Annotated in this window: 57 protein-coding genes (1 of these 57 only partly in view); 24 read left to right on the top strand and 33 right to left on the bottom strand. The window is 65.5% G+C overall.

Annotated features, from left to right (window positions below; genetic code table 11):
* Positions 1–1,045: part of a citrate synthase coding region (locus tag ACH2AT_RS02810; protein WP_394963422.1), annotated on the bottom strand (this coding region is incomplete at its 3' end). 239 nt of the annotated region lie to the left of the window's left edge; the window shows 1,045 of its 1,284 annotated nt.
* Between the two features lie 137 nt (positions 1,046–1,182).
* Between ACH2AT_RS02810 and spoIID the strand changes: the two genes are divergently transcribed.
* Complete coding sequence (spoIID, locus tag ACH2AT_RS02805; RefSeq protein ID WP_394963420.1) at positions 1,183–2,244, top strand: stage II sporulation protein D; 1,062 nt, start codon at positions 1,183–1,185, stop codon at positions 2,242–2,244.
* 56 nt (positions 2,245–2,300) lie between these two features.
* Here the strand turns inward: spoIID and ACH2AT_RS02800 are convergent, their stop codons facing one another.
* Positions 2,301–3,443, bottom strand: a complete 1,143-nt coding sequence (locus ACH2AT_RS02800) for an FKBP-type peptidyl-prolyl cis-trans isomerase (protein WP_394963418.1) — start codon at positions 3,441–3,443, stop codon at positions 2,301–2,303.
* A gap of 221 nt (positions 3,444–3,664) precedes the next feature.
* On the opposite strand from ACH2AT_RS02800, the gene ACH2AT_RS02795 reads away from it, so the two are divergent.
* The 6 genes from ACH2AT_RS02795 to ACH2AT_RS02770 all read left to right on the top strand — a co-directional run bounded on the left by ACH2AT_RS02795 (position 3,665) and on the right by ACH2AT_RS02770 (position 9,651).
* Positions 3,665–4,840: an NADP-dependent malic enzyme gene (locus ACH2AT_RS02795; RefSeq protein WP_394963416.1), complete on the top strand. Its 1,176-nt coding sequence runs from the start codon at positions 3,665–3,667 to the stop codon at positions 4,838–4,840.
* Positions 4,837–5,676: a fumarate hydratase gene (locus tag ACH2AT_RS02790; RefSeq protein WP_394963414.1), complete on the top strand. Its 840-nt coding sequence runs from the start codon at positions 4,837–4,839 to the stop codon at positions 5,674–5,676. Before ACH2AT_RS02795 ends, ACH2AT_RS02790 begins: the two co-directional genes overlap by 4 nt.
* Before the next feature lie 16 nt (positions 5,677–5,692).
* Positions 5,693–6,247: a Fe-S-containing hydro-lyase gene (locus tag ACH2AT_RS02785; protein ID WP_394963412.1), complete on the top strand. Its 555-nt coding sequence runs from the start codon at positions 5,693–5,695 to the stop codon at positions 6,245–6,247.
* A gap of 532 nt (positions 6,248–6,779) precedes the next feature.
* Positions 6,780–7,823, top strand: coding sequence for an ABC transporter substrate-binding protein (locus ACH2AT_RS02780; protein WP_394963410.1), 1,044 nt, complete (start codon positions 6,780–6,782; stop codon positions 7,821–7,823).
* A gap of 114 nt (positions 7,824–7,937) precedes the next feature.
* Positions 7,938–8,843 (top strand): ABC transporter permease, encoded by a 906-nt coding sequence (locus tag ACH2AT_RS02775; protein ID WP_394963408.1) that lies wholly within the window; start codon positions 7,938–7,940, stop codon positions 8,841–8,843.
* Between the two features lies 1 nt (position 8,844).
* Entirely contained in the window at positions 8,845–9,651 is an 807-nt protein-coding gene (locus tag ACH2AT_RS02770; RefSeq protein ID WP_394963406.1) for an ABC transporter ATP-binding protein, read from the top strand.
* Positions 9,652–9,737: 86 nt separating this feature from the next.
* On the opposite strand, the gene ACH2AT_RS02765 is transcribed toward ACH2AT_RS02770, so the two are convergent.
* The 3 genes from ACH2AT_RS02765 to ACH2AT_RS02755 all read right to left on the bottom strand — a co-directional run bounded on the left by ACH2AT_RS02765 (position 9,738) and on the right by ACH2AT_RS02755 (position 12,490).
* Positions 9,738–10,853, bottom strand: coding sequence for an FAD:protein FMN transferase (locus tag ACH2AT_RS02765; RefSeq protein ID WP_394963404.1), 1,116 nt, complete (start codon positions 10,851–10,853; stop codon positions 9,738–9,740).
* 107 nt (positions 10,854–10,960) lie between these two features.
* Positions 10,961–11,947, bottom strand: coding sequence for a hypothetical protein (locus tag ACH2AT_RS02760; RefSeq protein WP_394963402.1), 987 nt, complete (start codon positions 11,945–11,947; stop codon positions 10,961–10,963).
* Between the two features lie 150 nt (positions 11,948–12,097).
* A complete protein-coding gene (locus ACH2AT_RS02755) occupies positions 12,098–12,490 on the bottom strand; it encodes a DUF3783 domain-containing protein (protein WP_394963400.1) in 393 nt (130 codons plus the stop codon).
* A gap of 273 nt (positions 12,491–12,763) precedes the next feature.
* On the opposite strand from ACH2AT_RS02755, the gene clpB reads away from it, so the two are divergent.
* Positions 12,764–15,364, top strand: coding sequence for an ATP-dependent chaperone ClpB (gene clpB, locus ACH2AT_RS02750; RefSeq protein WP_394963398.1), 2,601 nt, complete (start codon positions 12,764–12,766; stop codon positions 15,362–15,364).
* A gap of 61 nt (positions 15,365–15,425) precedes the next feature.
* Here the strand turns inward: clpB and ACH2AT_RS02745 are convergent, their stop codons facing one another.
* Positions 15,426–16,949: a hypothetical protein gene (locus ACH2AT_RS02745; RefSeq protein WP_394963397.1), complete on the bottom strand. Its 1,524-nt coding sequence runs from the start codon at positions 16,947–16,949 to the stop codon at positions 15,426–15,428.
* 244 nt (positions 16,950–17,193) lie between these two features.
* On the opposite strand from ACH2AT_RS02745, the gene ACH2AT_RS02740 reads away from it, so the two are divergent.
* Positions 17,194–18,540 (top strand): MATE family efflux transporter, encoded by a 1,347-nt coding sequence (locus ACH2AT_RS02740; protein WP_394963395.1) that lies wholly within the window; start codon positions 17,194–17,196, stop codon positions 18,538–18,540.
* Between the two features lie 45 nt (positions 18,541–18,585).
* Here the strand turns inward: ACH2AT_RS02740 and ACH2AT_RS02735 are convergent, their stop codons facing one another.
* Positions 18,586–18,930, bottom strand: a complete 345-nt coding sequence (locus tag ACH2AT_RS02735; RefSeq protein WP_394963393.1) for a hypothetical protein — start codon at positions 18,928–18,930, stop codon at positions 18,586–18,588.
* A gap of 120 nt (positions 18,931–19,050) precedes the next feature.
* Here ACH2AT_RS02735 and ACH2AT_RS02730 point away from each other — a divergent pair, with 120 nt between their 5' ends.
* Genes ACH2AT_RS02730 through ACH2AT_RS02715 form a run of 4 tightly spaced genes read left to right on the top strand, consistent with a single transcriptional unit; the run spans position 19,051 to position 21,338 of the window.
* Positions 19,051–19,830: a threonine/serine exporter family protein gene (locus tag ACH2AT_RS02730; RefSeq protein WP_394963391.1), complete on the top strand. Its 780-nt coding sequence runs from the start codon at positions 19,051–19,053 to the stop codon at positions 19,828–19,830.
* On the top strand, positions 19,827–20,294 hold the full coding sequence (locus ACH2AT_RS02725; protein ID WP_394963389.1) for a threonine/serine exporter family protein: 468 nt from the start codon (positions 19,827–19,829) through the stop codon (positions 20,292–20,294). Before ACH2AT_RS02730 ends, ACH2AT_RS02725 begins: the two co-directional genes overlap by 4 nt.
* Positions 20,295–20,308: 14 nt before the next feature.
* Positions 20,309–21,013, top strand: coding sequence for an AzlC family ABC transporter permease (locus tag ACH2AT_RS02720; RefSeq protein WP_394963388.1), 705 nt, complete (start codon positions 20,309–20,311; stop codon positions 21,011–21,013).
* Between the two features lies 1 nt (position 21,014).
* Entirely contained in the window at positions 21,015–21,338 is a 324-nt protein-coding gene (locus ACH2AT_RS02715) for a branched-chain amino acid transporter permease (protein ID WP_394963386.1), read from the top strand.
* A 123-nt stretch (positions 21,339–21,461) separates the two neighbouring features.
* Here the strand turns inward: ACH2AT_RS02715 and ACH2AT_RS02710 are convergent, their stop codons facing one another.
* The 8 genes from ACH2AT_RS02710 to ACH2AT_RS02675 form a co-directional block, all read right to left on the bottom strand.
* A complete protein-coding gene (locus ACH2AT_RS02710) occupies positions 21,462–22,418 on the bottom strand; it encodes an ABC transporter permease (RefSeq protein WP_177522017.1) in 957 nt (318 codons plus the stop codon).
* Between the two features lie 3 nt (positions 22,419–22,421).
* Positions 22,422–23,528 (bottom strand): ABC transporter permease, encoded by a 1,107-nt coding sequence (locus ACH2AT_RS02705; RefSeq protein ID WP_394963384.1) that lies wholly within the window; start codon positions 23,526–23,528, stop codon positions 22,422–22,424.
* Positions 23,525–25,063 (bottom strand): ABC transporter ATP-binding protein, encoded by a 1,539-nt coding sequence (locus ACH2AT_RS02700; protein ID WP_394963382.1) that lies wholly within the window; start codon positions 25,061–25,063, stop codon positions 23,525–23,527. The genes ACH2AT_RS02705 and ACH2AT_RS02700 overlap by 4 nt, the downstream gene beginning before the upstream one ends.
* A 94-nt stretch (positions 25,064–25,157) precedes the next feature.
* Complete coding sequence (locus tag ACH2AT_RS02695) at positions 25,158–26,327, bottom strand: BMP family ABC transporter substrate-binding protein (RefSeq protein WP_394963380.1); 1,170 nt, start codon at positions 26,325–26,327, stop codon at positions 25,158–25,160.
* 293 nt (positions 26,328–26,620) lie between these two features.
* Positions 26,621–27,400 (bottom strand): YhfC family glutamic-type intramembrane protease, encoded by a 780-nt coding sequence (locus ACH2AT_RS02690; protein ID WP_394963378.1) that lies wholly within the window; start codon positions 27,398–27,400, stop codon positions 26,621–26,623.
* Between the two features lie 19 nt (positions 27,401–27,419).
* A complete protein-coding gene (locus ACH2AT_RS02685) occupies positions 27,420–27,734 on the bottom strand; it encodes a heavy metal-binding domain-containing protein (protein WP_394963424.1) in 315 nt (104 codons plus the stop codon).
* Entirely contained in the window at positions 27,715–28,356 is a 642-nt protein-coding gene (locus ACH2AT_RS02680; protein WP_394963376.1) for a MerR family transcriptional regulator, read from the bottom strand. The genes ACH2AT_RS02685 and ACH2AT_RS02680 overlap by 20 nt, the downstream gene beginning before the upstream one ends.
* Positions 28,357–28,480: 124 nt before the next feature.
* Positions 28,481–29,662, bottom strand: coding sequence for a DEAD/DEAH box helicase (locus ACH2AT_RS02675; RefSeq protein ID WP_394963374.1), 1,182 nt, complete (start codon positions 29,660–29,662; stop codon positions 28,481–28,483).
* A 198-nt stretch (positions 29,663–29,860) separates the two neighbouring features.
* Here ACH2AT_RS02675 and ACH2AT_RS02670 point away from each other — a divergent pair, with 198 nt between their 5' ends.
* The 7 genes from ACH2AT_RS02670 to ACH2AT_RS02640 all read left to right on the top strand — a co-directional run bounded on the left by ACH2AT_RS02670 (position 29,861) and on the right by ACH2AT_RS02640 (position 33,345).
* Positions 29,861–30,364: a GreA/GreB family elongation factor gene (locus tag ACH2AT_RS02670; protein ID WP_394963372.1), complete on the top strand. Its 504-nt coding sequence runs from the start codon at positions 29,861–29,863 to the stop codon at positions 30,362–30,364.
* 91 nt (positions 30,365–30,455) lie between these two features.
* Positions 30,456–30,932, top strand: coding sequence for a peptidylprolyl isomerase (locus tag ACH2AT_RS02665; RefSeq protein ID WP_394963370.1), 477 nt, complete (start codon positions 30,456–30,458; stop codon positions 30,930–30,932).
* Positions 30,929–31,372 (top strand): GtrA family protein, encoded by a 444-nt coding sequence (locus tag ACH2AT_RS02660; protein ID WP_394963368.1) that lies wholly within the window; start codon positions 30,929–30,931, stop codon positions 31,370–31,372. Before ACH2AT_RS02665 ends, ACH2AT_RS02660 begins: the two co-directional genes overlap by 4 nt.
* A 330-nt stretch (positions 31,373–31,702) precedes the next feature.
* Positions 31,703–32,023: a PadR family transcriptional regulator gene (locus ACH2AT_RS02655; RefSeq protein WP_394963366.1), complete on the top strand. Its 321-nt coding sequence runs from the start codon at positions 31,703–31,705 to the stop codon at positions 32,021–32,023.
* Complete coding sequence (locus tag ACH2AT_RS02650) at positions 32,020–32,733, top strand: DUF1700 domain-containing protein (RefSeq protein ID WP_394963364.1); 714 nt, start codon at positions 32,020–32,022, stop codon at positions 32,731–32,733. The genes ACH2AT_RS02655 and ACH2AT_RS02650 overlap by 4 nt, the downstream gene beginning before the upstream one ends.
* A complete protein-coding gene (locus ACH2AT_RS02645) occupies positions 32,733–33,122 on the top strand; it encodes a hypothetical protein (RefSeq protein ID WP_394963362.1) in 390 nt (129 codons plus the stop codon). The genes ACH2AT_RS02650 and ACH2AT_RS02645 overlap by 1 nt, the downstream gene beginning before the upstream one ends.
* Positions 33,123–33,150: 28 nt before the next feature.
* Positions 33,151–33,345 (top strand): PspC domain-containing protein, encoded by a 195-nt coding sequence (locus ACH2AT_RS02640; RefSeq protein ID WP_394963360.1) that lies wholly within the window; start codon positions 33,151–33,153, stop codon positions 33,343–33,345.
* 34 nt (positions 33,346–33,379) lie between these two features.
* Here the strand turns inward: ACH2AT_RS02640 and ACH2AT_RS02635 are convergent, their stop codons facing one another.
* From ACH2AT_RS02635 to ACH2AT_RS02620, 4 genes are all read right to left on the bottom strand, one after another.
* A complete protein-coding gene (locus ACH2AT_RS02635; RefSeq protein ID WP_394963358.1) occupies positions 33,380–34,768 on the bottom strand; it encodes a hypothetical protein in 1,389 nt (462 codons plus the stop codon).
* 2 nt (positions 34,769–34,770) lie between these two features.
* The gene (locus ACH2AT_RS02630; RefSeq protein ID WP_394963357.1) at positions 34,771–35,253 is read right to left on the bottom strand and encodes an RNA polymerase sigma factor; all 483 of its coding nucleotides are present in this window, start codon (positions 35,251–35,253) and stop codon (positions 34,771–34,773) included.
* 117 nt (positions 35,254–35,370) lie between these two features.
* Positions 35,371–36,927, bottom strand: coding sequence for an ATP-binding protein (locus tag ACH2AT_RS02625; protein ID WP_394963355.1), 1,557 nt, complete (start codon positions 36,925–36,927; stop codon positions 35,371–35,373).
* Positions 36,928–37,614, bottom strand: coding sequence for a response regulator (locus ACH2AT_RS02620; RefSeq protein WP_177522402.1), 687 nt, complete (start codon positions 37,612–37,614; stop codon positions 36,928–36,930).
* Between the two features lie 158 nt (positions 37,615–37,772).
* Here ACH2AT_RS02620 and ACH2AT_RS02615 point away from each other — a divergent pair, with 158 nt between their 5' ends.
* Positions 37,773–38,597 carry a glycerophosphodiester phosphodiesterase family protein gene (locus ACH2AT_RS02615; protein ID WP_394963353.1) on the top strand — a complete coding sequence of 275 codons (825 nt, stop codon included), beginning with the start codon at positions 37,773–37,775 and terminating at the stop codon, positions 38,595–38,597.
* A 52-nt stretch (positions 38,598–38,649) separates the two neighbouring features.
* Here ACH2AT_RS02615 and ACH2AT_RS02610 read toward each other — a convergent pair whose 3' ends face one another.
* On the bottom strand, positions 38,650–39,417 hold the full coding sequence (locus ACH2AT_RS02610) for a type III pantothenate kinase (RefSeq protein ID WP_394963351.1): 768 nt from the start codon (positions 39,415–39,417) through the stop codon (positions 38,650–38,652).
* Positions 39,418–39,546: 129 nt separating this feature from the next.
* Between ACH2AT_RS02610 and ACH2AT_RS02605 the strand changes: the two genes are divergently transcribed.
* On the top strand, positions 39,547–40,233 hold the full coding sequence (locus ACH2AT_RS02605; RefSeq protein WP_394963349.1) for a DUF4830 domain-containing protein: 687 nt from the start codon (positions 39,547–39,549) through the stop codon (positions 40,231–40,233).
* Positions 40,234–40,283: 50 nt separating this feature from the next.
* Here the strand turns inward: ACH2AT_RS02605 and ACH2AT_RS02600 are convergent, their stop codons facing one another.
* The 4 genes from ACH2AT_RS02600 to ACH2AT_RS02585 all read right to left on the bottom strand — a co-directional run bounded on the left by ACH2AT_RS02600 (position 40,284) and on the right by ACH2AT_RS02585 (position 44,909).
* Positions 40,284–41,690, bottom strand: a complete 1,407-nt coding sequence (locus ACH2AT_RS02600) for an NAD(P)/FAD-dependent oxidoreductase (RefSeq protein WP_394963348.1) — start codon at positions 41,688–41,690, stop codon at positions 40,284–40,286.
* A 143-nt stretch (positions 41,691–41,833) separates the two neighbouring features.
* Positions 41,834–42,865, bottom strand: coding sequence for a S66 peptidase family protein (locus ACH2AT_RS02595; protein WP_394963347.1), 1,032 nt, complete (start codon positions 42,863–42,865; stop codon positions 41,834–41,836).
* Positions 42,866–42,928: 63 nt separating this feature from the next.
* Positions 42,929–43,519, bottom strand: coding sequence for an AAA family ATPase (locus ACH2AT_RS02590; RefSeq protein ID WP_394963346.1), 591 nt, complete (start codon positions 43,517–43,519; stop codon positions 42,929–42,931).
* A 37-nt stretch (positions 43,520–43,556) separates the two neighbouring features.
* The gene (locus ACH2AT_RS02585) at positions 43,557–44,909 is read right to left on the bottom strand and encodes a hypothetical protein (RefSeq protein ID WP_394963345.1); all 1,353 of its coding nucleotides are present in this window, start codon (positions 44,907–44,909) and stop codon (positions 43,557–43,559) included.
* Positions 44,910–45,170: 261 nt separating this feature from the next.
* Here ACH2AT_RS02585 and trkA point away from each other — a divergent pair, with 261 nt between their 5' ends.
* Together trkA and ACH2AT_RS02575 are read left to right on the top strand one after the other, a co-directional pair.
* A complete protein-coding gene (trkA, locus tag ACH2AT_RS02580; protein ID WP_394963343.1) occupies positions 45,171–46,529 on the top strand; it encodes a Trk system potassium transporter TrkA in 1,359 nt (452 codons plus the stop codon).
* Between the two features lie 44 nt (positions 46,530–46,573).
* Positions 46,574–48,022, top strand: coding sequence for a TrkH family potassium uptake protein (locus ACH2AT_RS02575; protein ID WP_394963341.1), 1,449 nt, complete (start codon positions 46,574–46,576; stop codon positions 48,020–48,022).
* Positions 48,023–48,162: 140 nt separating this feature from the next.
* Here ACH2AT_RS02575 and ACH2AT_RS02570 read toward each other — a convergent pair whose 3' ends face one another.
* From ACH2AT_RS02570 to ACH2AT_RS02530, 9 genes are all read right to left on the bottom strand, one after another.
* A complete protein-coding gene (locus tag ACH2AT_RS02570; RefSeq protein ID WP_394963339.1) occupies positions 48,163–48,348 on the bottom strand; it encodes a hypothetical protein in 186 nt (61 codons plus the stop codon).
* A gap of 23 nt (positions 48,349–48,371) precedes the next feature.
* Positions 48,372–48,779, bottom strand: a complete 408-nt coding sequence (atpC, locus tag ACH2AT_RS02565) for an ATP synthase F1 subunit epsilon (RefSeq protein WP_394963337.1) — start codon at positions 48,777–48,779, stop codon at positions 48,372–48,374.
* Positions 48,776–50,179, bottom strand: coding sequence for a F0F1 ATP synthase subunit beta (atpD, locus tag ACH2AT_RS02560; RefSeq protein ID WP_394963336.1), 1,404 nt, complete (start codon positions 50,177–50,179; stop codon positions 48,776–48,778). Before atpD ends, atpC begins: the two co-directional genes overlap by 4 nt.
* A 38-nt stretch (positions 50,180–50,217) precedes the next feature.
* Entirely contained in the window at positions 50,218–51,069 is an 852-nt protein-coding gene (gene atpG, locus ACH2AT_RS02555) for an ATP synthase F1 subunit gamma (RefSeq protein ID WP_394963334.1), read from the bottom strand.
* 13 nt (positions 51,070–51,082) lie between these two features.
* On the bottom strand, positions 51,083–52,603 hold the full coding sequence (gene atpA, locus ACH2AT_RS02550) for a F0F1 ATP synthase subunit alpha (RefSeq protein ID WP_394963332.1): 1,521 nt from the start codon (positions 52,601–52,603) through the stop codon (positions 51,083–51,085).
* Positions 52,604–52,620: 17 nt separating this feature from the next.
* Positions 52,621–53,157: an ATP synthase F1 subunit delta gene (gene atpH / locus ACH2AT_RS02545; protein ID WP_394963330.1), complete on the bottom strand. Its 537-nt coding sequence runs from the start codon at positions 53,155–53,157 to the stop codon at positions 52,621–52,623.
* The gene (gene atpF, locus ACH2AT_RS02540) at positions 53,154–53,660 is read right to left on the bottom strand and encodes a F0F1 ATP synthase subunit B (RefSeq protein WP_177522698.1); all 507 of its coding nucleotides are present in this window, start codon (positions 53,658–53,660) and stop codon (positions 53,154–53,156) included. The genes atpH and atpF overlap by 4 nt, the downstream gene beginning before the upstream one ends.
* A gap of 39 nt (positions 53,661–53,699) precedes the next feature.
* Positions 53,700–53,966, bottom strand: a complete 267-nt coding sequence (gene atpE / locus ACH2AT_RS02535) for an ATP synthase F0 subunit C (protein WP_177522697.1) — start codon at positions 53,964–53,966, stop codon at positions 53,700–53,702.
* A 94-nt stretch (positions 53,967–54,060) separates the two neighbouring features.
* On the bottom strand, positions 54,061–54,561 hold a 501-nt coding region (locus tag ACH2AT_RS02530), incomplete at its 5' end, for a F0F1 ATP synthase subunit A (protein ID WP_394963328.1).

The raw sequence follows: 54,561 nt of genomic DNA, 5'->3' as shown, positions 1-54,561 counted from the left end.
TCTGGCGCAGGATGACCGCGCGGGGGTCGCTCAAGGTGTAGACCGCGTGGCCCATGCCGTAGATGAGGCCGCTGCCGTCGCCCTCCTGGCGGCGGATGATCTTGCGCAAAAACTCCCGCACCTCGTCCTCGTCGGCGTGGTTTTGCACCCCGGCCTGGATGTGGCCCAGCTGCTCCATCACCTTCAGGTTGGCGCCGCCGTGCTTGGGGCCCTTCAGGCTGCCGATGGCCGCGGCGATGGCGGAATAGGTGTCGGTGCCGGAAGAGGAGAGCACCCGGCAGGTGAAGGCGGAGTTGTTGCCGCCGCCGTGGTCCGCGTGCAGCACAAGGCACAGGTCCAGCAGCTTTGCCTCCTCGTGGGTGAATTTCCGGTCCGCCCGGTAGGTGGCCAGGATGTGCTCGGCGGTGCTCTGGCCGGGGGTGGGCATGTGGAAGAACATGCTCTCATGGTCGTAGATGCGCCGCTTGACCTGCCAGGCGTTCACCATGATGGTGGGCAGCCCGGCGATGAGGCTGATGGACTGCTCCAGCAGGTTCTCCAGGCTCAGGTCCTCGGGGCTCTCGTCGTAGCTGTACATGGCCAGCACGCCCCGGGCCAGCTTGTTCATGATGTTGGGGCTGGGGGCCTTCATGATCATGTCCTCGGCAAAGCCGTCCGGCAGGGCGCGGTGGCTTTCCAGGATCTCGCAGAACTGGGCCAGCTCGCCGGCGGTGGGCAGCGTGCCGAACAGCAGCAGCCAGATGACCTCCTCGAACATGAAGCGGTCCTTCTGATAGGCCTCCTCCACGATCTTTTCCACATTGATGCCCCGGTAGATGAGCTTGCCGGGGATGGGCGCCACCTTGCCGTCGGGGGTCTTGTCGTAGCCCACCACGTCGCAGACGTTGGTCAGCCCCGCCAGCACGCCGGTGCCGTCGGGGTTGCGAAGGCCCCGCTTGACCCCCAGCCGCTCGCTGGTCTCGGGGTCGATGTAGTTATTTTTCAGGTACTCTTCGCATAGATATTTCATGGTCTGGGGCGCAAGCCGCGCCTTTTCCACCGCCATGGCCTTCCTCTCCTTTCAAGCCTGTACTTTCCCATCCGTCCGCGCCGCCCCTCGCGGCCTTTCATCCCTTTAATATATGTTTTTCATATTACACGCTTTGCCCTTAAATTGCAAGGGCGGCAAAAAAGGAGGACGTTATGAAACGCGCGCTGCTTCCCATCGCCCTGTTCGCCCTGCTCACCTACTGCCTGCCGCTGGCGAGCCTTCTGGCGCCGGCGCCGGCCGGCGGCGCCCAAAGCGCCCCTGCCGCCGAAGGGGCCGATGAGGAGGAGGGGCAGAGCCCCGCGGCCCAGTTCCTTGCGCCCGCCACCTCCGGCCGGGAGCAGCAGCCGGCGGGCAGCGCCGCCGACAGCGAGGTCATCCGCCTGTGGGACGCGGGCGCCGGCGAGGTGCTGGAGGTGCCGCTGCTGGAATACCTCATCGGGGCGGCGGCCAGCGAGATGCCCGTCACCTGGCCGGACGAGGCGCTGAAGGCCCAGGCCGTCGCCAGCCACAGCTATGCCCTCTACCAGCGGGACCGGGCCTCGGCGGACAAGCTGGAGGGGGCGTGGTTCTCCGCCGACCCGGCCCGGCGGCAGGGCTACATGACCCGGGAGGTCCTGCAAAGCTACTGGGGCGGCGCCTTTGAGGAGAACTGGGCCCGGCTGGAGAGCCTGTTCACCCCCATCCTGCATCAGGTGCTCACCTATGAGGGCGCGCCCGCCGCCGCCTGCTACCACGCCATCAGCAACGGGCAGACCGAGGCCAGCGAGAACGTGTGGAACGAGGCGCTGCCCTACCTTGCCGGGGTGGACTCCACCCTGGACCTCACCGCCGAGGGCTACGAGCAGACGGTGACCTACACCGCCCAGCAGATGTACGACGCCATCGTGCTGGCGGTGCCGGGGGCTGAGCCGCGGCAGGGCGAGCCGGAAAGCTGGTTCGGCGAGGCCAGCCGCACCGCCGCCGGCTATGTGGACAAGATCGAGTGCGCGGGGGTGTTCGTGCGGGGCGCCGACCTGCGCACGGCCCTGGGGCTGCGCAGCGCCTGCTTTACCATCCAGTACGCCGACGGTGTGTTCTCGGTGACCACCAGGGGCTACGGCCACGGGGTGGGGTTGAGCCAGTACGGCGCCAGCGCCATGGCCCTCACCGGCAGCACCTGCGATGAGATCCTGGCCCACTATTACCCCGGCACCACCCTGGAAACGCTGGGCTGAAAAGAAACAAGCGCCGGGGCGGCTTTTGCCGCCCCGGCGCTTTGCGCGTTCATCGCTCAGTTCTCGTCCAGCAGGAGCTGGTCCACCATGCCGATGAGCATATCCTGCTTGATGTAGTTCAGGCCGTAGGTCTCCACGTAGCTGTCGTAACTGTCGCCCAGCTGTTCCCGGATCTCTTCCTCGGTCACGGCCATGCCTTCCTGCTCGGCAATGGCCTGGCGCAGCAGGCTGAACTTGGCCGCCTCGGGCAGCTGCTCCTCCAGCATGGCCAGGTACTCGTCCTCGCTGCCGTAGCCGGAGAGCATCATCAGGGTGTCCACCGAGATGCCGTAGCTGGCCGCCTGGTTGTTGATGGCTGCCAGCTGCGCCTCGCGCATGTACTCGGAGATGGCCTCGGGCACTTCGGTGATCTCGGCGTTGGCCTCCAGATAGTCCAGCATGTAGTTGTACTTCTTGGAGTTGCGGATGGCGGTGGCGATGCCCTCGTTGGCCTCGGCGGCGGTGGTCCAGCCATAGATGGACTGCATGTTCTCGGCCACGAAGGCGTCGTCCATCTCAGGGTAGAGCAGTTCGTCGCCCTGGATGTAGTTGATGGTGGTGGTGAACACCGCGTCCTTGCCGGCCAGCACCACGGTGTTGCCGTCGGCGTCGGTGGAGTCGTTGTAGTCGTCGGGGAAGGTGACGTTCACGTCAAAGGTCTCGCCGGGCTTGTGGCCGATCAGCTGCTCCAGGAAATCGTCGATGTAGCTGGTCACGCCGATGGTCACGGTGGTGCCGGCGCCACCCGTGTTGCCGCCGGTGAACTCCACGCCGTCCACGCTGCCCACATAGTCGATGTTCACGGTGTCGCCGTCTTCCACGGCGCGGTCGGTGACCTCATCGTAGTAGGCCCACTGGCTCAGCAGGCTCTGGCGGTTGCTCTCGATCTCCTCCTCGGTGGGCTCGATCTCCTCGGCGGGCACCTCCACGCCCTTGTACTCGGGCAGGGTGACGTAGTCCAGCGCGCGGATGTCCTTCCAGAAGCCGTTCTCGTCGATGTATTTGCTGTAGTCGATCTCCACCATCTCGGGCACGTCCTCGGACGCGGCAGAGCCGGAAGTGGAGGCGGAATTGCTGCCGGCAGCGCCGCAGCCCGCCAGCGCGGCGGTCATGGTAAGCGCCAGGGCGGCAGCGCCCAGGCGGATCATCTTGCTCTTCAAGGTGGTATTCCCTCCTGTAATATGGCGGTCTTTGGGCCGCACAGTGTCGGTTTTTATTATAGCACGCAAAGTCAAACCGTCGAGGCTTTTTGGTCAAAAATTCATAATTTCCTCTTTCTTCTAATACTATTTGTAAATCGCTTTATGTTTTATACGCAATTTCGTTTGGCGCAGGCGGGGGAATGGGTTATAATTGAGAAAAACGGAAAGAGGGGTACGGGATGGACTACTACAAGGGATCGCTGGCGCTGCACAAAGCGCACAAAGGCAAGCTGGAAGTGGTGGGCAAGGTGCCGGTGAAGAACCGGGACGACCTTTCCCTGGCCTACACCCCCGGCGTGGCGGAGCCCTGCCGCGCCATCGCCAGGGACCCGGACGCGGTGTATGACTACACCTGCAAGGGCAACATGGTGGCGGTGGTGACCAACGGCACGGCGGTGCTGGGCCTGGGGGACATCGGACCCGAAGCGGCGCTGCCGGTGATGGAGGGCAAGGCGCTGCTGTTCAAGGCCTTCGCCGGGGTGGACGCCTTCCCCATCTGCCTGGGCACGAAAGACCCCGCCGAGGTGGTGCGGGCGGTGGAGCTCATCGCCCCCGGTTTCGGCGGCGTGAACCTGGAGGACATCCGCAGCCCCGAGTGCTTTGAGATCGAGCGCATTTTGCAGGAAAAGCTGGACATCCCCGTCTTCCACGACGACCAGCACGGCACCGCCATCGTGGTGACGGCGGCGCTGCTGAACGCCCTGAAGCTGGTGGGCAAGCGGCTGGAAGCCGTGCGCATCGTGCTCAGCGGCCCCGGCGCGGCGGGCACCGCCATCATCAGGATGCTGCTGGCGGCGGGCGCGGCGGACGTGACCGCCGTGGACGAGCACGGCATCCTGTATGAGGGCCGCCCCGCGGGCCTCGACGGCCACAAGGCGTGGCTTGCCACCGTGACCAACCCCCGCCATCTCACCGGCGGGCTGGCCGAGGCGGCAAAGGGCGCGGACGTGTTCATCGGCGTGTCGGTGCCCGGCGCGCTGAAGAAAGAGATGGCCGCCTCCATGGCCAGGGACGCGGTGGTGTTCGCCATGGCCAACCCCACCCCGGAAATTCTGCCCGACGAGGCCAAAGCCGCCGGCGTGCGGGTGATGGGCACCGGGCGCAGCGACTACCCCAACCAGATCAACAACGTGCTGGCCTTCCCCGGCGTGTTCAAAGGGGCACTGGCGGTGCGGGCGAAGTGCATCAACGACCAGATGAAGGTGGCGGCGGCGAAAGCCATCGCCGGCCTCATCGGCGACGGGGAGCTGAACGAGGACTACATCATCCCCGGCGCCTTTGATGAGCGGGTGGCCCCGGCTGTGGCCGCCGCGGTGGCCGCCGCCGCCAAAGAAAGCGGGGTGGCCCGGCTGTGAGAGAGATCAAGGCCGCGGCCATCGCCGAAGCGGTGGCCGCCCTGTGCATCGAGGCCAACGCCCACCTGCCCGCGGACGTGGAAGCGGCGCTGGCCGCCGCCCGGGCCGCCGAGCCCTGGCCCCTGGCAAAGCACACTCTGGGCCTTCTGGAAAAGAATCTGCAAATGGCGGACCAGTGCGCCCTGCCCATCTGCCAGGACACCGGCATGGCCGTGGTGTTCGCCGAGGTGGGCCAGGAGGTGCACATCGACGGCGATTTTGAGGCCGCGGTGAACGAGGGGGTGCGCCGGGGCTACGGCGAGGGCTACCTGCGCAAGAGCATCGTGGGCGACCCGCTGCGCCGCGTGAACACCGGCGACAACACCCCCGCCGCCCTGCACCTGCGCCTTGTGCCCGGCGGCAGGCTGAAACTGACGGTGGCCCCCAAGGGCTTTGGCAGCGAGAACATGAGCCGCCTTGCCATGCTGCGCCCTGCCGACGGGGTGGAAGGGGTGGAGCGCTTCGTGCTGGAAACGGTGCGGCTGGCGGGCCCGAACCCCTGCCCGCCCATGGTGCTGGGCGTTGGCATCGGCGGCAGCTTCGACGGGGTGGCCCTGCTGGCAAAGCAGGCGCTGCTGCGCCCGCTGAACGAGCCCAACCCGGACGGATACTACGCCGCTTTGGAGAAAAAGCTGCTGGCCGAAGTGAACGAGCTGGGCATCGGGCCCCAGGGCTTTGGCGGAAAGACCACCGCCCTGGGCCTTGCCATCGAGGCAGCCCCCACCCACGTGGCGGGGCTGCCGGTGGCGGTGAATGTGAGCTGCCACGCCACCCGGCGGGCCAGCGCGGAATTGTGAGAGGGAGGGCGCGAAGATGGAACACAGACTGACCACTCCCTGCACCCGCGAGGCGCTGGCCGCCCTGCGTGCGGGGGACACGGTGCTGCTTTCGGGCGCCATCTACACCGCCCGGGACGCGGCCCACAAGCGGATGATGGAATGCCTGGACAAGGGCGAGCCGCTCCCCTTCCCCCTGGAAGGCAGCGCGGTCTATTACGTCGGCCCCACGCCGGAACAGCCCGGCCAGGTCATCGGTTCGGCGGGCCCCACCACCAGCGGGCGGATGGACCCCTACTCCCCCCGGCTCATCGCGCTGGGCCAGCGGGTGATGATCGGCAAAGGCGCCCGGGACAAGGCCGTGAAGGAAGCCCTGCAGAAAGAGGGCGGCGTGTATCTGGCGGCGCTGGGCGGCGCGGGCGCGCTGATGGCCGCCTGCGTGAAGGAACTGGAGGTCATTGCCTGGCCGGACCTGGGCTGCGAGGCAGTGCGTCGGCTGGCGGTGGAGGACATGCCCCTCACCGTGGTGCTGGACCCCGCCGGCGGCGACCTTTATGAAAGCGGCCCGGCGGCCTATCTGGCGGCGCGGTGAGCGGGCGGGGCGGCCCCCGCTTTTGCCGCGGCGCGGCGGCATCCCCCCGCCGCTTTGCCGCTTTAACCCGGTAAAAAATTTGTGCTTGACAAATGCCGCGGGCTGTGGTTTAATGTCAGTAAATCAATGAGGCGGAGATAAAACTGCACAGCGCGCCTACAGAGAGCCCGGAGGCTGGAAACGGGCGGAAAGCGGGGCAGACAAATGGACCGCCGAGAGCAAGGTGAACGGGGCCGGGGCCCTCAGTAGCTGCGCCGGGAGGCTCCCGTTACAGGGCGCAGGGCGTGTTGGCGCCCTCACGAGAGGCCCGCTTTCAAAAGCCGGGCAAGCAAGGTGGCACCGCAGGTTTTTCCAAAGACCTGTCCTTGTAGCAATGCAAGGGCAGGTCTTTTTTTATTTCTTTTCCGAAGGGAGGCGCCGGACATGGCCAAGCTCAGACCCCGCAACCGTTTCTCCACACGATGGCGCCGATGGCAGCCTTTCCGCTGACCGCCATCCGCCCTTTGAGCAAGAAAGAAACGAGGAATATACCATGAAAAAGAATCGCCTTTTCGCCGCCATCACCGCCGCCGCCCTGGCCCTGTCGCTGGCCGCCTGCGGCTCCGCCCCCGCTTCCACCGCCTCCGCCCCCGCTTCCGTCTCCGGCAGCGCCGCCGGCGAGAGCTTCAAGGTGGGCATCGTGCAGTACACCAGCCACTCCAGCCTGGACGAGATCTGCACCGCCATCCAAAGCGAGCTGACCGCCCTCTCCGAGGCCAGTGTCGCCGCCGGCGGCCCCGCCATCGAATTCGAGGTGAAGAACGGCCAGGCGGACGCCGCCACTTTGAACGACATCTGCAAGCTGTTCGTCTCCGACGGGGTGGACCTCATCATCCCCATCGCCACCCCCGCCGCCACCGCCGCGGCCGCCGCGGTGCAGGGCACCGGCATCCCCCTGGTCTACAGCGCGGTGACCGACCCTGTGGGCGCCCAGCTGGCGGACAGCATGGAGGCTCCCGGCCAGAATATGACCGGCACCAGTGATTACATCGACACCAACAAGATTTTGGACCTGGCCCTGGCGGCTGACCCGGACCTTGGGACCCTGGGCCTCATTTATAACCTGGGCGAGCCAAACAGCGTGACCACCATCGGCAACATGAAGCCCGTTCTGGAAGAAAAGGGCATCACCGCAGTGGAGAGCACCGTGACCAATGCCGGCGAAGTGCAGCTGGCCGCCCAGAACCTGCTGGCCCAGGGGGCCGAGGCCATCTTTGTGCCCATCGACAACACCGTGGCCGACGGCATGGCCGTGCTGGCCTCCACCGCCATCGAGGCGGGGGTGCCGGTGTACACCGCGGCGGACAGCATGGTGCGGGACGGCGGCCTTGCCACCACCGGCGTGAATTACACGAAACTCGGCGAACTGACCGCCCAGATGGCGGCAGACGTGCTGAACGGGGCCGACCCCGCCGCCACCCCGGTGCAGGTGCTGAACGACGGCATCACCACCGTGAACACCACCACCGCCGCGGCCCTTGGCATCGACCCGGAGATCTTTGACCTCACCGGCGAGGGCTACATCGCCGTGGAGTGACCGGAAACACAGCGGGCTCCGCCCCCCCTGCCCCCGCGCACCGGATGCGCGAGGCGGGGGCGGGCCCGCCTGTTTGCCGGCGTTTTCCATTTTTTGCTTAAAGGAGCGTTTTTCATGACCGCAATGCTTTTGGAGAGCGCGGTGGAGCAGGGCTTCATCTACGCGCTGGTGGCGCTGGCGCTGTATCTCTCCTACCGGGTGCTGGACATCGCCGACCTCACCACCGACGGCACCTTTGTGCTGGGCAGCGCCGTTTCCGCCGTGTTTTCCGCCGTGGGCAAGCCGGTGCTGGGCCTTGTGCTGGCCTTCTTTGCCGGATGCGCGGCGGGCTTTGTCACCGCTTTTCTCCACACCCGCATGAAGGTGCAGGCCATTCTGGCGGGCATCATCACCATGACCGGCCTTTACACCATCAACCTGTGGACCATGGGCAACCGGGCGGACCTGCCCCTGCTCAAGGCGGACACGGTGTTCACCCGGGCGGCGGCCCTGCTGGGCAGCGACTGGAGCAAGCTCATCGTCTGCGCCGCCATCACCATCGCCGCCGCCGCGGCCATGGCCCTCTTCCTCAAGACCCAGATCGGCCTGTCCATCCGGGCCACCGGCGACAACCGGGACATGGTCTCCGCCTCCTCCATCGACCCTGCCTTCACCATCACCGTGGGCCTGTGCATCGCCAACGGCTGCACCGCCCTCTCCGGCGGCGTACTGGCCCAGTACCAGATGTCCAGCAGCATGAGCCTGGGCACCGGCGTGGTGGTCATCGGCCTGGCCAGCCTCATCATCGGCGAAATGTTCACCCGCCGGGGCGGGGTGTGGCGCGGGGTGGCCGCCGCGGTGCTGGGCTCCATCGTCTACCGGGTGCTGATGGTGTTCGCTCTGCGCACCAGCGCCAATCCCTCCAACCTCAAGCTCATCAGCGCGGCCATCGTGGCGGTGGCCATCAGCTGGCCCGCCCTCACCGCCTGGGTCAGGCTGACAAAGCGCAGGCTGGCCGCCAAAGAAAAGGAGGCGCGCTGAAATGCTCACCCTCACTGGCATCACCAAGACCTTCAACCCCGGCACTCTGAACGAGAAAAAAGCCCTGCGGGGCATCGACCTGCATCTGGATGCAGGGGATTTTGCCGCCATCGTGGGTTCCAACGGCGCGGGCAAGTCCACCTTGTTCAATGCCATCGCCGGCAACTTCTTCACCGACACCGGCCGCATCCTGCTGGACGGGCGGGACATCACCTTTGAAAAGGAGCACCGCCGCAGCCGCGAGATCGGCCGTCTGTTCCAGGACCCTCTGCGGGGCACCGCCCCCCACATGACCATCGAGGAAAACCTGGCGCTGGCTTATCTGCGGGCGTCCAAGGCGGGCTCGGGCTTCTCCCGCGTCTCCGCCGGGGAGCGCTCGCTTTTCCGGGAACGGCTGGCCCAGCTGGGCCTGGGCCTGGAGGACCGGATGAAGCAGCCGGTGGGGCTGCTGTCGGGCGGCCAGCGGCAGGCGCTGACCCTTCTGATGGCCACGCTGGTGACCCCGAAGCTGCTGCTCTTGGACGAGCACACCGCCGCCCTGGACCCGGCCACTGCCGAAAAGGTGCTGGCGCTGACCACCTCCATCGTGGCCGAGCGGAAGCTCACCTGCCTGATGATCACCCACAACATGCACAGCGCCCTTAGCTTGGGCAACCGCACCCTGATGATGGACGACGGGCGCATCGTGCTGGACGTGAAGGGCGGGGAGCGCTCGAAGATGACGGTGGACGACCTGCTGGCCGCCTTTTCCAAAAACGCCGGCCGCGCCATGGAAAACGACCGCATCCTGCTCTCCACCGTGGAGTGAACCGGCCCGGCGCTCATACAATGCAAGAAGGCCCCCGGCCGCGCTGCACGCGCGGGCCGGGGGCCTTCTTTGTTGGCGGAAAAGGTTCAGGAAGCCTGTTTCAGATGGGCTTCAAAGCCGCTGGAGTAGACCACTTCGTTCTCCTCGTTCATCATCCACATGGCCTCCACGTCCTCCAGGCTCTCCACCAGGGCCTGCCCCTCTTCCAGCGGCATGCAGTAAAGGCCGGTGGACAGGCAGTCGGCAAGGCCGGAGTCCGGGGCGAGCACGCTCACCGCCGAATAGTAGTTCGCGGGCATCAAAGTGTCCGGGTCAATGAGGTGGTGATAGCGCACGCCGTCCAGCTCATAGTAGCGCTGGTAGTTGCCACTGGTGACCAGGGACATGTCCTCCACCTCCACCACGGCCACGTACCCGCCCGATTCGGTGGGCACAATGTCGGCGGTGGTGGTCCAGGGGTTCTGGATGCCGCCGGTCCAGCGGGAACGATCGGGCTTGTGGCCGATGCTGCGCAGGTTGCCGCCCACGCTGATGAGGGCGCTTTTCAGGCCCCGCTCCTCGGCGGCCCGGGCCACCATCTCTGCGGCGTAGCCCTTGCCCACGCTGCCCACGTCCAGCTGCATCTCCGGGTCGGCGAAATAGACGGTGGAGGCCTCCTCGTCCAGGATGAGGTCATCAATATTGCAATGCTCTGCGGCAGCCTCCAGTTCCTCCATGGAGGGAACGGCGGCCCGGGCGGGGTCGTCCAGCGCTGCCTCCCGGTAATCGTGCCATATCTTGAGCACCGCGCCAAAGGCCACGTTCATCTTGCCGCCGGTGGTCTCGTGCATGCTTTTGGCCTCGGTCAGAAGGCCCATGATGCGCGCGTCCACCGTCACCGGGGCCTGGCCCGCCTGGGCGTTCACGTCCCGCAGGTTGGTCACCCCGGAGTAGGAATAGTAGATGTCGTACAGCTGATGGTACTCCACAAGGTCGGCGTGGAGAGCCGCCATCTGGCGGTCCCACTCCTCCTGGCTCTCGGCGTAGCCGATGACGGTGGTCACGGTGTCGAACACGTCGAACCAGCTCACAGTGTAGCGCTCGCAGCCGGCCAGTTCCGGATCCTGGGGCGCGGAGGAGGACGCTCCCCCGCCGCCGCAGCCGCTCAGCAGCCCGGCGCACACCGCAAGGCCCAGCACAAAACTCACAACTCGTTTGCCCATGGCTTCTCCTTTTTCAAAGGGCGGCTTTCCGCCGCCGGATGGAAAAAGGGGCCGGGCCTTGCGGCCCAGCCCCGGGGTTCTATCTGTTCTCAGGCAGCTGCCTTCGATCAGGCCATGGCGCGGCCCACCGCGTCGATGAAGGCCACCACGTTCATGGTGCAGGAAGCAGCCAGGTCGGCCACGTCGGGAGCGCTGTGCTCGCCGGTCACGCCGATGGCGCTGACCTCAGCGGCGGTCTTGCCGGTCAGGTAAGCAGCGAAGGCGTTGGCCTGCTCGTTCCACTCCTTGCCGATGGGGCTGGCGGGGCGCATGCCGTAGTCGTCGCCCTGCTCCATCTTGGGAACAATGGTGTCGCCCTGGGCGGTCACAACGCCCTCGGTGGTGACATCCATTTTGGCCTGGGTGCAGTTCAGCAGGGTGCTGGTGATCTTGCCGTCCTTGTCGTAGGTGACAGCGGCGTAGGTGGTGTCGGTCTGGACCAGGCCGGCCTCGTCGGCAGTGGGCAGCTTGGAAGAGCTCATCGCGGTGGACAGGCCCAGGCCCAGGGTATCCTCGGCGGAAGCGCCCAGATCCTGAGCGTTGTTGCAGGCCTCCACGATGGCGGCCTTGATGTCCACCACGTTCATGGTGCAGGAGGCAGCCAGGTCGGCCACATCGGGAGCATTGTGCTCGCCGGTCACGCCGATGGCCTCCACCTCAGCGGCGGTCTTGCCCACCACATAGGCGGCGAAGGCGTCGGCCTGCTCGTTCCACTCCTTGCCGATGGGGCTGGCAGGGGTCATGCCGTAGTCGGTGCCCAGCTCCTGCTTGGACTTGAAGGTCAGGGAGGTGTCGAAGCTGCCGTCGGCGTTCACAGGCACCTTGTTCTGGGCCACGTCGATCTTGCAGGCAACGATCTTGCCGCTCTCGTCCACGGTCACGGCGGCGACGGTGCTGTCCACCTGGGCGTTGCCGGCGGCATCCGCGGTGGCATCCGCGGTGGTGTAGCTGGAAACGATGGCGATACCGGTCTTGACCTTCTTGGCAGAGCCGCCGCAAGCGGTGAAGCTCAGAGCCAGAGCCAGGACCATGACCAAAGCCAAAACTTTTTTCATGTTGTCTTACTCCTCTCAAAAAACGAACATATACATCCATTTGTGCCCATTGAAGGGCGGCATCCCTATTATACCTGTGTGACAGATGTTTGTCAATCTCAATTGGCAGGTAAAAGATGACAGAATGGTTCCAATCCTGCAAATTTTTTCTTATTCGGCGCTTTCCCTCACCGCCCGGTGTTCGGCGTGCAGCTCTTCCAGCAGGGCGGCGAAGGTCCAGTCCCGGTTGGTGGGCGTGACCACCGCCTTGAGAGGGATGCGCACCCCCGCGGCCTTCAGCCCGTCGAGAAAAGCGTCCAGCGCATTGCGGTCCAGCCCCCACAGCACCAGGGCGGGCGTGGGGTCCGCCGCAGCAACAGGCTCCACGCCCCTGCCCGCCCCCGGCAGGCCGCAAAGAGCGGCCACCGTGCGGCCCAGGTCCTGTTCTTCCACGGCGCGCAGGCGCACCCCGGCCCCGGCGCAGACTTTTTCCAGCCCGCTGCCCTGCGGCGCCTTCCAGGCAAGCGCGGCGGCAGGCGGCAGCGCGGCGATGTGTGCTTTCATATTTATATTCCCTCCCAAAGGGCGCGGCGGGCGGCCTTCAAAAACGTTTTGGCCGCCGCGGCGCATGCCCGTCTCTTTAGATACCATACTATAAGGGGATGATACCATATTTTTGTCCCCGCTGGCAACGCGCCCGCCCCGTTTATAAATTTTTTGTGAAAACCCTTGACATTCCATCGCGCCTGGAATACAATATTAGCAGTCGAGGCACGAGAGTGCTAAAACTAAGAATCCTTCCAAGTTGGACCGCTTTCACAAAGGGGGACGGACTGTATGAATACAAACAAGTATACCCAAAAAACGCTGGAGGCGCTGCAAAGCGCCCAGCAGCTGGCCATTGAGTACCAAAACCAGGCGCTGGAGCCCGAGCACCTTCTGGCCGCGACTGCCAGCCAGCAGGACGGGCTCATCCCGCAGCTGCTGATGAAGCTGGGCGTGGAGCCGGGCAATTTTGCCGCGGCTGCCGCCCAGAAGGTGGCGGCCCTGCCCCATGTGACGGGCTCGGGCCGCGAGCCGGGCAAGATCTATATCTCAGCGGCCACCGACAGGGTGCTCGCCGCCGCCGAGCGCACCGCCGAAAGCATGAAGGACGAATACGTCAGCGTGGAGCACCTGTTCCTGGCGCTGATCGAACAGCCCAATGAGGCGGTGCGGCAGGTGCTGCGCAGCTTCGGCATCGACAAGAACCGCTTCCTGGAGCAGCTTGCCACCGTGCGGGGCAGCCAGCGGGTGACCAGCGACCACCCGGAGGAGACCTACGATGCGCTGAAAAAGTACGGCCAGGACCTGGTGGAGCTGGCCCGCCAGCAGAAGCTTGACCCGGTGATCGGCCGTGACACCGAAATTCGGAACGTCATCCGCATTTTGTCCCGCAAGCGCAAGAACAACCCCTGCCTCATCGGCGAGGCGGGCGTGGGCAAGACCGCCATCGCCGAGGGCCTGGCCCAGCGCATCGTGCGGGGGGACGTGCCGGAAAACCTGAAAAACCGCACCATCTTCAGCCTGGACATGGGCGCGCTGGTGGCGGGCGCAAAATACCGGGGCGAGTTTGAGGAACGGCTCAAGAGCGTTCTTAACGAGGTGAAAAAGAGCGAAGGGCAGATCATCCTGTTCATCGATGAGCTCCACACCATCGTGGGCGCGGGCAAATCCGACGGCGCCATGGACGCGGGCAACCTGCTCAAGCCTCTGCTGGCCCGGGGCGAGCTGCACTGCATCGGCGCCACCACCCTGGACGAGTACCGCCAGTACATTGAGAAGGACCCGGCCCTGGAGCGCCGGTTCCAGCCGGTGCAGGTGGACCAGCCCACGGTGGAGGACACCATCTCCATCCTGCGGGGCCTGAAGGAGCGCTATGAGGTGTTCCACGGCGTGAAGATCCAGGACAGCGCCCTGATTGCCGCGGCCACTTTGTCCAACCGGTACATCACCGACCGTTTCCTGCCGGACAAGGCCATCGACCTGGTGGACGAGGCCTGCGCCATGATCCGCACCGAGATGGACTCCATGCCCTCGGAGCTGGACGATCTGCGCCGCAAGATCATGCAGCACGAAATCGAGGAGGCCGCCCTGAAGAAGGAGACCGACGCGCTGAGCGCCCAGCGGCTGGCGGCGCTGCAAAAGGAGCTGGCCGAGATGCGCGCGAAGTTCAGCGCCATGAAGGCCCAGTGGGACAACGAGAAGTCCAGCATCGGCAGCGTGCAGAGCCTGCGTGAGGAGATCGAAAAGACCAACGCGGCCATCGAGAAGGCCGAGCGGGAGTACGACCTGAACAAGGCCGCCGAATTGAAGTACGGTAAGCTGCCGGAGCTGAAGAAACAGCTGGCGGAGCAGGAGAAGAAGGCGGAGGCCGCGGGCGAAAAGCAGGACAACCTGCTGCGCGACCGGGTCACCGACGAGGAGATCGCCCGCATCGTGGCCCGCTGGACCGGCATCCCCGTGGAGAAGCTGGTGGAGGGCGAGCGTGAGAAGCTGCTGGGCCTGGAGGACATCCTGCACAAGCGGGTCATCGGCCAGGACGAGGCGGTGCAGAAGGTCACCGAGGCCATCCTGCGCAGCCGGGCCGGCATTGCGGACCCGAACCGCCCCATCGGCAGCTTTTTGTTCCTGGGCCCCACCGGCGTGGGCAAGACCGAGCTGGCCAAGGCCCTGGCCCAGGCCCTGTTCGATGACGAGAAGAACATGATCCGCATCGACATGACCGAGTATATGGAGAAGTTCAGCGTCAGCCGCCTCATCGGCGCCCCTCCGGGATACGTGGGCTATGAGGAGGGCGGCCAGCTGACCGAGGCGGTGCGCCGCCATCCCTACAGTGTGGTGCTCTTCGACGAGGTGGAGAAAGCCCACCCCGACGTGTTCAACATCCTTTTGCAGGTGCTGGACGACGGCCGCATCACCGACAGCCAGGGTCGTGTGGTGGACTTCAAGAACACCATCATCATCCTCACCAGCAACCTGGGCAGCCAGTATATCCTGGACGGCATCGGCCCGGACGGCTCCATCAGCGCCGAGGCCCGCACCGCGGTGGAGGGCCTGCTCAAGACCCAGTTCCGGCCGGAGTTCTTGAACCGGCTGGACGAAATAGTCTTCTACAAGCCCCTGACCCGGGAGGAAATTGGCGGCATCGTGGAGCTGCAGCTGGCCGACCTGCGCCAGCGTCTGGCCGAAAAGCAGCTGGGTCTCGCGGTGACCGACGCGGCCAGGGCCTTCATCATCGACGCGGGCTACGACCCCGTCTATGGCGCCCGGCCGCTGAAGCGGTTCATCCAGAGCAAGGTGGAGACCCTCATCGCCCGCCAGATCATCGGCGGCGGCCACAACGCCGGCGACACCCTGACGGTGGACGTGGAAAACGGCCAGCTGGTGCTGCGCTGACAGTTTTGAACAAAGAACGGCCCGCCCCGTGGAATACACGGGGCGGGCCGCTTTTTTGTTTTCAGCCGTTGTGCCGGTAGAGGGTGTAGCCGGCGAATTCATAAAATTCCGCCCTGCTGCTCACGGCGGTGTACTCCCGGGCGATGAGGTCCGCCACGTCGGCGTTGGTCACATTGCCCACCACCAGCCAGGCCGGCGGGTCCGCCGCGAGGCGCTGCGCCTGTTCGGCGGCCATCTCCGGGTCGGCGGCGCTCTGCCACTCCTGGTGGATGAAGTAGTTCTGAGCCGGGCGGATGTCGGCGGCAAGATACCATTGGGCGTCCACCTCCCAGGCCAGCACCGAGTCCCGCTCATCGGCGGGGATGACCGCCGCCATGCTGCGGGCGATGTTGTTGTAGTCCGCCGTTTCGCCGGGCCAGCGGGCCATGAAGTTGTCCCGCTGCCAGCCGGGCAGCCGCGCCGCCAGGCTCACGAGATACGCCCCCGCCAGCACCAGCGCCAGCCGGCCGGCGGCGCGCTTGCCGGCGGCTTTGCCCTCCGTCCACAGCTTCCACGCCATGCCCAGCGCCAGGGGCACCAGCGGCGCGGCGATCATGAAGTAGTGCAGGTAGGGCCGGTTGGAAAAGAGCAGATACATGTTCAGCCCGGCGGTGAGCAGCGCCGCCCAGCCCAGGGGCCGCCGGGGCGCCCGCAGGATGCACAGCAGCGCCAGCGCCGCCAGCAGCAGCACCGGGGCGCCGAAGTCGAACACCGTGCGCCGGAAGGTGGCGGAGGCCCAGGGAGAGCCGCCGTAGTAATCGGTGAGGGAAAATTCAGCGGCGTAGAGCAGGTTGTAGCCGATGGTGCCGTAGAGCATCTGCCCCAGCGCGCCGTGCAGCGCGAAATAGACGCAGAAGGGCGCGGTGACGGCGGCAAATCCCCCCAGGAAGGCGGCGGCGTTTTTGCCCAGCGCGGCCCACTGCCGTTTGAACAGGGTGTAAAGGGCGATGACCAGCACGAAGCAGCAGATGCTCACCGCGCTGGTGACCCGCAGCAGCAGGATGGCCCCGAAGGAGAGGCCGTAGACCGCCGCGTACCGCCAGGGGTGGGGCGCGTCCGGGTCGTTTTTCCGCCTTTCGCACCAGCTTGCGGCCAGCCACAGGCTGGCGGCGATAAAGGGCAGGGCGTACTCCTCGGTCATGTTGCCCTCGTCAAAGGTGCGGGCCAGATACACCAGCGCCGCCCCCGCCGCAAACGCCGCCCCCGGCCGGGGCAGATACACCCGCCCCAGTTTGTAGAAGAAAAAGAGGGCGGCGGCAAGGCTCACCGTCTGGGGCACCAGGATGCCCGCCCGGCCATGGAACCAGTAGCCCACCATGTCGATGAAGAAGATCAGCGGCCCCTTGTGGTCAAAGAGGTCCCGGTAGGGCACAGACCCCTGGGCCCAGTATTTGCCGATGGTCTGGAAGATGGCGGAATCGTAGCCGCAGTAGCCCGGCCAGAGGAAACTGGTGGAATAGGAAAAGCGCAGAAGGAAGGCCGCCGAAACGCCCAGCAGGCCCACGGCGGCCGCCGCGTACGCCCAGCGTTTTTTCAGCCTGCTCATCCGCCGTTCCCCCTTTCCGTTTTTGATAACAGAAACAGCGTACCACAAAACCGCCCAAAAGGCAATCCGCCGGGCGGCGGAGCGCTTTGGCGGCTTTGGCGGCCTGTTTTGCGCATATCGCACAAAACCTTATTTTCTATTTTGTAAACATCGTCGATTTTTCCTCTATCAAACGGGGCGCGGCGGGGTGTATAATTGCCGAAGAAATCCAAGCGCGCCGCTTATGGCGGAGGGAGGAAGGAACATGGAACGCACCAGTGCGGGCGAGATGCAGTTTTCACTGCTGAAGATGACCTGGCCGGTCTTTATCGAACTGCTTTTGCAGATGCTGGTGGGCAACATCGACCAGATCATGCTCAGCCGCTACAACGAGACGGCGGTGGCCGCGGTGGGCAACTCGAACCAGATCATGAACACGCTGATTTTGACCTTCACGGTCATCAGCCTGGCGGCCACCATCCTGTTGAGCCAGTATCTGGGGGCGCGGCAGCCCGGCAAGGTGCGCCAGATCTACACCCTGGCCGCCGGGCTGAACCTGGCGCTGAGCCTTGCCATCACCGTGGGGCTGCTGCTGGGGGCGGACGGGATCCTCGCCGTCATGCAGGTGCCGCCCGAGGCGGTGCCGGAGGCCCGCAGCTATCTGCTCATCACGGCGCTGAGCCTGCCCTGCCAGGCGCTGATGCTCACCTTCAGCGCTTTCCTGCGGGCCCACGCCCACATGCTGGTCATCATGTGCTCCACCGGCGTCATCAACCTCATCAACATCGCAGGCAACACCGCCTTCATCTACGGCCTGGGGCCTCTGCCCCGGCTGGGCGCGGCGGGCGCGGCGCTGAGCACCAGCCTGTGCCGCACGGCGGGCATGCTGATGATGCTGTTCGCCTTTTTCAAAAGCGTGGAGGGCGCGACCTTGAGCCCCAAGGTTCTGCGCCCCTTCCCCACCGATCTGCTGCGCCGGCTTTTGAGCATCGGCCTGCCCGCCGGGGGCGAGGGCCTTTCCTACAATCTCTCCCAGAGCACCAGCCTGGTGTTCGTGAACACCATCGGCACCTACGCGGTGACCGCCCGGATGTACATGAACATGTTCGCCCAGGTGTGCTACATGCTGGTGAACGCGGTGAGCCAGGCGGCGGGCATCATCATCGGCTACTGCATCGGCGCAAAAGACTTCGACCGGGCCGATCGGGAGAACTGGCGGGTGCTGCGCCTCTTCGCCCCGGTGACGGTGGGCATCGCCCTGCTGCTGGCCGTCTTTGCAAGGCCGCTGCTGGGCCTGTTCACCGCCGACGAGCGGGTCATCGCGCTGGGCTGCCGCACCATGTGGGTGGAGGTGGTGCTGGAGGTCGGCCGCGCCTTCAACATCGTGCTGGTGCGCAACCTGCAGGCGGTGGGCGACGTGAAGTTCCCGGTGGCGCTGGGCATTTTGAGCCAGTGGATCGTGGGCGTGGGCGTCGCCTGGCTGTTCGGCCTCTACCTGGGCTGGGGCCTGGTGGGCATCTGGATGGCCTTCGCCCTGGACGAGAACCTGCGCGCCGTGATGTTCATCATCCGCTGGAAGGCGGGCAGGTGGCGCAGCATCAAAACAGTGTGAAAAAAGCGCCTGCGGCAAAAACTGCCTCGGCGCTTTTTTGCCTGTTCAGAAGGGCGGGGCATCCTCGTCCCTTTCCTCCCCGGGGGCGGGGGGCGTCCAGGGCTCCGAGTCCAGAAAGGCGCTCTTTGCCTCGATGGCGTCCCGGGGGATGGCGGTGAAGGCCTCCTCCAGCCAGGCCCTGGCCGCGTCGACGCCCTCCTGCCCGAAGGGAAAGGCCGCCGTCTTTACATGCCCGGTCTTTTCCATGCACCAGGGGCCCAGCCACCACCAGGCCCGCAGTTCGTCCCCCTGGCGCAGGGCCTTGTAGTTGAACTGGCCCGCGTTACCCGAGACGGGGTTGCCGTTTTTGTACCACTGAAGGGGATAATAGGGATAGTTGAACCGTATCACGCGCTGCGCCGCCTTTCTCTGCCTTGGATGGGGCCGCCTCTTGCATCCCGGCCCGGATTATTTTATTATAGTGAAGAAAACGGGACTTTGCAAATCCTCTTTCGAGAAGGAGGCCGGGCCATGGGGGCCGAACGGAGCGAACTTGTGTTTGAAACGGTGGCGCTGGCGGGAGAGATCCTGGTGTCCAGCGGGGCGGAAATATTCCGCGTCACCGAAACGATGGAGCGCATCGCCGCGGCCTATGGGTGCGAGGGGTTCGAGCCCTTCGTGCTGAGCAACGGCATCATGATGACCGCCAGCGACGGCCGCCGGCACTGCCTTGCCAAGGTGCGGCACATCCCCCTTTCCGGCAGCCGGCTGGACAGGGTGGACGCGGTGAACCAGCTCAGCCGGGAGATCGCCCAGGGGATGCACGCCCCCGAAGAGGCCCGCGCCCGCCTTCTGGAGATACAGAAAATGCCCCGGCGGCCCCGCTGGCAGCAGGTGCTGGCCAGCGGCGTGGGCGCGGGTTCCTTCTGCTATATTTTCGGCGGCACCCTGGCGGACGCCGCCGCCGCCTTCCTTGCGGGGCTGGCGCTCTATCTCTATCTGCTGGTGGCGGTGCGGGGCCGCCTTTCCAAGATCGCCGCCAACATCACCGGCGGCGCGCTGGTGTGCGCTGCGGCCATCCTGCTCACCCGCCTGGGCCTCGGCAGCCAGCTGAGCATGGTGACGGTGGGTTCGCTGGTGCCCCTGCTGCCGGGCGTTGCCTTCACCAACGCCATCCGCGACATTGCCGACGAGGACTACATCTCCGGCGCGGTGCGCATGCTGGACGTGTTCCTGGTGGTGGTGTGCATGGCCTTCGGCGTGGGGCTTGTGATGGCCCTCTGGGCACGGCTGGGAGGTGTGCTGGCATGACCCTTTGGCGGTTTTGTTCCGAAGTGTTTTTCGCGGGCCTTGGCACCACGGCCTTTTCCCTCATCTTCCATGTGCCCGCCCGCTATTACCCCCGCTGCGGCCTCACCGGGGCCGCCGGGTGGCTGGTGTACATCGCCCTGAAAGGGGCGCTGGGCGCTCTGACGGCCACCTTCTTCGCCACTCTGGCGGTGGTGCTCATCAGCCGGTTTTCGTCGGTGCAGCTGCGCTGCCCGGTGACCATCTTCCTCATCTCCGGCATCTTTCCGCTGGTGCCGGGCCTGGGCATCTACCAGACGGCCTACGCCCTGGTGGAAGGGGACCTGACCGGGGCCGGCCTCACCGGCTTTGAGACCGTGAAGCTGGCGGCGGCCATGGTGCTGGCCATCCTGGTGGGATTTGAAGCGCCCGCCGCCTGCTTCGCCCGGCTGGCGGAGCCCTTTGCCCAGGCGGAAAACAAACGATAAGGAGGCCGCAAAGAATGCAGTCCGATTGGAAGACCACCGCCCGGTTCGCCCTGCGCCAGTCGCTGGGGGTGCTGTTCGGCTATGTGTTTTTGGGCACGGCCTTCGGCATCCTGCTGCGGCAGGCGGGCTTTGGGGCGCTTTGGGCCCTGGCGTTCAGCGGCCTTGTTTACGCAGGCAGCCTGCAGTTCGTGCTGGCGGGCTTTCTGGCCGCGCCCACGTCCCTGCCCACCGTGGCGCTGATGAGCCTGTTCATCAACGCGCGGCATCTGTTCTATGGGCTTTCCTTCATCGAGCGCTTTCGCTCCATGGGCAAAAAGCGCCCCTACATGATCTTCTCCCTCACCGACGAGACCTATTCCGTGCTCTGCGGCATGGACGAGACGCCCGCCGGGGTGGACAAAAACGGCGCCATGTTCCTGGCGGCTTTGCTGGACCAGCTCTATTGGGTGGCGGGCAGCCTGCTGGGCACCCTGGCCGGCGGCCTGCCGCTGGACTTCACCGGCATCGACTTTTCCATGACCGCTTTGTTCCTGGTGATCTTTCTGGAGCAGTGGCGGGGGGCGAAAAGCCATCTGCCCGCCCTGCTGGGCCTCGGCTGCGGGGCGGCGTTCCTGCTGGCCCTGGGGCCGGACCATTTCCTGCCGCCCGCTTTGTGCGCCACGGTGGCGTTGCTGCTGCTGGCGCGGCCGGTGCTGAGCAGAGAAAAGGAGGAGGCGTGACATGAAACTGTATCCCTTGTGGGTGCTGCTCATCGCCGCCGGGGTGACCCTGTTCACCCGGGCGCTGCCCTTCGCGGTGTTCGGCGGCAAGCGGGCCATGCCCGGTGCGGTGCGGTATCTGGGCGGGGTGCTGCCCGGGGCCATCATCGCCATTCTGGTGGTCTACTGCCTGAAGGGCCTGCCCGCCGCCGGCGGCATGGAGGCCGCCTTCCAGCTGGGGGCGCTGGCGGTGACGGCGGCGATGCATCTGTGGCGGCGCAACACCCTGCTCAGCATTTTCGGGGGCACGGCGGTGTACATGCTGCTCATCCGGCTGCCCCTGTGAGAGGCAAAACGGGAAAGGCGGCCCCGCAAACGCGGGGCCGCCTTTCCCGTTTTGCCTGCCGACCGGCGGCGGCAAGGCCACAAAAATGCCCGGGCGCATGCGCCCGGGCATTTTTGTGCGGATCTACCGCTCCTCGCGGAAGTAGTTCACGCCGAGGCTGGCGGGGATGTGGGCGCCCTTGCTGCCCCGGATGCTGGTGACGACCAGGATGAGGGCGGTGATGAGGAAGGGCAGCATGTCGAAGAAGGCGTCGGGCCAGCCGGCCATGAAGCCCATCTTGTAGTATTTCAGCACCCGCAGCGCGCCGAACACGAAGGAGCCCAGAATGGCCACATGGGGCTTCCAGGCGGCGAAGATGACCAGCGCCACGGCGATCCAGCCCAGGCCGTTCACGCTGTTGGAGATCCACACGCCGCTGTTGATGATCATGGAGCAGTAGGCGCCGCCGATGCCGCAGATGCCGCCGCCCAAAAGGATGTTGATGTACTTCCAGCGGTTCACCTGGATGGAGGCGGCGTCCGCCGCGGCGGGGTTTTCGCCGATGGCCTGCACGTTCAGGCCGGTCTTGGTGCGGTAGAGGTAGAAGCCGCAGCCGGCGGCCACCAGGACGCCGATGTAGACGAAGGGGTTATAGCTGAACAGCAGCTCGCCCACCACCGGCAGGTCGCTCAAAACCGGGATGGTCACGCTGCGCATCTGGGCGGTGACGTTCTCCGGCAGCTTGAGGGTGCTGGCGCCGCTTTTGTCCAGCATGTAAACGCCGATGAAGTTGGACAGGCCCACCCCGAAGATGGTCATGGTCAGGCCGGCCACATTCTGGTTCGCCAAAAAGGTGACGGTGAGCACCGCGTAGATGAGGGCAGCCAGCACGCCCGCGGCAAAGGCCGCCAGCAGGGCCAGGGCGAAGTTGTCGGAAAGGTAGCCCGCCATGAAGCCGGCGCAGGCGCCGATGGCCATCATGCCCTCCACGCCCAGGTTCAGATGGCCCACCTTTTCGTTGAGGATCTCGCCCACGGTGCCGAAAAGCAGCGGGGTGCCCGCGCCCACGGCGGCCACCAGGAATTTGATGAACAGGTCCATGACTCACTTGCCTCCCTTCGGCTGCTTTTTGCGCACGGCAAAGCCGTAGCGCACGAAGAATTCACTGGCCAGGATGAAGAACAGGATGACGCCCTGCAGCACGTCGGCGCTGTCCGCCGAGAGGCCGAACTCGCTCTGCACCACGCCGCTGCCCTTTTCCAGCACGCTGAACAGGAAGGAAACGACCAAGATCATGCCGGGGTTCAGCTGGCACAGCCAGGCCACGATGATGGCGGTGAAGCCCACGCCGCCGGCCACGCCCATGGAGAGGGTCATGTCGCTGCCGCCCACCTGGCACACGCCGGCGATGCCGGCGATGGCGCCGGAGAGGAACATGGTGCGCAGCACCACCTTTTTCACATGGATGCCGGCGTAGCGGGCGGTGTCCTGGCTTTCGCCCACCACGCTGATCTCATAGCCGTGCTTTGTGTATTTGAGGTAGACCCACACCAGCGCCACCAGCGCCAGCATGATGATCCAGCCGAAGTGCACGCCCAGCACCTTGTCCAGGCCGGCGTTTTTGTCAAAGCGGGCAATTTTGTTGAAGCCGTTGGCCCCTTCGTCCCGCCAGGGGCCGGACTGCAGCCAGGAGACGATGTGCAGCGCGATGTAGTTGAGCATCAGGGTGAACAGGGTCTCGTTGGTGTTCCAGCGGCTTTTGAACGCCGCGGGCAAAAGGCCCCACAGGCCGCCGCCAACGGCGCCCGCCGCGAACATCGCCGCCAGCAAAAGGGGGTGAGGCCAGCTTGTGCAGAAGAGGGCGAAGAAGCTGGCGAACACGCCGCCCATGATGAGCTGGCCCTCGCCGCCGATGTTCCAAAAGCGCATCTTGAAGGCCAGGGTCACGCCCAGCGCGCAGATGCACAGGGGGATGGTGTATTTGATGGTGGCCTGGATGGCCAGGGGGCTGCGGAACGCGCCCTTGACGATGGTGGCGTAGACCGCGAAGGGGTTGTGGCCGATGGCCAGGATGAAGACGCCGCCCGCCACAAGGCTCAGGGCCACCGCCGCAAGGCGCAGGGCCACCGTCTGGTGGCCCGAGCGCTCGGCGTGCTTCACCGTGTGCAGCAGCGGCTCGCGGTGGGTCTTGACAGTTGCAGGGGTGCTCATCGCTCCGCCGCCTCCTTCCTCTTTTCTTCCTCGCTCATTTCGCCGGTCATCATCAGACCGATCTGTTCTTTGGTGACCTCACCGGCCTTGACCACGCCGGTGACCTTGCCGTGGCAGAGCACCAGGATACGGTCGCACAGCTCCAGCAGCACGTCCAGGTCCTCGCCGATGAACATCACCGCCACGCCCTTCTCCTTCTGCCTGTTGAGAAGGTCGTAAATAAGGTAGCTGGAGTTGATGTCCAGGCCGCGCACGGGGTAGGCGGTGATGAGAAGGTTCGGGTCGGATTCAATTTCCCGCCCCAGCAGCACCTTCTGCACGTTGCCGCCGCTCATCAGCCGCACCGGGGTCTCGATGCCCGGCGTGACGATGGACAGCTCTTCCACCAGCTTTTTGGCCAGCGCCCGGGCAGGGGCACGGTCCACGAAGGGGCCCTTGCCCGCGCGGTAGCTTTTCAGCAGCATGTTGTCGGTCATGCCCATGCTGGCCACGAGGCCCATGCCCAGGCGGTCCTCGGGCACAAAGCTCATGGAGATGCCCAGGTCGATGATGGCCTCGGGGCTCTTGCCCAAAATGTTCTCTTTTTTATAGAGCACCGCGCCCTTTTTGGCGGGCAAAAGGCCCGCGATGGTTTCGCACAGCTCCTTCTGGCCGCTGCCGGCAACGCCCGCCACGCCCAAAATCTCGCCGCTGTGGATGTGGAAGCTCACGTCGTCGAGGCCGAGGCTGCCGTCCGGCTTTTCCACCGTCAGGTCCACCACCTTCAGGATGGTGTGCACGTCTTTCGGCTCGGGGCGGCGGATAGCCAGGCTCACCGCGTGGCCCACCATCAGCTCGGTGAGGCGGTTCGTGTCCACTTCGGCGGTGGCCACGGTGTCCACGCTTTTGCCCTTGCGCAGAATGGTCACCCGGTCGCTGATGGCCAGCACCTCGTTGAGCTTGTGGGTGATGATGATGACCGCGCAGCCCTTGGCTTTCATCTGCCGCAGAATGTCGAAGAGCTTTTCGGTCTCCTGGGGGGTGAGCACGGCGGTGGGCTCGTCCAGGATCAAAATCTTCGCGCCCCGGTAGAGCACCTTCAGGATCTCCACCGTCTGCTTTTCGGAGACGCTCATCTCCCAGACGGGCTTTTCCGGGTCGATCTCCAGGCCGTAGGCCTCGCACAGGCCCTTCACCTCGGCCCGCAGGGCCTTGCGGGAGGGCATTTTGCCGGGCATGCCCAGCACGATGTTCTCCATGGCGGTGAACACCTCCACCAGCTTGAAGTGCTGGTGGATCATGCCGATGCCCAGGGCCCGGGCGTCCACGGGGGACGCGATGGACACCGGCTGGCCGTTCACGAAGATCTGGCCGGCGTCCGGGTGGTAGATGCCCGAAAGCATGTTCATCAAAGTGGTCTTGCCGCTGCCGTTCTCGCCCAGCAGCGCCAGCACCTCGCCGTAGTTGACCTCCAGGTCGATGGCGTCGTTGGCCACCACGGAGCCGAAGGCCTTGGTGATGCCGCTGCACCGGATGGCGCACTGCATTTCTGCCATAAGTCCTTTTACCTCCTCGGGGTGATGTGAAGGGGGAAAACCGGAAAAAGGGCGGTCAGAGACCGCCCTTTTCTGAGCTTTGTAAAAGCCGGCCTTACAGAACATTCACGTTCTCGTAGTACCAGTTGCAGCTGCCGTAGTCGGCGCCCTCCAGGGTGTGGGCGTTGCCCTCGTTGTCCATGATCTCGGTGGCGCCGTCGAACACGTCCCACTCGCCGGAAACGATCTGAGCCTTGACTTCCTCCACCTTGGCGATCATCTCGTCGGTCACCAGGTCGGCGTTGAACTCGCCCAGGGTCACCAGGCCGTCGGCCATGTCGCCGAAGTAGTTTTCCACCTTTTCACCGGCCACCCAGGTGCCGTCGATGACGTTCTGCACGGCCTTGGTGTAGTAGACGCTCCAGTCCCACATCACGCTGGTGAGGGTGGCGCCGGGGGCGTCCTTGGTCATGTCGCTGTTGTAGCCCACGCCCCAGACGCCGTGCTCCTCGGCAGCGGTCTGGGGGTTGGGGGTGTCGCAGTGCTGGCCGATGACGTCGCAGCCCTCGGCGATCAGGCGCTCGGCGGCCTGCTTTTCGCCTTCGGGGTCGAACCAGCTGTTGGTCACGCTCACATAGACCTCGGCGTCGGGGTTCACGCTGGCCACGCCCATGGCAAAGGCGTTGCAGCCGCTGGTGACCTCGCCGTTCTCCTGGCCCATGGCAGCCACGTAGCCGATCTTGTTGGTCTCGGTCTTCATGCCGGCGATGATGCCGCTCAGGTAGCGGGCCTGGTAGATGCGGCCGAAGTAGTTGTTGAAGTTGGTGCCGTTGGACTTATAGCCGGTGCCGTGGCTGAAGATGACGTCGGGGAACTCCTCGGCCAGGGCCTCGCAGGTGTCCATATAGCCCCAGGAGGTGGCGAAGATGATGTTGCAGCCCTCCTCCACGCACTCGGTGATGGCGGTCTCCACGGCGGCGGCGTCGGTGTCGTCCACCGAGATCTTGCGCACGATCTGGTCATCGGCGAGGCCCAGGTTCTGCTGCATGCCGATGATGCCCTGGTCGTGGGTGTAGGTGTAGCCGCTGCCCTCGGCCGGGTCGGACAGGTGGATGACGCCCACCTTGATCTGGTCCTTGGGAATGCCGCCGGTGGCGGACGCGGAGGTGCCGGCGCCGGTGGAGGCGGAAGCGGGCTCGCTGGTGCTGGTGCCGTTGTCGCCGCCGCAAGCAGCGAGGCTCAGGACCATGGCGCCGGCCAGCAGGATGCTGAGAAGCTTTTTCATGTTCGGTTTCCCCCTGTTTTTATTGTTGCAAGAAAACAAGAAACGGGGTAAGCCGAAATACTTACCCCTCGTTCGGAACACTATCATTTTAGCCCGGCCCGCCGCCGATTTCAACACATTTCGCGAACTTTGGCGCTTTCGCCAACCCTTCGCCCCTTTTGCACAATGGTTTTTGTTCGTCTGCCCCAAAGAGAAAACCCGCACAGCGGCCTGCCGTGCGGGTTTGCGGGTACTTTTGCCGCCGCAAAAGTACGACTTTTCACTTTCTGTCGTCGTGGACGATAATGCAAATTTCACGCGGGCCACCGGCGGCGCGACGCCAGCACCCATGCCCCCATGGCAAGGCCCAGGGCAAAGAGCGCCAGTTCCACCGCAAGGAGGCCGAAGCCGCTCAGCAGCACCGCCAGCGAGTTGAACAGGGTGTGGGCGGCCACCGCCGCGAAGTACCAGCCGGGCTTTCGCCGGATGACGGCGGTGAACACGAGGCTGGTGGCAAAGAGGTGGAAGAGCACCGCGCTCACCCGCTCCAGCAGGCCCAGGGCCACCACCCCCGGCGCGGCCGCCGCCAGCTGGCCGGCCACCAGCTCCAGGGTGGCGCTGTCCACCCCGGCCAGCAAGGCGCCGAAGGGGCCGCCGGGGTCGGACAAAGCGGCCGCCAGCAGCAGGTTGTTCACGTGGGTCATGCCCGCGATGAGCATCACCTCGCACAGGCCGTGGCCCAGGCCGAAGCTGATCATATCTTTGTAGCTGCGCTGGCCCTTGAGGATGGCCGCGCCCGCCAGGCGGGCGGTCTCTTCAAACAGGCCGGCGGAAAGCCCGCCCACCACCACGGCGTAGAGCACGGTGTTCGCGGCGAAGGCGTTCAGCGCGCCGGCGGCGGTGAGCAGCTGCAAAAGGGGGATGCGCAGCACCATCTGGCTGACGAAGAAGCTGGCGAAGCCCAGCGCCAGCGGCGCGAGGCGTATCTTTTTCATCGCGCCCAGGGCGATGAGCAGCGCCACCGGCAGCGCCAGGGTGCAGAAGGCGGCAGCGGCAAAGGAAGCCACCTGCACGCCGGAAAGGGCAAAGCTCATGGCGTTTTTCTCCTTTCGCTCAGTCGGTGAACCGGACGGCGGTGCCGTAGGCGATGCACTCGGCCGCGCCCTGCATCACGCTGGAGGAGGCATAGCGCATGCAGACGATGGCGTCCGCCCCCATGGCCTCGGCCTGCGCCGCCATGCGGCCGGAAGCGATCTGCCGCGCCTCGTCCAGCATCTCGGTGTAGGCGGTGATCTCGCCGCCCACCAGGGTCTTCATGGCGCTCATGAAGTCCTTGCCGAAGTTCTTGCTCTGCACCACGCTGCCTTTTGCAATGCCCAGCACCTCATAGCGGCGGCCGGGGATAGTCTCAGTAGTTACGATAAGCATCTTCTTCACCCTTTCGTATTTCTTTGAGCCGCTGGCGCAGCGCCAGCAGCGCGCCCGCCACGAACACCAGCGGCCAGCCCGCCAGCAGCAGCGCCACCGGCAGGGGCACCGGGTCCACCGTGAGGGCCCACACCATCAGCCCCTCCGCCATGGCCATCAGGCCGATGAACGCCAGGGCGGAAAGCCAGGCTCCGTGGGCCTTGCGTTTGCGGTCGGTTTTTTGCACGTCGATAAAGCGCACCCCCTCCTGTTCCAGACGGGCCATCTCTGCCAGCGCCGCTTCCGGGTCCAGGGCGGACAGCAGGCCGGGCGTTTTTGCCAGCTCTGCGCAGAGCCGGCGGGCGGTGTCCAGATTCTTTTGACGGCTCTCCAGCACCACCAGGTGCCGGCGCAGCCCCTCGTCCAGGGTCAGCGTGCCCGCCAGCATGGCCTTTATCTCCCCCAGCGGCACGTCCAGCTTGCGCAAAAGTTTTATCCGCCGCAAAGCGACAAGGTCGGCGCCGTCGTAGTCCCGGTAGCCGTTGCCCGCCTGCCGCCGCGGGGCCAGCAGCCCCTCTTTTTCGTAAAAGCGGATGTTCTTGGCGCAAAGGCCCACCCGGGCCTCCACCTCCTTGATGCGCACCCTTCTCTCCCCCTTTCTGTGCCCAGTGTAAACCATCCACAAAGGGGAAGGTCAAGCGTTTTTTTCAAAAAAAGGCCGGGGCATCGCGCGGGAATGCGCCCATGCCCGCGGCCCGCTTTTCGTTTTAGAAATAGCTGCGGATCTGGAACTTGTCGCCGGTGTCCACCTGCTCCTCGATGAGGGTGGCGTGGCTTTCGTCCCAGTGCACCGGGACGGCCTTGCTGCGGGTCAGGCGCAGCAGCTCGTCCACCCGCTTTTTCTCGGATGCGTCGTAGAGCAGGTAGGACACGCCCTCCTTCTTGGCGCGGCCGGTGCGGCCGATGCGGTGGGTGTAGTACTCGTTGGAGGAGGGCACCTCGTAGTTGATGACCGCGTCCACATCCTCCACGTCGATGCCCCGGGCGGCCACGTCGGTGGCCACCAGCACGGCGATTTTGCCCTCCCGGAAGGCGGCCATGATCTTGTTGCGCTCGCCCTGGGACAGATCGCCGTGGAGGCAGTCGGTGACGAAGTGGAGGCGCGCTAACTGGTTGGTGAGGGTGGCGGTGGTGAACTTGGTGTTGCAGAACACCATCACCCGCTTGTAGCCGCCGGAGATGATGATCTGGGCCACGTCCGCCAGCTTGGAGCGGCCGGTGGTGCACAGGGTGTACTGGGTGATCTTGGGCTGGCTGGCCTCGACCGGCTGGACGATGATCTCCTCCGCGTCCCGCTGGTAGAGCCAGCCGATGTCCATCACCTCGCGGCTGATGGTGGCGCTGAACATGCACAGGCTCCTGCGGGCCTTCATGGCGTCGATGATCTTGCGCACGTCCTTGTAAAAGCCCATGTTCAGCATCTCGTCCGCCTCGTCCAGCACGATGCTGGTGACGGCGCTCACGTCGATGTTCTTGTGGCGCATGTGGTCCATCAGGCGGCCGGGGGTGGCCACCACGATCTGGCAGCCCTTTTTCAGGCGGCTGGCCTGCTTTTGCATGTCCGCCCCGCCGTAGACGCAGACGGTGCGCACCTCGGGCAGAAAGTGGGTCAGGTCCTGAAGGTCGCCGGCGATCTGCTGGGCCAGCTCCCGGGTGGGGGCCAAAATGACCGCCTGGGGCAGCGGACGGGCGGGGTCGATGCGCTCGATGATGGGGATGCCGAAGGCGCAGGTCTTGCCGGTGCCGGTGGGGGCCTTGGCGATCACGTCGTGGCCCGCCATCATCACGGGGATGGTCTTTTCCTGCACTTCGGTCATCTCGGTGAAGCCCATGCGCTCCACCGCCTGCAAAATCTCCGGCCGCACGCCGGTGAGGTCTTTGTACAGCATAGTTTTTCTCCGTTCTGTGCCCCGCCCCAGCCGCGCGCCGGGCCGCGGGGTCCTTTATTTTATGTTTAACAGGGGTATTATACCACAAAGCAAACGGCGCAGAAAGGCCTTTTTCGGCTTTTGACGCCCTATCCTTTGCGCGGCGGCGGCGGATGTGGTATAGTGGAGGGCAGGCAAGGGAAAAGGAGGCATGCGGCCATGTACGACGAGCTGACCGAAGTGGACATCAAAAAGATGCAGGAGGAGATAGACCACCGCATCCTGGTGCTGCGCCCCCAGTACATCAAGGACGTGCAGGAGGCCCGGGCCTTCGGCGATTTGAGCGAAAACTTTGAATACAAAGAGGCCAAGCGGCAGAAAAACCGCAACGAGAGCCGCATCCGCTATCTGCAGCGGATGATACGCACCGCCCGGGTGGTGAAGACCGGCCACGCCGAGGGCAGGGTGGGCCTGTTCGACTATGTGACCCTGTATCTCCCCGAGGACGAGGAGGAGATGGAGGTGCACCTGGTGACCACCCTGCGGGTGGACGCAGGCGGCGGCCACATCAGCCGTCAGTCGCCTTTGGGCCGGGCCATCTTCGGCCGCAAGGTGGGCGACACGGTGACGGTGCAGGTGAACGCCGACGTTTCCTACCCGGTGACCATCCGGGCCATCCGCCCCGGCACCGACGACGAAAACCTGCCCATCAGCCAGTACTGATTGCCCCCGGCCCGCCGGTGTGGTATACTGACGGTACATACCAAAAATACAAAGCGGGCGGCCCCTGCCGCCCGGGAACGGAGTGAAAACTATGGTTCGCATCACCATGAAAGACGGCGGCGTCATCGACCTGGAGCTGGACGCCCAGGCCGCCCCCATCACCGTGGAGAATTTCCTCAAGCTGGTCAAGGACGGCTTTTATGACGGGCTGACCTTCCACCGCATCATCCCCGGCTTCATGATTCAGGGCGGCTGCCCGGAGGGCACCGGCATGGGCGGCCCCGGCTGGCACATCAAGGGCGAGTTTGCCCGCAACGGCGTGCCCAACCCCATCAAGCACACCCGGGGCGTCATCAGCATGGCCCGCGCCATGGACCCCAACTCCGCCGGCAGCCAGTTCTTTATCATGCACGAGGACGCGCCCCATCTGGACGGCGGCTACGCCGCCTTCGGCCATGTGGTGGCCGGCATGGACGTGGTGGACCGCATCGCCCAAGTTGCCACCGACTACAACGACCGCCCCCTCGCCCCCGTGGTGATGGAGAGCGTGCGGGTGGTGGAGGAATGATCGCCAGGGCCAAGGCGCTGCTTTTGAAATACCGCGAGGGCATCGCCTATCTGTTCTTCGGCGGGCTTGCCACCCTTTTGAACATCGTGCTGGCCATGGTGTTCCGCTTTTTGGGCCTGCCCACCACCGTGAACACCGTGCTGGACAACATCCTGTGCATCCTCTTCGCCTATGTCACCAACCGGCTGTGGGTGTTCTGCAGCAGCGCCAAAGGCATGGCCGCGGTGCGGGAGTTTGTTTCCTTCGTCACCTGCCGCCTGGGCACCCTGGTGCTGGACGTGGCGGTGATGTGGCTGGGCGCGGACCTGCTGGGCCCGGTGCTCATCGCCCCCGAGCGCCAGGACCTCTGGTTTTTGGGCGTGAAGGTGTTCTCCAACGTGCTGGTCATCGTGGCGAACTACGTGTTCTCCAAGCTCATCATCTTTAAAAAGAAAGGCTGACAGGCTCGACCTCCATCGCTCCCCCCCCGCGCCCGCCGGGCGCGGGGGGAGCTTTTTGCTGGTCCGGAGGAGTTTGACCGGAGCGGCCCGGACAGGGCGTTCCTTTTCCGGCCACCCCCCGCTGCCGCTGTTCCCGCCGCACTTGGCCTCCGCCTGCCGGCGCCCGCCTCTCCCAGCCCCTTTCCCCGGGGCGCTTTTCCGGCCCCAGCTTTCTCCCCCGCGCGCCTGCCGGCGGGGATGTGCGGGGTATTTTTATTTTTTGCAATATCCTATTGACATTTAATATTATACGCAATACAATATTGCCAGAACCACAAAGGAGGCGATGGCATGGCGTTCAACACAGGGGCAGCTCTGCTGGACGCGCTGGTGCTGAGCACTGCCGAGCGGGAACCCACCTACGGCTACCGCATCACCCAGCAGGTGCGCCAAATCATGGTGGTCAGCGAGAGCACCCTCTACCCGGTGCTGCGCCGGCTGCAAAAGGAAGGCCATCTTGAAACCTACGACCAGGAGTTCGCCGGGCGCAACCGGCGGTATTACCGGCTGACGCCCTCCGGAGCCGAGACGCTGGCAAAACTGCGGGCGGAATGGGTGGAATACCGGCAGGCGGTCGACGCAATGCTATTGAACGAGGGGGATGCACAATGACCCGGGAAGAATTTTTGCGGCGGCTGGCTGAGCTGCTGAGCGACGTGACGGATGAGGAGCGGGCCGAGGCCATCCGTTTTTACGAGGAATATCTGGATGACGCCGGCCCCCAGCAGGAAGCCCAGGTGCTGGCGGAACTGGGCAGCCCGGAAAAGGTGGCCGCCATCATCCGGGCCAACGTGCCCGGCAGCCGGGTGCAGCAGGAAAACGCGGCGCAGGAAGCGCAAGCAGGGGGCCCCGCGGGCTCCGGCGCGCCGCCGGCTTCTTCCGCCGCGGCGGGGGCTTCCATTCCCCTGCCGCCCTATGCGCGGCCCGGCGCGGTGCCGCCTGCGCCGCCGCGCAAGGGCATGAGCGACCGCACCATCCTGCTCATCATTTTGGCGGTGGTGCTGTTCCCGCTGTGGATCGGCCTGGCGGGCGCCGTTTTCGGCGTGCTGATGGGCATCGTGGGCGCGGCCTTCGGCTTCTTCTTCGGGGGCGTGGGCACCGTCATCGGCATCGTGACGGTGCTGGTGGCCAACACCCCCGCCGCCTTTGGGGCGGGCATCCCGGTGGGCCTGTTCATGGTGGGGCTGTGCCTGCTGGCCCTGGCCCTGGGCGTCGCCCTCATCACGGCGGCGGTGTGGCTGGTGGCCTGGCTGCTGCCGGCGTGCTGGCGGCTGGCAAAGCGGGCCTGGCGGGCCCTGACCGGGAAAAAGGAGGCAAAGTGATGAAGGGGATCTTAAAGGTTTTCGCCGTGGCCGTCGCGGTGGCGGTGCTGGGCCTTACTTTGATGCTGATGGGCTATGCCACCGGCGGCCCGGCGGCGGCGCGGCAGGCGATGAACTACACCAATCTTTCCCAGCGCCACTACCACGGCTGGGTGCCCGGCTGGCTGGAGCGGGCTTTGGGCTGGGCCGATGACGCGGAGCACTGGGCCGAGGACTTTGAAGACGATATGGACGATTGGGCCAATGATTTCGAGGACGACATGAACGATTGGGCCGACGACTTTGAGGACGACGTGGACCGCTGGGCCGACGGCGTGGAAAACTGGGCCGACAGCCTGCACGCCGGCCAAAGCGGCGTCTGCTGGGGCCCCGGCGCATTCTTTGATTGAGCGAGCGGCGTTTTGCAAGGAGGAAACAATGGAACCGAAACGGCTTTACAAGGGGCGCGAAAAGATGCTGTGCGGCGTGTGCAGCGGCATCGCCGAGTACTTCAACCTGGACCCCACGCTGGTGCGTCTTGCCGCCGTGGCCCTGACCATCTGGTGGGGCAGCGGCCTGATCGCCTACATCGTGGCGGCCATCATCATGCCCGAGCCGCCCTATAATGGCTGAAGCAAAAAATCCCCCGCCGCGGCGGGGGATTTTTTTAGTTGAACGCTTCCTCAAAGGGGATGCAGTAGCCTTCCGGCAAGGCGCTGACGGTGTAGCTCACATACACGTTGCCCCCGGCGTTCTCATAAAAGGCTTCTTCGGGGGTCAGATCCGTTTTCAGCCAGAAGCGGTAGACCGGCTGGATGTAGGGGTTGAGGCTGCTCTGGGCATATTCCAGCTGCCAGCCCTCCGCCTGCTCCGCCGAGAGGTCGTACTCCCGCATGCCGCTGGCCTGCTCCTCGTCCAGCACCGTTTGCAGGGCGGCCTTTGCCTCCTCGGGGGTGCGCAGGGGGTAGTCGCCCACCGTTTCGCTCTCGGGCGGGAAGGTCAGGTTGAAATGAGACAGTTCGCCGGCGCCGTCCAGATTCCCCTTCACCCGTCGGAAGCTGTAATTGAGGAGGCGTTCGGTCACCGTGGCGCCTCCGGCCTCAAAGCAGAAGTGCTGAAAGCAGTTCTCCTCGCCGTAATAGTTGACATCGGTGCACAGCTCGTATCCGGGCGTTTCAATGCCCGCCAGCTCCCCGAACAGGGCCAGGGCCGCCTCGTCCCCCGCCCGGGGGTCGCCCAACGTTCCATCCCCGTCCCGGAAGGCGTTGACCGTGGTGCCGGAGGCGGAAACGTTCCACGCCTTTGCCTTGGAGGGGTCCAGCTGTTCATGCAGGGGCAGTTCCGGCTCCCAGTGATCCGGGTCCATCAGGCTGCCGGACAGGTTATAGGGCCACAGCTCCGGGCTGGGGTAGCCGGTGGGGGCCTCCTCCGCCTCGTCCTGCACCAAAGGCAGGCCCAGGGCTTCGGCGGTGGCGTTCAACAGGCCGGCGAGAGGGGCGGCGTTCCCGCCGCTCTGGGCATGCCACACCGGCAGGGTGGCGGGCAGCTGGTTGGCGGAGATGTTCCAGGTGGGGTTATTTCCCCGGATGTCGTCCAGGCTTTCGGCCACAAAGGTCGCCCCGCCGCCCATGCCGCCGGAGTCGTCCCCCAGCACCAGCACCGGCAGGCCCTCGTACTCGCCCAAATCAAAGTCCCGCACGGGGGGCGCGGCGCTCTTTTGCTGGGCTTCGTCCTGCAGGGCGTCCTCGGTCCTGGCTGTCTCGGGGGCAGTTTCGCTGTAGGCGGCGGCGCTGAACAGCGCCGCGGAGGGGGCCGCCGTGCCGCCGGAGTCGGCAAACAGCCCGCTGCGCAGCGCCGCGGGCACCGCCAGCAGGGCCACCGCGGCGGCCGCGGCCAGGGGGATGCCCACCTTTTTGGCCACCCGCAGCCGGGGGGCGGCCTTGGTTTTTTCCTGCTGGGCGCGGGCGGCGGCCATTTTTTGCAGGGTGGCGGCCTTCCAGTCCTCGCTGGGGGCGACCTTGTCCATGGCGCTCTGGTAGTCTTTGTGGTCGGGCATGGTCAAAACTCCCCTTTCAACGCTTTTTTCAAAAGTGCCCGGCCCCGGGCCAGCTGGCTGAGCACGGTGTTCTGGTTCAGCTCCAGCAGCTTTGCGATCTCGGCGGTGGAATAGCCCTGTATGTAGTGCAGATAGATGACCTGCCGGTATTTCATGGGCAGGCCGCCCACCGCCTTCATCACCTCGTTCTCGGCGGGGGTGAAGGGCACGCTGAGGTTTTCGTCCAGGCCGTCGGTGCGGCTCTGCCACACGCTGCGGAAATGGCTTTTGCAGCGGTTGATGGTGCAGCGCAGCAGCCAGGCCTGCTGGTGGTCGGGGCCGTCGAAGGCCGGGGCTTTTTTGAGCAGGGTCAAAAACACCTCCTGGGCGATGTCCTCGGCGTCCTGCATGTTCTTCACAAGTCCAAAGGCCGTGCGCAGCACCAGCGGGCCGTAATGCTCCACCGCCTCTTCCGGCGTGAGCACTCTGTCTGCCGCAAGCTTCATGCCCCGCGCCCCCTTCCGTTTTTTATACTTTTTTCCACCGCCTATTATTGCACAGGCGGGCAAAAAAAGCAAAAGGGGCCGCCCTGTTTTTCCCAGGGCGGCCCCTTTCGTCCGTTATTATTTGTGCTTTGCCTCGCCGGGGGCCTCGTCGGCGGCCTCGAACCAGAAGGTCGTGCCTTTGCCCACGGTGCTGTCCACCCCGAAGCGGAAGCCGTGGCCCCGCAGGATGGCCTTGGTGATGGAAAGGCCCAGCCCGGTGCCCACCTTGCCCGCGTCGGAGCGGCTGCGGTAGTAGCGGTCGAAGATGTAGGGCAGGTCCTCGGGGGCGATGCCCGCGCCGTGGTCCTCCACCTCCACCCGGGCGCAGCCGTCTTTCGGCGTCACCCGCAGGATGAACACGCCGTCCTCGCCCACGTGGTGCATGGCGTTGCCCAAGAGGTTATGGAGCACCCGCTCCATCATGGCCGGGTCGGCGCTGACCATGCAGGGCTCGTCCGCCTGCAGCTGGAGCCGGCAGCCGTTCTGGGCGCACACCGCCTCGTAGCGCTGGGCCACCTCCTCGCAGAGCTGGCTCATGTCGAAGCGCACCCGCTGGGGCTGCTCGGTGCCGCTGGACACCTTGGACAGTTCCATCACGCTGTTCACAAGGCCCGACAGCCGGTCGGTCTCGTCCACGATGACGTTCAGCTGGTCGGTGCGCTTGGCCGCGTCGTCGCCGGTGAGGTCGCGCACCGTCTCGGCATAGCCCTTGATGAGGGTGAGGGGCGTGCGCAGGTCGTGGCTGACGTTGGCCAGCAGCTCCCGCTGGAGCTGGGCCGAGCGGGACACCTGGTCCGCCATGTGGTTGAACTCCTCCGCCAGGCGGCCTATCTCGTCGGAATGGGGCACGCTGACCCGCACGGAATAGTCGCCGTCGGCCATCTTTTTCGCCGCGCCGGACAGTTCGCTCAAAGGCCGGGTGAGCCAGCGGCTGAGCAGCCAGGACACCCCCACCGCCAGCGCCAGCATGCACACGAAGATGGCGGGCATCAGCTGGCCCTGCACCACCGCCGCCTCGCTGACGCGGGTGAGGGTGGTGGAGATGATGACCGAGTAGCTGCCCCACTCGCCGTTTTGGGCCAGCTTGCCCACCACCATCTGCTGGGCGCCGCTGGAGGTGCCCACGATCTGGCGCACCGAGCCGCCCGTCATCACCGCCTGACGGAAGGCGATGATGGTGTCGCTGTCCCGCTTGGTGGTGATCTTGCCGCCGAACAGATCGCCCGCCGACTCGTGCAGCAGGCAGGGATAGACATTCTCGCTGCTGGCCACATGGCGCAGGGTGGAATCGGCGATGTCCACGCAGCAGTTGCGGAAGTCGAGCCGCCCGTCCCGCGCGGCCTCGTCCACGCTGGCCCAGAACTCGTCGTTCTTCACCGCATCGGAAAAGGCGAAGGCCCGGTAGCTCACCGGCGCGTCGCAGCTTTCGATCATGGCCGCCAGCCGGTCCACCTGGGTGTTGAGGTAATTGTAGATGTGCCGGTTGTAGAGCGGCTGCAGCAGCTGGGCGGAGATGAACCACACCAGCCCCAGCACCAGCGCCACCACAACGCAGAACACGATCATCATCTGATAGCGCAGGCTGAAAAAGGCCCCGCGCCCGGCGCGGGCCGCCGCTTTCTTTGCTGTGTTCATTTACTTCACCGCGTCCGGATCGAATTTGTAGCCGATGCCCCACACGGTGACGATGGCGTCCCGATAGCGGCCCAGATGGCTGCGGAGCATCTTGATGTGGGTGTCCACCGTGCGGTCCTCGCCGAAGTAGTCGTAGTTCCACACCTTTTGCAGGATGCGCTCGCGGCTGAGGGCGATGCCCCGGTTGGTGGCCAGAAACACCAGCAGGTCGAACTCCTTGGGGGTGAGGCTGGCCTCCTGGCCGTCCACCTTCACGCTGTGGCTGGCCTGGTCGATCACCAGCCCGCCAAAGGTGTGGGTGCCGCCCTCGGCCTCGGCCCGGGGCATGGTGCGCCCCAGCACCGCCTTCACCCGGGCCACCAGCTCCCGGGGGCTGAAGGGCTTGACCACATAGTCGTCCGCTCCGCCCTCAAGGCCCGCCAGCTTGTCGTATTCCTCGCCCCGGGCGGTGAGCATGATGACCGGGGTGGTGATCTTGCGGCTGCGCATCTCCTTCAGGCAGGTCATGCCGTCCACAAAGGGCATCATGATGTCCAAAATCACCAGATCCACGTCCCCGCCGGACAGGGCGGCCAGGGCGGCGCCGCCGTCCCCCGCCTCCTCGCAGGAAAAGCCCTCATGCTCCAGATGTGCCCGGATCAGGTCCCGGATGCGGGGCTCGTCGTCCACAATCAGAATTTTTGCCATGCTTTGTGCCTCCCTTGCGGTCTTTTTCTACTCTTTCATCATAGCGGGTGAATGTGGCGAAAGTGTGAAACAGCGCCAAAAAAGCCCCGCTTTTCGTTGACGGTGGCCCGCCGGGGCGGTACAATAAAGCCATCCCTGAAAAGGAGGGTGTGAGGGAAATGATCATCGAATGTCTGCTGGCAGCCGCCGCGCTGGCGCTGCTGGCCCTGTTTCTGCTTTTGCCGGGGCATGCGCCCTTTGCCAAAAAGGCGCCGTTCTCTGGCTGGTGCTACGCCCACCGGGGGCTGCACAGCCCGGACAAGTCGGTGCCGGAAAACAGCCTTGCCGCCTTTGCCGCCGCGGCCGACGCGGGCTACGGCATGGAGCTGGACGTGCAGCTCTCGAAGGACGGCGAAGTGGTGGTGTTCCACGACGACACGCTGGACCGGGTGACCGGGGTGGCCGGCCGGGTGGACGCTTTTGACTGGGCGGAATTGAAGGAGATGCCCCTGTGCGGCACCGGGCATCATATGCCGCTTTTTACCGAGGTGCTGGCCACGGTGGCCGGGCGCACGCCCCTCATCGTGGAGCTGAAGAGCGGCCCCCGGAACAAGGAGCTGTGCCAAAAAACGCTGGCGCTGCTGCGAAGCTACGACGGCGCTTTCTGCGTGGAGAGCTTTGACCCCACCATCGTGGCGTGGTTCCGCCGCAACGCGCCGGACATCCTGCGGGGCCAGCTGTCGGACAGCTGCGCTTCCTTCCGCAAGGACGGCAGCAGCCTCATCGGCTCCTTTGTGCTGAGCCGTTGCATGGGCAACTTTTTGGCCCGGCCCCAGTTCATCGCCTGGGGCCCGAACCCCAAAAACGCGGCGGTGCGCCTCATCGAGGCCTTCGGCCCCATGAAGGTGTTCTGGACCGCCCGTCCGGGCATGGACCACGCCGCCCTCACCGGCGAGTACGACGGGGTCATCTTTGAGCATTATGCCCCGCCCGCCCGCTATTAAAACCCTGAACACAGCTTCGCCCGCCCCGGCAGCCGCCGGGGCGGGCGTTTTTTCATTTTTCCCCCTTGGCCCGCAGGTAGCAGCGGTAGAGCCCTTCCAGCAGCAGGCCGGGGGCGAGGGCGGGCTTTGTCTCGCAATAAGGGGCCACAAGGCCCGCCAGCCCGCCGGTGAGCAGGAGGCTGGGCGCGCCCTCGGTCTCGTCCATCTCGGCGGCCATGCGGCGGAACATGCCGTCCACAAGGCAGGCCGCGCCGTAGATCACGCCGCTGCGCATGCTCTCGGCGGTGGTGGCGCCGATGGCGGGGCCCGGCGGCTCGAAGGCGATGGAGCGCAGATGGCTGGCCCGGTCCACCAGGGCGTTTAGGCCGAGGGCCACCCCCGGGGCGATGGCCACCCCCAGCACGTCCCCCGCCTTGTTCTGGGCGCAGAAGGTGGTGGCGGTGCCCAGGTCCGCCACGATGGCGGGCATGGGAACGCGGGCCAGCGCCCCCTCGGCCCCGGCCAGCATGTCCGCGCCCACCGGGTCCTTCGTGAGCACCCTGAAACTGATGTTGGAAGTTCCCAGCACCACCGGCTCCTTGCCGGTGACGGAAAAAAGGGCCTGCCGCACCGCGTCGGTGAGGGCGGGCACCACGCTGGACAGCGCGCACCCCTCCCACCGCCCCACGCCGAAGGGGGCCAGCACCTTTGCCAGCGCGGCGGCGCAGCTGCCGGCGTTCCAGCTGCGGTCGGTGGGCGTTTCGGCCGAAAAGGCCGCCCTGCCCTCTTCCCAGCCGGCCATGTTCAGCCGGGTATTGCCCATATCCACCAAAAGAACCATTCTGTTCCCTCCCGGGTCCTTGTTTGTTTTCAGTATACCCCGCCATCCGCCTTTGCGCAAGAATAAAGCGGCATACGGCGGAATAGGTATAAACAGGAGTTCCCACGACAAACGAGGAGGGTACGAGACATGTTTGTGTTGACATTCGGCAAAAACGGCCTGCGCCGGCTGGGCGCCGTCGCGGTGTGCGGCGTGGCGCTGGCGGGCGCGGTGTTCGCCGTCGGCAGCTTTTTCATGGAGGACGACGCGGCCCCCGCCGCCGCGAACGGCGAGGCCGCCCAGGCGGACCCCACCGCCATGAAGATCGAGGGCACCGACGACATCCAGGCCTTCTTCAAGGCCTTCGGGCTGGAGGTGGACCTTGCCACCGCCACGGTGGATAAGGTGAAAATTCCCAAAAGCTGGGACGAGAGCTTCTCCGCCTTCAACACGGTGGTGAAGGAGAGCGGCCTGTCGCTGGAAAAGTACAAAAACAAGACAGTGGAAAAATGGGTGGTGCTGTGCCCCGGGCGCAGCACCGGCGAGAACAAGGTGAGCGGCGTTCTGCTGGTGTATAAGGAGGAGCCGGTGGGCGCTTACCTGCTGGCTTCGCCCAGCGGCGAGGTGACCGGCCTTGTGAGCGCCGCGGCCACCGCCGCGCCCCTGACCGACGAGCAGGCCGCCGAGACAGCCGCCGGCTTTGGGGAGGACGCGGCCTCCACCGCCGCCCCGGCCGCCGATGGGGCCGCCGCGGTGAACGCCCCCCTGACCGGAGAGGCCGCCGAGACCGGAGGCGAAATCAGCCTCGAGGACGCGGGCGCCGTGCCCATCGAGTAAAAAACTTGAGCCCCGGAGCCATGGCGGCCCCGGGGCATTTTTCATTTTGTTTATTCCGCGTCCCACTGGGCAATTTTGCGGCCCATGAGCACGCCCATGACGCTGGCCATCATCAGGCCGCGGGTCCAGCCGCAGGAGTCGCCCAGGCAGTGCAGGCCCGCCACGTTGGTGACCAGGTCCGCATCCATCTTGACCTTGTTGGAGTAGAACTTCAGCTCGGGGCTGTAGAGCAGGGTCTCGTCGCTGGCGAAGCCCGGCACCACCTGGTCCAGCATCTGGATGAAGGCGATGATGTTGGTCATCGCCCGGTAGGGCATGGCGGCGGTGATGTCGCCGGCCACCGCGTCCACCAGGGTGGGGCGCACGTTGCTCTGGCTCAGTTCCTTGGGCCAGGTGCGCTTGCCGTCCAGGATGTCGCCGTAGCGCTGCACCAGGATGTGGCCCGCGCCCAGCATGTTGGTGAGCTCGCCCACCTTCTGGGCATATTCGATGGGCTGGTTGAAGGGCTCGGTGAAGTTGTGGCTGCACAGGATGGCAAGGTTTGTGTTGTTGCTTTTCTTTTCTTTATAAGAGTGGCCGTTCACCACCGCCAGGTCGTTGTCGTAGTTTTCCTGGCTGACGAAGCCGCCGGGGTTCTGGCAGAAGGTGCGCACCTTGTTCTTGAAGGGCTTGGGGTAGCCGATGAGCTTGGATTCATACAGCACCCGGTCCACCTTTTCCATCACCTCGCCCCGCACTTCCACCCGCACGCCGATGTCCACGGTGCCGGGCTTGTGGGCGATGCCGTGCTGGGCGCAGCGGCGCTCCAGCCAGTCGGCGCCCCGGCGGCCGGTGGCCACCACGGTGCGGCGGGCCAGAATTTCCTCCTCGGCGCCGCCCTTTGCCGCGCGCACCTTCACGCCGCGGCAGACGCCTCCCTCGATGAGCAGATCCACGCATTCGGTGTCAAAGCGCATCTCCACGCCCTCGGCCAGCAGATGGTTCTGCAGCGCCAGATACAGGTCCTGGGCCTTCTCGGTGCCCAGGTGGCGGATGGGGCAGTCCACCAGCTTGAGGCCCGCCTTGATGGCGTTCTTGCGGATCTCGCGAATTTCCTCGCCGTCGTAGACGCCCTCCACATGGGGGTCGGCGCCGAACTCCAGATAGATGCCGTCGGTGTAGTCGATGAGGCTCTGGGCAAATTCTTCGCCGATGAGGCCGGGCAGTTCGCCCCCCACCTCATAGCACAGGCTCAGCTTGCCGTCGGAAAAAGCGCCCGCGCCGGAAAAGCCGGTGGTGATGTGGCAGTAGGGCTTGCAGTTCATGCAGCGGCCGGTCTCTGCCTTGGGGCAGTGGCGCTTTTCCACCGGCCTGCCCTTTTCGACGATGACGATCTTTTCTTTTCTGCCTTTGCGCAGCAGCTCCAGCGCGGTGAAAATGCCGGCGGGGCCGGCGCCAACGATCACAAGATCGTACATGGTGAATGACCTCCTGTTCCCTTTCTTGTGCGGGCATGAAAAGGCCCCCCGCCAGCGGACGCCGGCAGGGGGCTTTGCTTTGCCTTATCCCTTTTATTATTAGCACAAAGTAATACTTTTGTCAAGCAGAGGATTTTTGGCCCTCACGGGCCTTCGAAGGTGATGGTCTGGGCCTGCGCGTCCACCCGGGCGTTCACCCCGAAGGGCAGGATGCACCGGGGCAGGGCGTGGCCCACGCTCACATCCGCCAGGATGGAAAGGGCTGGGTCGTCCACCGCCGCCATCAGCCGCCGGTGGTATTCCTTTCGGTGCACGTTGTCCATGGGGCGGCCGAACAGGATGCCGCTCACCGCCCTGAACACCCCCGCCTGTTTTAAGAAGCCCAGGGCGCGGCTGAACTTTTCCGGGCTCATCTGTTCCTCGCTGGTCTCCAGCAGCAGGATGCGGCCCTGCCAGTCCGCCGCGTCGGGGAACAGGCCGTATTGCCGGCACAGGGCGGGCATGCCGGCGTAGCGTTCGCCGTCGAAAAAGTCATGGATGGTGTCCAGGCAGCCGCCCAGGATCTTGCCGCTGAACACCGGCGGCCCCTGCAGCAGCTTCCAGCCTTCGGCGGGGTGGGCGGGCAGCGGCGTGCCAAGCCGGGCGGGGCTGTAGTCGGCGCGGCCCTCGTACCACACCTCGCTGGGTTTCACCTGATGGATGGAGCCGGTGCGCAGCAGCTCCTCAAAATACCGCCGGGTGTAGGGCAGCATCTCCTTGTCCATCTCGCACACGTCCGACAAAAAGGCCTGGCCGTAAAAGGTGGGCAGGCCCACCTTGTGCAGCATAAAGTGGTTGACGGTGGAGTCGGAAAAGCCCAGGAAGGGTTTTCGGCAAGCAGCCTTTTCAAGCTGGCCCTCGTCGAAGAGGTACGGCAGCAGCCGGTAGGTATCGTCGCCGCCGATGGCGCAGAGGATGAGGTCCACATCCGGGTCCCGGAAGGCATCCAGCAGGTCGGCGGCCCGCTGTTCCGGGTGTGCCTTCACGTAGTGGATGCCTTTGAGGGCGTGGGGCATAAATTTCACCCGGAGGCCATAGTGTTCCAGCCGGCGCACCCCCAGCTCCAGTTCATGGCGGACAAACTCCTCCCCCAGCGTCCCGGCGGACAGGCTGACCACGCCCACGGTTTTTATCATTGTGCAGCCCCCCTTCCCATAAAATTATTTCCCGCCGCGTTCGCGGCGGGAAGCGGTGTGTTTTCAGCCTTGGGCCGCCCGCAGGATCAGGTCCGCGCAGGCCTCGTCGCCCAAAGCGGTGTTGAGGCACAGGTCGTAGTGCCCGGCCTCGCCCCAGCGGTATTCGCTGTAGAAATTATAATAGGCGGCGCGGCGGCGGTCCTCCTTTTCCACCAGGGCGTTCGCGGTGCGCTCGTCGGCGCCGGCGGGCACGGCCCCTTGCGCCTGGGCACGGCGGCGGCGGAACTCCAGCGGCGCGTGGAGAAAGACCCGCAGCACGTCGTTGCGGCCCCGCAGCACATAGTCGCCGCAGCGGCCCACGATGACGCAGGGGCCCTTGTCCGCCAGGCCCCGGATGATCTGGGACTGGACCACGAACACCTGATCGCTCAGGGGCAGGTCGCTGCCCATGGTGTAGAGGTTATAGAGCAGGCTGCCGCTGGGGCGCTTTTCGCCGGCGGCGACGGCCTGTTCCGACAGGCCGCTCTCCTTCGCGGCCAGGGTGATGAGCTCCTTGTCGTACATGGGCGCGCCCAGGCTCTGCGCCACTTTGCGGGCAATGTCCAACCCGCCGGTGCAGAACTCCCGCCCGATGGTGATGACGCTGTATTTCATGGTCTTACCCCCTTTTGATGCCGTTTCCGTTCCGCCCTCAGCCCGGCAGGTGCACGTCGCCCACCATCGTGCAGCCGCTGGGGTCGATGGCATAGACGGTGATGCGGCCCTTGCCGCCAAACAGCTCCGGCGGCAGCTGCACGCCCCCCTGGGCCGTGGGCTTCAAAAAGCGGAAGGCCTTGTGGGCGGTGGTGGCGTGCACGGTGCCGTCCGTCACGGCGCAGGCCAGGGTGCCGGCAAACCCCTCCGGCAGGGGCAGGTCGGCGCCGTTCTCGTCCTGGAACATATAGGCGCCCACCTGCTCCAGCGCCCGCAGCCGGGCATGGCGGCGGTGGGGGCATCCCTCGCCCCGGCCCTTCTGCCGCCCGGTGATGACCAGCGCCAGACCCTGGTAGGCCTTCCAGAAGGCGTCCAGCGGGTAGGAGCGCTCGGCCTCCGCGTCGGTGGGGGCGAGGCTGTCGTTCACCAGGGCAAAAGCGCCCTTTTCCCCGGTCTCAAAGCCCCGCAGGGCCATCATCTGGGCTTCCACGTCGGCAAAGGCCCCGGGCAGGTACGCCTTGCCGTCGGCCTCCGCCTGCTCCTCGCTGGCGGCGTAGCGCATGAACACGCCCACCGAGTCGCCCTGTTTGACGCACTGCCACAGCCGCTCCGGATCCAGATAGGCAAGATACGCCCGGTAGCCGTAGCAGCCGGCCAGCGCCGCCGCAAAGGAAAAGTTGCGGGTGCCCATGTCCGCGTCGCCGTGGTCCAGCATGGACTGGCCCAGCTCCTCGGGCAGCACGTCCTGCCCCCAGCGGTTGAGCAGGCTCGCCAGGGTGACGGGGGTGCTCATGCCGTCCCGCAGGGAGGGGTCCCGCAGCTTCTGGCTGTAGGCGGGCAGGTGCAGGGCCCGGCTGTAAAGGGCGGGAGGCTGGGCCTGCCCGTCCACCGGGCGCACGCTGGCGGCCAGCAGCCACACCCGGGGGGTGAGGCGCTCGTCGTCGGTGTAAAGATAGATGCGCAGCTGGGCCTGCACGGCGCGGCCCCTGCCCACGTGCAGCACATTGTGCCACATGAACACCGGGTCCGCCTCGCTGCCGGTGACGCTGGCCCGCTGGATGTAGGGGCTCCACTTGCCGAAGCTGAGCCAGCCGCTCCACTCCTCGCCCGCCCGCACCCGGGCCTGGGCCTCCACCACGGTGCCCGGCGGCGTGTCGGCGTTCCAGCTCATCACCAGCCGGTCAAAGGCGGGCAGGTTCACCGGCTGGGAGGTGAAGCATCCGTAAAGCACATGGCGGCCCGCCGCCTGCTCCAGGCACACGCCGTCCTCGGTGAGGGCCACGTTGTCCAGCTCGCCCCGGGTGAAGGCATTGGTGCCGCTGAGGATGTAAAGGTTCTTCGCGTTCTGCATATCGCTCGTCCCCCGCTGCCGCCCGAAGCCTTTGGGCACCGGCGCGGCGTTCTGTGTTTGGTTTTATGGTATCCCATTTTGGGGCGCACTGTCAAGCGCGGCAAAAAGGCGTTCGGGGAGGCGGCGGGGAGGCGTTTCGACCCTGTTCGGCGCCAAAAAGCAAAATACCGCTTGTGCATTTTCCGCTGAACTCGTATACTATAATCAGTTTTGCGCCCACGGGCCGCAAACGGACCAAAACCCAGAATAAAGGTGTGTGCCATGAAGATCATTATTGCCGGCGACGGCAAGGTGGGCCTTGCCCTGACGCGGCAGCTGCTGCACGAGGGCCACGAGGTCACCATCGTGGATTCCAACCCCGTTGTGCTGCAGGCCAACATGTACCAGTACGACGTGATGGCGGTGCAGGGAAACGCCGCCACCATGGAGGCCCTGCGCCAGGCGCAGGTGGAAAAGGCGGACCTGCTCATCGCGGCCACCAGCGCCGACGAGATCAACCTGCTGTGCTGCCTGACGGCAAAAAAGATGAACAGCCGCCTGCATACCATCGCCCGGGTGCGCAACCCGGACTACACCGAACAGCTCTTCTTCATGCGGGAGGAGCTGGGCCTTTCCATGACCATCAACCCGGAGCTTTCGGCGGCGCGGGAGATCTTCCATCTGCTGCAGTTCCCCAGCTTTTTGCACCGGGACAGCTTTGCCAAGGGCCGGGTGGAGATCGTGGGCCTGCGGGTGGACGAGGGCAGCCGGCTGGAGGGCGTGGCGCTGCACCAGCTTTACAAGATCGCCCAGGTGAAGGTGCTGGTCTGCGCCGCGCTGCGCGCCGGTCAGGTGGTCATCCCCGACGGCAGCTTCGAGCTGAAAAAGGACGACCGCATCTTCGTCACCGCCCGGGCGGTGAACCTGGCCCAGCTCATCAAGAACCTGGGCATCGCCAAACAGAAGGTCCGCCGGGTGATGCTGGTGGGCGGCGGCCACATCAGCTTTTATCTGGCCCAGCGCCTGCTGGACGCCCACCTGAGCGTGAAGATCATCGAGCAGAACCCCAGCCGCGCCCGCTTTCTGGCGGAGAACCTGCCCGGCGCGGCGGTGGTGCTGGGGGACGGCTCCTCCCAGAGTTTTCTGGAGAGCGAGGGCCTGGGCGAGGCCGACGCCCTGGTCAGCCTGACGGGCATCGACGAGGAGAACATCGTGCTGAGCATGTACGCCCACAGCCAGGGGGTGCCCAAGGTGGTGACCAAGGTCAACCGCCTGGAGTACAACCGGATGTTCGAGGCGCTGGACATCGGCAGCATCGTGAGCCCCAAGGACCTGTGCAGCGCGCTCATCGCCCGCTATGTGCGGGGCATGCAGAACAAGACCGGCAAGATCCTGGCGCTGCACCTCATCGCCGAGGGCAACGCCGCCGCCATGGAGTTCCGGGTGGATGAACACACCCATCACCGGGGCGTGCCCCTGAAAGACGTGCCCCTGCGCCGGGGCGTGCTGATCTCCTGCATCAGCCGGGGCGCCGACACCATCATCCCGGACGGCACCTCCAGTTTTGACGTGGGCGACACGGTGGTGGCGGTGAGCACGCTGGACGCCCCCGTGATGCAGCTGAACGATCTGTTCGTGTGACGGGCGCGCCCGCCGTCGGGAATTTGTGAAGAGGAGGTGCGGACTTGAATTTTCGAGCGATCAACCATACCATCGGGTCCATCATCCTTCTGGAGATGGCCTTCATGCTGCCCAGCCTTGTGTGGTGCTGGGTGGACCGGGACGGGCACTCCGCCCTCGCCTTCGGCGCGTCGCTGCTCATCATGGGCGTGTGCGCCGGGCTGTTTCTGCTGGTGGGCCGCCGGGCCCGGGGCAGCATCTTCGCCCCCGAGGGCTTTGTGACGGTGGCCATGTGCTGGATCGTGCTGTCGCTGCTGGGCTGCCTGCCCTTTTACATCAGCGGCCAGATCCCCAGCTACATCGACGCTTTGTTCGAGGTGGTGAGCGGCTTCACCACCACCGGCGCCTCCATCCTGGCGGACCCCGCCGAGATGAGCCGGGGCCTTCTGTTCTGGCGCAGCGCCACCCACTGGCTGGGCGGCATGGGCATTCTGGTGTTCATGCTGGCCATCCTGCCCGCGCGGCAGGGCGGCGCGCTGCACCTGATGCAGGCGGAGAGCCCGGGGCCCACGGTGAGCAAGCTCACCCCCCGGCTGCGCCAGACCAGCAAGATCCTCTACGCCATCTATCTGGCGCTCACCCTGGCCTGCATCCTGTTTTTGCTGGCGGGGGGCATGTCCCTGTTCGACAGCCTGTGCACCGCCTTCGGCACCGCCGGCACCGGCGGCTTTGGCATCAAGGCGGACAGCATGGCAAGCTACAGCCCCTATCTGCAATGGGTGGTCACCGTGTTCATGGCCCTGTTCGGGGTGAATTTCTCGGTGTATTACCTGCTGCTTCTGCGCAAGGTGGGCCTTGCGGTGAAGGACGAGGAGGTGCGGCTTTATTTCCTCATCCTGCTGGTCGCCGGCGCGCTCATCGCCTGGGACATCCGGGACCTCATCCCCGATCTTTCCGAGCGCATCCGCCACGCCTATTTCCAGGTGAGCAGCATCATGACCACCACCGGCTTTTCCACGGTGGATTTTGACGTTTGGCCCGCCTTTTCCAAGGCCATCCTGCTCTGCCTGATGGCGGTGGGCGCCTGCGCGGGGTCCACCGGCGGCGGCCTGAAGGTGATCCGCCTTTCCCTCATGCTGAAAAGCCTGCGCCGCGCCATGCGCCGGACCCTGCGCCCCAACAGCGTGCAGCTGGTGCGGGTGAACGGCAAGGTGGTGGAGGACGATGTGCTCCACAACGTGAGCGCCTATCTGGTGGCCTATGTGCTCATCCTCTTCGGCAGCTTCGTGGTCATCTCGCTGGACGAGCTCAGCCTGGAGAGCAACATCTCCGCCGTGTTCTCCTGCTTCAACAACATCGGCCCCGGCTTCGACGCGGTGGGCCCCATGGTGAACTACGACTGCTACAGCGACCTGTCCAAGCTGGTGCTGACGCTGGACATGCTGCTGGGCCGCCTGGAAATTTTCCCCCTGCTGGCGCTGTTCAGCCGCCACAGCTGGAGCCGCCGGCTGTGACCTTTGGCCGGGCGGCCCCCGCCCGCCGGCTTTTTCCCGCGGCGCCGCTCCTTTGCGCCGTATCCGCGGCAAACAAAACCCCCTGCCACACGGCAGGGGTTTTACTTTTTGGATATTTTTTAAAAATAATCCATATTGTTTCAGGCCGAAGGCCCGTCCTTCCGGCCGCGCAGGCCCTTGAGGCCGTCGTCCTCCTTGACGCCCAGGGCGCGGGTGAGCGCGCCCAGCAGCCCCGCCGCCAGCGCCGCGCCGCCAAAAGCGGCCAGCACCTGGGGCCAGCGGCCGGTGAGGGCGTCCAGCAGGGCGGTGAGACGTTCCAGGTCCATGGGTCTGTTCCCTCCTTTGCCGCTCAGCGGCGGGCGGCCACGCTCTGGCGCACCTGGGCGCGCCGCAGCTTGGCGGCGGCCAGCTCCCGGTCGCGGGCGGAAAGGTCCGTCTGCTCCAGCTGCCGCCTTGCCTGCGCCTCGGAGGCTTCGGCCCGGGCGGCGTCGATGTCCTCGGCCCACTCGAAGGTGTTGGCCATCAGCCGCACCCTGCCCCCCGCCACCGACAGCATGCCGCCGATGCAGGCGGCGCGGCGCACCGTTCCGTCCTCGGCGGTGACCCGGGCCTCGCCCATGCCCACCGCAGTGAGATAATCGCAGTGGCGGGCCAGGATGGCCACGTCGCCGGTGATGGTGCGGCAGAAGAGCTTTTGGGCCATGCCGTCATAGGCCTGGCCGCCGGGGGTGACGATCTGCAGCGGAAAACTGGTCATGCGGTTTCACCTTTCCTTGCCGCGGCGACCACCTCGTCGATGGCGCCTTTGAACAGGAACGCCGACTCGGGCAGGCCGTCGTGTTTGCCTTCCAAAATCTCCTTGAAGCCGCGGATGGTCTCTTTCAGCGGCACATACCGCCCCTCCATGCCGGTGAACTGCTCGGCCACGGTGAAGGGCTGGCTGAGGAAACGCTGGATCTTGCGGGCGCGGTTGACAGTGACCTTGTCCTCTTCGCTCAGCTCGTCCATGCCCATGATGGCGATGATGTCCTGCAATTCCTTGTAGCGCTGCAGCACCTGCTGCACGCCGCGGGCCACCTCGTAGTGCTCCTGCCCCACCACGTCGGGGGAGAGGATGCGGCTGGTGGAATCCAGCGGGTCCACCGCCGGGTAGATGCCCAGGCTGGAAATGGCGCGGGACAGAACGGTGGTGGCGTCCAGATGGGCGAAGGTGGTGGCGGGGGCGGGGTCGGTCAGATCGTCCGCCGGCACATACACCGCCTGCACGCTGGTGATGGAGCCCTCTTTGGTGGAGGTGATGCGCTCCTGCAGCGCGCCCATCTCGGTGGCAAGGGTGGGCTGATAGCCCACGGCGCTGGGCATGCGGCCCAGCAGCGCCGACACCTCGCTGCCGGCCTGGGTGAAGCGGAAGATGTTGTCGATGAAGAGAAGCACGTCCTGGTGCTCCTTGTCGCGGAAGTACTCGGCCATGGTCAGGCCGGACAGGCCCACCCGCATGCGGGCTCCCGGCGGCTCGTTCATCTGGCCGTAGACCAGGGCGGTCTTGTTGATGACGCCCGACTCCTTCATCTCGTTGTAAAGGTCGTTGCCCTCGCGGGTGCGCTCGCCCACGCCGGTGAACACCGACAGGCCGCCGTGCTGCTTGGCAACGTTGTTGATGAGCTCCATGATGAGCACGGTCTTGCCCACGCCGGCGCCGCCGAACAGGCCGATCTTGCCGCCCTTGGCGTAGGGGCAGATCAGGTCCACCACCTTGATGCCGGTCTCCAGGATCTCGGTGGTGTTCTGCTGTTCCTCATAGCTGGGGGGGTCCCGGTGGATGGGCCAGCGCTCCGCGGTCTCGGGGGCGGGCAGGTTATCCACCGGCTCGCCCAGCAGGTTGAAGATGCGGCCCAGGCACTCGCGGCCCACCGGCACGCTGATGGGGCCGCCGGTGTCCACGGCTTTGGCGCCGCGCACCAGGCCGTCGGTGCTGCTCATGGCGATGCAGCGCACCACATTGTCGCCGATGTGCTGCGCCACCTCCACGATCAGGCTCTTGCCGCCGTTCTCCACCCGGATGGCGTTGAGCAGGCCGGGCAGCTGGCCGTCGGGGAATTTGATATCCAGCACCGGGCCGATGACCTGCACCACGGTGCCCTCGTATTGATTCGGCATGGACATTTCTCCTTTTTTCGGCGTTTGCCGCGGGCGTTTCAGCCCTCGGCGCCCGCCACGATCTCGGTGATTTCCTGGGTGATGGCCGCCTGCCGGGCCCGGTTGTAGTGCAGGCTCAGGGTTTCGATCATCTCGCCGGCGTTCTTGCTGGCGGCGTCCATGGCGGTGCGGCGGGCGCCCAGCTCGCTGGCCACCGATTCGCACAAAGCCCCCCAGATGAGGCCCGCCAGATACTCCGGCACGATGGCGTTGTAGACCGTCTCGCAGTCCGGCTCGTAGAGGGTAGTCATGAGGGGGCCGGCGCCCTTTTCTGCCTGCCGGTAGTTCAGCGGCAGCAGCTTCAGGGTGGCCGGCTGCTGGCTGAGCATGGAGACGAAGTTGGTGTAGGCCAGGATGATCTCGTCAAATTCGCCCTTCACAAAGCCGCCCGCCAGGGTGCGGGCCATGTCGTAGCAGCCGCTCATCTCCACCTCCGCGGCCACGGCGTAGCGGTCGGTGACCACGGGCACGCCCCGGCGGCGGTAATGTTCCAGCGCCTTTTTGCCGATGGGCAGAACGCACCAGTTTTTGCCTTCGGCGTGGGCGGCCACCGCCTTGAGGATGTTGGCGTTGTAGCCGCCGGCAAGGCCGCGGTCGCCGGCGATGACCACATAGCAGCTGGTCTTCACCGGGCGCTGGGCCGTATAGGGCGAGCGGAACTCGTCGTTGGAATAGGCGATGTCATCCAGCGCCGCATGGAGCGCGTCAAAGTAGGGGCGGCTGTGCTCCACCCGCTCCTTGGCGCGGCGCAGCTTGGAGGAGGCCACCAGCTCCATGGCCTTGGTGATCTGCATGGTGCCTTCCACGCTTTTGATGCGCAGTTTGATGTCCTTCATGGACGCGCCTGCCATACGCTCTGCCTCCTCACTTCGCCCGGGCGTTCAAAAACTGCCGGGTGTAATCGTCCAGCGCCGCGGCGAGGGCCTTTTCGGTGTCCTCTTCCAGCCTGCCGGTGGTGCGGATGGCGGAAAGGACCCCGGCTCCATGGGCGTCCATGTACTCGTACAGGCCCTTTTCGTACTCCTTCACGTCCTCCACGGCCACGTCCTTCAGGCAGTCCTTGGTGACGGCGTAGAGGATGCACACCTGCTTTTCCACCGGGATGGGGGAATTGCGGTCCTGTTTGAGCACAGCCACGATGCGCTCGCCCTGGGCAAGGCGCGCCTTGGTGTCGGCGTCCAGGTCGGAGCCGAACTGGGCGAAGCTCTGCAGCTCGCGGTACTGGCTGTAGATGAGCTTGAGGCTGCCCGCCACCTTCTTCATCGCCTTGATCTGGGCGTTGCCGCCCACGCGGGACACCGAGATGCCCGGGTTCACCGCCGGCATGACGCCGCTGTGGAACAGTTCGCTCTCCAGGAAGATCTGGCCGTCGGTGATGGAGATGACGTTGGTGGGGATGTAGGCGGACACGTCGCCCGCCTGGGTCTCGATGATGGGCAGGGCGGTCAGGCTGCCGCCGCCGTACTCGGGGGCGATGCGGGCCGCGCGCTCCAACAGGCGGCTGTGGAGATAGAACACGTCGCCGGGGTAGGCCTCACGGCCCGGGGGACGGCGGATGAGCAGGCTGAGGGCACGGTAAGCCACGGCGTGCTTGGAGAGGTCGTCGTAGATGACCAGCACATCCTTGCCCTGGCTCATGAAGTATTCGCCCATGGCGCAGCCGGCGTAGGGGGCGATGTACTGCAACGGCGACAGTTCGCTGGCGGAGGCGGACACCACGATGGTGTAGTCCATGGCGCCGTTTTCTTCCAGCGTGTTCACCAGCTGGGCCACGGTGCTCTGCTTCTGGCCGATGGCCACGTAGATGCAGATGACGCCGACGCCCTTCTGGTTGATGATGGTGTCGGTGGCGATGACCGTTTTGCCGGTCTGGCGGTCGCCGATGATGAGCTCGCGCTGGCCGCGGCCGATGGGGATCATCGAGTCGATGGCCTTGATGCCGGTCTGCAGCGGCACCGAGACGCTCTGGCGCTCGATGATGCCCGGCGCGGGGGATTCGATGGGCCGGTATTCCTTGGCCTCGATGGGGCCTTTGCCGTCGATGGGCTGGCCCAGGGCGTTCACCACGCGGCCGATGAGGGCTTCGCCGGCGGGCACGCTGACCACGCGCCCGGTGCGCTTGACCACGCTGCCCTCCTTGATGCCCTCCTCGTCGCCCAAAAGCACGATGGAGACGCTGTTCTCCTCCAGGTTCTGGGCCATGCCGTAGGCGCCGTTTTCAAACTCCACCAGCTCGCCGCTCATGCATTTTTCCAGACCCACCGCCCGGGCGATGCCGTCGCCCACCAGGATCACGGTGCCGGTCTCGCTCTGCTCGATGACGTTCTGGTAGTGCTTGATCTGCGCCTTGATGATCCGGGTGATCTCTTCGGGTTTCAATTGCATTCTTTCACCTTCTCCGATTACAATGTGGCTGCCAGCAGGCGGCGCACCTCATCCAGCCGGTTCTTCACCGTGCCGTCCAGCCAGGCGCCCTCCACCTCCAGCCGCACGCCGCCCAGGCACCCGGGCTGCACCCGGGCGGTGAGGGCAATGGTCTTGCCGGTGAGCGCCTCCAGCTTTTTCTTCAGCGCTTCGGTCTGCCCTTCGCTCATGGGCACCGCCGTCACCGCCGTGGCCTCCAGGATGCCGTGGGCGGCGTTGTAGCGCGCCCGGTATTCCTTGAGGCAGTCCGGCAGGGCGCGGATGGCGCCCTTTTCGCAAAGCAGCTTGAGGAAATTCAGCAGATACGGCTCCGCCTGCCCGCCGAAGGCCTCGTCCAGCGCAGCGCAGCGCTCGGCCTTGGGCACGCTGGGCATCGCCAGCAGTTTTTCCCAGGCGGGGTTCTCGGCCAGCAGCCGGCGCACCTCGCCCAGCTGCTCCAGGATGACCTCCTCCAGCCCCTCCTCGGCGGCCAGCTCATAGAGAGCGCCGCCGTACTCGGCGCCCGCGGCGGTCATGACGCGTCACCCACGTTTTCGATGAAGCTGTCGATCAGGGCCTTGTGGTCGGCCTCGCTGATCTCCCGCTCCACCACCTTGCTGGCAATGGCCATGGCCATGCCGCCGATCTCGTCCTTGGCGTCGTTCAAAGCCTTCTTGCGGGCCTGCTCGATCTCCGCCTCGGCCTTCTGCTTCATCTGGGCGGCCTGGGCGCGGGCGGCGGCGAGGGTCTCCTCGCTGCGGGCCGCGGCGGTCTTGTCCGCCTGGGCCAGCATGTCGGCCACTTCCTGTTTGGCCGTGGCCAGATGGCTCTCATACTCGGCCTTTTCGGCCTCGGCGGTCTCCTTGGCCCTGCGGGCGTCGTCCAGCATGGCGTCGGCCCGGGCCTGGCGCTCGTCCAGCACCTTCTGCACCCGCTCGAACAGCAGCTTCTTGACGATCAGCGTGAGGATCAGCAGGTTGCCCAGCATCATGACCATGTGCCAGGGCGTTATGGTGACCAGATCTTTAAATTGTTCCAATGGTCATTCCCCTTTCCTGCGGCTTATCGGGGCCTGTTTTCAGCCCAGCATGCCGATGAACATGCCCGGCGCGACGAACAGCAGCAGCAGGCCGGTGACGAAGCCGTAGATACCGGTGGTCTCGGCGATGGCGCAGCCCAGCAGCATGGTGCTGGTCACGTCGCCCTTGCACTCGGGCTGGCGGCCGATGGCCGTGCAGGCCTGGCCCACGGCGTAACCTTCGCCGATACCGGGGCCGATGCCGGCGATCAGAGCGAGACCCGCGCCGATGGCGCAGCCGGCCAGAACGATTGCTTTTTCCATCATAGATAGTTCCTCCTAAAATGAAGTACTTTGTGTATGCCGCCCCCCTCGGGGGGCGTTTTCCTCGCGGCCGGCGGCCGCGTCGGGTCAAAAAGGGTCAGCCGTCCGCCTCGGCGGCGTTGGCGATGTACAGCATGGTGAGCATGCAGAAGATGAAGGCCTGCATGAAGCTGCTGAACAGGTCAAAGTAGATGGACAGCACCGCCGGGATGCCCAGCTGGAAGAGGGGGATGAGGCCGAGCACCTCGCCCAGCGCGCCCGGCAGCATGCCCAGCAGGGCGTTGCTGGCCACCGCCAGCGCGGCGTAGACCAGCGTGCTGATGACGCCGCCGGACATGATGTTGCCGAAGTGACGGAAGGCCATGGAGATGGGCGTTGCCAGCTCGCTGATGATGTTGAAGGGGGTGAACACCGGGATGGGGGTGGTGAAGCCCACGAGATAGCCCTTCAGGCCGCCGGTCTTGATTTTGGTGCAGGTGATCATCACGAACACCAAAAGCGCCCAGGACAGCTCGGTGGACAGGTCGCTGGTGGCGGGGTACAGCCCGATCAGGCTGGACAGGCTGCACAGCGCCGAATAGCTGAACAGCGCCCCGAT

It is taken from the genome of Candidatus Allofournierella excrementigallinarum (genome assembly GCF_944388085.1).
GTDB lineage: Bacteria > Bacillota > Clostridia > Oscillospirales > Ruminococcaceae > Allofournierella_A > Allofournierella_A excrementigallinarum.
Note: the sequence above shows the minus strand (reverse complement) of the source record. Positions and strands in the feature narration are given on the sequence as shown.

Excerpts from the sequence above, each read along its gene's own strand:
- ACH2AT_RS02705 (WP_394963384.1), bottom strand. The coding sequence starts at position 23,528 with ATGAGCACCCCTGCAACTGTCAAGACCCACCGCGAGCCGCTGCTGCAC.
- ACH2AT_RS02645 (WP_394963362.1), top strand. The coding sequence starts at position 32,733 with ATGAAGGGGATCTTAAAGGTTTTCGCCGTGGCCGTCGCGGTGGCGGTG.
- ACH2AT_RS02700 (WP_394963382.1), bottom strand. The coding sequence starts at position 25,063 with ATGGCAGAAATGCAGTGCGCCATCCGGTGCAGCGGCATCACCAAGGCC.
- trkA (WP_394963343.1), top strand. The coding sequence starts at position 45,171 with ATGAAGATCATTATTGCCGGCGACGGCAAGGTGGGCCTTGCCCTGACG.
- ACH2AT_RS02570 (WP_394963339.1), bottom strand. The coding sequence starts at position 48,348 with ATGGACCTGGAACGTCTCACCGCCCTGCTGGACGCCCTCACCGGCCGC.
- ACH2AT_RS02720 (WP_394963388.1), top strand. The coding sequence starts at position 20,309 with ATGCAGTCCGATTGGAAGACCACCGCCCGGTTCGCCCTGCGCCAGTCG.
- atpA (WP_394963332.1), bottom strand. The coding sequence starts at position 52,603 with ATGCAATTGAAACCCGAAGAGATCACCCGGATCATCAAGGCGCAGATC.
- spoIID (WP_394963420.1), top strand. The coding sequence starts at position 1,183 with ATGAAACGCGCGCTGCTTCCCATCGCCCTGTTCGCCCTGCTCACCTAC.
- ACH2AT_RS02690 (WP_394963378.1), bottom strand. The coding sequence starts at position 27,400 with ATGAGCTTTGCCCTTTCCGGCGTGCAGGTGGCTTCCTTTGCCGCTGCC.
- ACH2AT_RS02635 (WP_394963358.1), bottom strand. The coding sequence starts at position 34,768 with ATGCCCGACCACAAAGACTACCAGAGCGCCATGGACAAGGTCGCCCCC.
- ACH2AT_RS02715 (WP_394963386.1), top strand. The coding sequence starts at position 21,015 with ATGAAACTGTATCCCTTGTGGGTGCTGCTCATCGCCGCCGGGGTGACC.
- atpH (WP_394963330.1), bottom strand. The coding sequence starts at position 53,157 with ATGACCGCCGCGGGCGCCGAGTACGGCGGCGCTCTCTATGAGCTGGCC.
- ACH2AT_RS02695 (WP_394963380.1), bottom strand. The coding sequence starts at position 26,327 with ATGAAAAAGCTTCTCAGCATCCTGCTGGCCGGCGCCATGGTCCTGAGC.
- ACH2AT_RS02595 (WP_394963347.1), bottom strand. The coding sequence starts at position 42,865 with ATGATAAAAACCGTGGGCGTGGTCAGCCTGTCCGCCGGGACGCTGGGG.
- ACH2AT_RS02610 (WP_394963351.1), bottom strand. The coding sequence starts at position 39,417 with ATGGTTCTTTTGGTGGATATGGGCAATACCCGGCTGAACATGGCCGGC.
- ACH2AT_RS02670 (WP_394963372.1), top strand. The coding sequence starts at position 29,861 with ATGTACGACGAGCTGACCGAAGTGGACATCAAAAAGATGCAGGAGGAG.
- atpG (WP_394963334.1), bottom strand. The coding sequence starts at position 51,069 with ATGGCAGGCGCGTCCATGAAGGACATCAAACTGCGCATCAAAAGCGTG.
- ACH2AT_RS02655 (WP_394963366.1), top strand. The coding sequence starts at position 31,703 with ATGGCGTTCAACACAGGGGCAGCTCTGCTGGACGCGCTGGTGCTGAGC.
- ACH2AT_RS02660 (WP_394963368.1), top strand. The coding sequence starts at position 30,929 with ATGATCGCCAGGGCCAAGGCGCTGCTTTTGAAATACCGCGAGGGCATC.
- atpD (WP_394963336.1), bottom strand. The coding sequence starts at position 50,179 with ATGCCGAATCAATACGAGGGCACCGTGGTGCAGGTCATCGGCCCGGTG.
- ACH2AT_RS02770 (WP_394963406.1), top strand. The coding sequence starts at position 8,845 with ATGCTCACCCTCACTGGCATCACCAAGACCTTCAACCCCGGCACTCTG.
- ACH2AT_RS02615 (WP_394963353.1), top strand. The coding sequence starts at position 37,773 with ATGATCATCGAATGTCTGCTGGCAGCCGCCGCGCTGGCGCTGCTGGCC.
- ACH2AT_RS02745 (WP_394963397.1), bottom strand. The coding sequence starts at position 16,949 with ATGAGCAGGCTGAAAAAACGCTGGGCGTACGCGGCGGCCGCCGTGGGC.
- ACH2AT_RS02620 (WP_177522402.1), bottom strand. The coding sequence starts at position 37,614 with ATGGCAAAAATTCTGATTGTGGACGACGAGCCCCGCATCCGGGACCTG.
- clpB (WP_394963398.1), top strand. The coding sequence starts at position 12,764 with ATGAATACAAACAAGTATACCCAAAAAACGCTGGAGGCGCTGCAAAGC.
- ACH2AT_RS02675 (WP_394963374.1), bottom strand. The coding sequence starts at position 29,662 with ATGCTGTACAAAGACCTCACCGGCGTGCGGCCGGAGATTTTGCAGGCG.
- ACH2AT_RS02765 (WP_394963404.1), bottom strand. The coding sequence starts at position 10,853 with ATGGGCAAACGAGTTGTGAGTTTTGTGCTGGGCCTTGCGGTGTGCGCC.
- ACH2AT_RS02755 (WP_394963400.1), bottom strand. The coding sequence starts at position 12,490 with ATGAAAGCACACATCGCCGCGCTGCCGCCTGCCGCCGCGCTTGCCTGG.
- ACH2AT_RS02625 (WP_394963355.1), bottom strand. The coding sequence starts at position 36,927 with ATGAACACAGCAAAGAAAGCGGCGGCCCGCGCCGGGCGCGGGGCCTTT.
- ACH2AT_RS02795 (WP_394963416.1), top strand. The coding sequence starts at position 3,665 with ATGGACTACTACAAGGGATCGCTGGCGCTGCACAAAGCGCACAAAGGC.
- ACH2AT_RS02590 (WP_394963346.1), bottom strand. The coding sequence starts at position 43,519 with ATGAAATACAGCGTCATCACCATCGGGCGGGAGTTCTGCACCGGCGGG.
- ACH2AT_RS02640 (WP_394963360.1), top strand. The coding sequence starts at position 33,151 with ATGGAACCGAAACGGCTTTACAAGGGGCGCGAAAAGATGCTGTGCGGC.
- ACH2AT_RS02630 (WP_394963357.1), bottom strand. The coding sequence starts at position 35,253 with ATGAAGCTTGCGGCAGACAGAGTGCTCACGCCGGAAGAGGCGGTGGAG.
- ACH2AT_RS02725 (WP_394963389.1), top strand. The coding sequence starts at position 19,827 with ATGACCCTTTGGCGGTTTTGTTCCGAAGTGTTTTTCGCGGGCCTTGGC.
- ACH2AT_RS02785 (WP_394963412.1), top strand. The coding sequence starts at position 5,693 with ATGGAACACAGACTGACCACTCCCTGCACCCGCGAGGCGCTGGCCGCC.
- ACH2AT_RS02775 (WP_394963408.1), top strand. The coding sequence starts at position 7,938 with ATGACCGCAATGCTTTTGGAGAGCGCGGTGGAGCAGGGCTTCATCTAC.
- ACH2AT_RS02710 (WP_177522017.1), bottom strand. The coding sequence starts at position 22,418 with ATGGACCTGTTCATCAAATTCCTGGTGGCCGCCGTGGGCGCGGGCACC.
- atpE (WP_177522697.1), bottom strand. The coding sequence starts at position 53,966 with ATGATGGAAAAAGCAATCGTTCTGGCCGGCTGCGCCATCGGCGCGGGT.
- ACH2AT_RS02780 (WP_394963410.1), top strand. The coding sequence starts at position 6,780 with ATGAAAAAGAATCGCCTTTTCGCCGCCATCACCGCCGCCGCCCTGGCC.
- atpC (WP_394963337.1), bottom strand. The coding sequence starts at position 48,779 with ATGACCAGTTTTCCGCTGCAGATCGTCACCCCCGGCGGCCAGGCCTAT.
- ACH2AT_RS02600 (WP_394963348.1), bottom strand. The coding sequence starts at position 41,690 with ATGTACGATCTTGTGATCGTTGGCGCCGGCCCCGCCGGCATTTTCACC.
- ACH2AT_RS02730 (WP_394963391.1), top strand. The coding sequence starts at position 19,051 with ATGGGGGCCGAACGGAGCGAACTTGTGTTTGAAACGGTGGCGCTGGCG.
- ACH2AT_RS02685 (WP_394963424.1), bottom strand. The coding sequence starts at position 27,734 with ATGCTTATCGTAACTACTGAGACTATCCCCGGCCGCCGCTATGAGGTG.
- ACH2AT_RS02650 (WP_394963364.1), top strand. The coding sequence starts at position 32,020 with ATGACCCGGGAAGAATTTTTGCGGCGGCTGGCTGAGCTGCTGAGCGAC.
- ACH2AT_RS02760 (WP_394963402.1), bottom strand. The coding sequence starts at position 11,947 with ATGAAAAAAGTTTTGGCTTTGGTCATGGTCCTGGCTCTGGCTCTGAGC.
- ACH2AT_RS02665 (WP_394963370.1), top strand. The coding sequence starts at position 30,456 with ATGGTTCGCATCACCATGAAAGACGGCGGCGTCATCGACCTGGAGCTG.
- ACH2AT_RS02605 (WP_394963349.1), top strand. The coding sequence starts at position 39,547 with ATGTTTGTGTTGACATTCGGCAAAAACGGCCTGCGCCGGCTGGGCGCC.
- ACH2AT_RS02585 (WP_394963345.1), bottom strand. The coding sequence starts at position 44,909 with ATGCAGAACGCGAAGAACCTTTACATCCTCAGCGGCACCAATGCCTTC.
- ACH2AT_RS02740 (WP_394963395.1), top strand. The coding sequence starts at position 17,194 with ATGGAACGCACCAGTGCGGGCGAGATGCAGTTTTCACTGCTGAAGATG.